Source organism: Variovorax paradoxus (assembly GCF_009498455.1).
GTDB classification, from domain to species: domain Bacteria; phylum Pseudomonadota; class Gammaproteobacteria; order Burkholderiales; family Burkholderiaceae_C; genus Variovorax; species Variovorax paradoxus_H.
Window position 1 is genome coordinate 513,801 of record NZ_CP045644.1, and the last position, 54,502, is coordinate 568,302.

57 protein-coding genes and 1 other RNA gene (2 of these 58 only partly in view) are annotated in these 54,502 nt (G+C 68.6%); 29 read left to right on the plus strand and 29 right to left on the minus strand.

The features are described 5' to 3' along the window. From GFK26_RS02260 to GFK26_RS02280, 5 genes are all read right to left on the minus strand, one after another. Nucleotides 1-736: the 5' end (the start) of an MFS transporter gene (locus tag GFK26_RS02260; protein ID WP_153280664.1), read on the minus strand. It extends 845 nt beyond the left edge of the window; only the first 736 of its 1,581 coding nucleotides appear in the window; the start codon lies at nt 734-736; its stop codon lies off the left edge, out of view. Beyond that, nucleotides 729-1,127, minus strand: a complete 399-nt coding sequence (locus GFK26_RS02265; protein ID WP_153280665.1) for a DoxX family protein — start codon at nt 1,125-1,127, stop codon at nt 729-731. The genes GFK26_RS02260 and GFK26_RS02265 overlap by 8 nt, the downstream gene beginning before the upstream one ends. Before the next feature lie 8 nt (nt 1,128-1,135). Continuing rightward, complete coding sequence (locus GFK26_RS02270) at nt 1,136-3,034, minus strand: amidohydrolase (protein ID WP_153285827.1); 1,899 nt, start codon at nt 3,032-3,034, stop codon at nt 1,136-1,138. 89 nt (nt 3,035-3,123) lie between these two features. After that, nucleotides 3,124-3,414 carry a DUF1427 family protein gene (locus tag GFK26_RS02275; protein ID WP_153280666.1) on the minus strand — a complete coding sequence of 97 codons (291 nt, stop codon included), beginning with the start codon at nt 3,412-3,414 and terminating at the stop codon, nt 3,124-3,126. 30 nt (nt 3,415-3,444) lie between these two features. Beyond that, a complete protein-coding gene (locus GFK26_RS02280) occupies nt 3,445-4,110 on the minus strand; it encodes a hydrolase (protein WP_153280667.1) in 666 nt (221 codons plus the stop codon). Nucleotides 4,111-4,280: 170 nt separating this feature from the next. Between GFK26_RS02280 and GFK26_RS02285 the strand changes: the two genes are divergently transcribed. Next, nucleotides 4,281-5,192 (plus strand): LysR family transcriptional regulator, encoded by a 912-nt coding sequence (locus GFK26_RS02285; RefSeq protein WP_153280668.1) that lies wholly within the window; start codon nt 4,281-4,283, stop codon nt 5,190-5,192. 28 nt (nt 5,193-5,220) lie between these two features. Here the strand turns inward: GFK26_RS02285 and GFK26_RS02290 are convergent, their stop codons facing one another. Beyond that, nucleotides 5,221-5,850, minus strand: a complete 630-nt coding sequence (locus tag GFK26_RS02290; protein ID WP_153280669.1) for a 2-hydroxychromene-2-carboxylate isomerase — start codon at nt 5,848-5,850, stop codon at nt 5,221-5,223. A gap of 164 nt (nt 5,851-6,014) precedes the next feature. On the opposite strand from GFK26_RS02290, the gene GFK26_RS02295 reads away from it, so the two are divergent. From GFK26_RS02295 to GFK26_RS02310, 4 genes are all read left to right on the plus strand, one after another. Continuing rightward, nucleotides 6,015-6,860: an alpha/beta hydrolase gene (locus GFK26_RS02295; protein WP_194274008.1), complete on the plus strand. Its 846-nt coding sequence runs from the start codon at nt 6,015-6,017 to the stop codon at nt 6,858-6,860. A 164-nt stretch (nt 6,861-7,024) separates the two neighbouring features. After that, entirely contained in the window at nt 7,025-8,059 is a 1,035-nt protein-coding gene (locus tag GFK26_RS02300; protein WP_153280670.1) for a M35 family metallo-endopeptidase, read from the plus strand. Beyond that, nucleotides 8,056-8,538: a hypothetical protein gene (locus GFK26_RS02305; protein ID WP_153280671.1), complete on the plus strand. Its 483-nt coding sequence runs from the start codon at nt 8,056-8,058 to the stop codon at nt 8,536-8,538. Before GFK26_RS02300 ends, GFK26_RS02305 begins: the two co-directional genes overlap by 4 nt. Then, on the plus strand, nt 8,535-8,687 hold the full coding sequence (locus GFK26_RS02310; protein ID WP_153280672.1) for a hypothetical protein: 153 nt from the start codon (nt 8,535-8,537) through the stop codon (nt 8,685-8,687). Before GFK26_RS02305 ends, GFK26_RS02310 begins: the two co-directional genes overlap by 4 nt. A gap of 277 nt (nt 8,688-8,964) precedes the next feature. Here the strand turns inward: GFK26_RS02310 and GFK26_RS02315 are convergent, their stop codons facing one another. Both GFK26_RS02315 and GFK26_RS02320 read right to left on the minus strand, forming a co-directional pair. Continuing rightward, nucleotides 8,965-9,255 carry a putative quinol monooxygenase gene (locus GFK26_RS02315; RefSeq protein ID WP_153280673.1) on the minus strand — a complete coding sequence of 97 codons (291 nt, stop codon included), beginning with the start codon at nt 9,253-9,255 and terminating at the stop codon, nt 8,965-8,967. A 157-nt stretch (nt 9,256-9,412) separates the two neighbouring features. Continuing rightward, entirely contained in the window at nt 9,413-10,375 is a 963-nt protein-coding gene (locus GFK26_RS02320; protein WP_153280674.1) for an AraC family transcriptional regulator, read from the minus strand. Between the two features lie 43 nt (nt 10,376-10,418). Between GFK26_RS02320 and GFK26_RS02325 the strand changes: the two genes are divergently transcribed. Further along, nucleotides 10,419-10,568: a hypothetical protein gene (locus GFK26_RS02325; protein WP_228121875.1), complete on the plus strand. Its 150-nt coding sequence runs from the start codon at nt 10,419-10,421 to the stop codon at nt 10,566-10,568. A gap of 49 nt (nt 10,569-10,617) precedes the next feature. On the opposite strand, the gene GFK26_RS02330 is transcribed toward GFK26_RS02325, so the two are convergent. Together GFK26_RS02330 and GFK26_RS02335 are read right to left on the minus strand one after the other, a co-directional pair. After that, nucleotides 10,618-10,938 (minus strand): hypothetical protein, encoded by a 321-nt coding sequence (locus tag GFK26_RS02330; protein ID WP_153280675.1) that lies wholly within the window; start codon nt 10,936-10,938, stop codon nt 10,618-10,620. A 398-nt stretch (nt 10,939-11,336) separates the two neighbouring features. Continuing rightward, nucleotides 11,337-11,864, minus strand: a complete 528-nt coding sequence (locus tag GFK26_RS02335; protein ID WP_153280676.1) for a hypothetical protein — start codon at nt 11,862-11,864, stop codon at nt 11,337-11,339. Nucleotides 11,865-12,433: 569 nt separating this feature from the next. On the opposite strand from GFK26_RS02335, the gene GFK26_RS02340 reads away from it, so the two are divergent. The 3 genes from GFK26_RS02340 (at nt 12,434) to GFK26_RS02350 (ending at nt 15,071) form a co-directional block, all read left to right on the plus strand. Further along, on the plus strand, nt 12,434-13,687 hold the full coding sequence (locus GFK26_RS02340) for an MFS transporter (protein ID WP_228121876.1): 1,254 nt from the start codon (nt 12,434-12,436) through the stop codon (nt 13,685-13,687). Between the two features lie 24 nt (nt 13,688-13,711). After that, nucleotides 13,712-14,536 carry a 2,5-didehydrogluconate reductase DkgB gene (gene dkgB / locus GFK26_RS02345; RefSeq protein WP_153280677.1) on the plus strand — a complete coding sequence of 275 codons (825 nt, stop codon included), beginning with the start codon at nt 13,712-13,714 and terminating at the stop codon, nt 14,534-14,536. Nucleotides 14,537-14,645: 109 nt separating this feature from the next. After that, on the plus strand, nt 14,646-15,071 hold the full coding sequence (locus GFK26_RS02350; RefSeq protein WP_153280678.1) for a PaaI family thioesterase: 426 nt from the start codon (nt 14,646-14,648) through the stop codon (nt 15,069-15,071). A gap of 39 nt (nt 15,072-15,110) precedes the next feature. On the opposite strand, the gene GFK26_RS02355 is transcribed toward GFK26_RS02350, so the two are convergent. Next, the gene (locus tag GFK26_RS02355) at nt 15,111-15,563 is read right to left on the minus strand and encodes a hypothetical protein (protein ID WP_228121877.1); all 453 of its coding nucleotides are present in this window, start codon (nt 15,561-15,563) and stop codon (nt 15,111-15,113) included. A 60-nt stretch (nt 15,564-15,623) separates the two neighbouring features. On the opposite strand from GFK26_RS02355, the gene GFK26_RS02360 reads away from it, so the two are divergent. Further along, nucleotides 15,624-16,484: a hypothetical protein gene (locus tag GFK26_RS02360; RefSeq protein WP_153280679.1), complete on the plus strand. Its 861-nt coding sequence runs from the start codon at nt 15,624-15,626 to the stop codon at nt 16,482-16,484. Nucleotides 16,485-16,507: 23 nt separating this feature from the next. On the opposite strand, the gene GFK26_RS02365 is transcribed toward GFK26_RS02360, so the two are convergent. Both GFK26_RS02365 and GFK26_RS02370 read right to left on the minus strand, forming a co-directional pair. Next, nucleotides 16,508-17,815, minus strand: a complete 1,308-nt coding sequence (locus GFK26_RS02365; protein WP_153280680.1) for a cyanate transporter — start codon at nt 17,813-17,815, stop codon at nt 16,508-16,510. Further along, nucleotides 17,812-19,002: an amidohydrolase family protein gene (locus GFK26_RS02370; protein ID WP_153280681.1), complete on the minus strand. Its 1,191-nt coding sequence runs from the start codon at nt 19,000-19,002 to the stop codon at nt 17,812-17,814. Before GFK26_RS02370 ends, GFK26_RS02365 begins: the two co-directional genes overlap by 4 nt. Before the next feature lie 231 nt (nt 19,003-19,233). Between GFK26_RS02370 and GFK26_RS02375 the strand changes: the two genes are divergently transcribed. Then, on the plus strand, nt 19,234-20,181 hold the full coding sequence (locus GFK26_RS02375; RefSeq protein ID WP_153280682.1) for a DMT family transporter: 948 nt from the start codon (nt 19,234-19,236) through the stop codon (nt 20,179-20,181). A 50-nt stretch (nt 20,182-20,231) separates the two neighbouring features. Further along, a complete protein-coding gene (locus GFK26_RS02380; protein ID WP_153280683.1) occupies nt 20,232-21,062 on the plus strand; it encodes a TorF family putative porin in 831 nt (276 codons plus the stop codon). Here the strand turns inward: GFK26_RS02380 and GFK26_RS02385 are convergent, their stop codons facing one another. Beyond that, the gene (locus GFK26_RS02385; protein ID WP_101491235.1) at nt 21,063-22,067 is read right to left on the minus strand and encodes a Bug family tripartite tricarboxylate transporter substrate binding protein; all 1,005 of its coding nucleotides are present in this window, start codon (nt 22,065-22,067) and stop codon (nt 21,063-21,065) included. It lies immediately after the preceding gene. A 110-nt stretch (nt 22,068-22,177) separates the two neighbouring features. On the opposite strand from GFK26_RS02385, the gene GFK26_RS02390 reads away from it, so the two are divergent. The 3 genes from GFK26_RS02390 (at nt 22,178) to GFK26_RS02400 (ending at nt 25,268) form a co-directional block, all read left to right on the plus strand. Next, nucleotides 22,178-23,860 (plus strand): MBL fold metallo-hydrolase, encoded by a 1,683-nt coding sequence (locus GFK26_RS02390; protein WP_153280684.1) that lies wholly within the window; start codon nt 22,178-22,180, stop codon nt 23,858-23,860. Further along, nucleotides 23,857-24,585: an RNA pseudouridine synthase gene (locus GFK26_RS02395; RefSeq protein WP_153280685.1), complete on the plus strand. Its 729-nt coding sequence runs from the start codon at nt 23,857-23,859 to the stop codon at nt 24,583-24,585. Before GFK26_RS02390 ends, GFK26_RS02395 begins: the two co-directional genes overlap by 4 nt. A 116-nt stretch (nt 24,586-24,701) precedes the next feature. After that, nucleotides 24,702-25,268: a hypothetical protein gene (locus GFK26_RS02400; RefSeq protein ID WP_153280686.1), complete on the plus strand. Its 567-nt coding sequence runs from the start codon at nt 24,702-24,704 to the stop codon at nt 25,266-25,268. 19 nt (nt 25,269-25,287) lie between these two features. Here GFK26_RS02400 and GFK26_RS02405 read toward each other — a convergent pair whose 3' ends face one another. From GFK26_RS02405 to norR, 7 genes are all read right to left on the minus strand, one after another. Then, nucleotides 25,288-26,760 (minus strand): efflux transporter outer membrane subunit, encoded by a 1,473-nt coding sequence (locus GFK26_RS02405; protein WP_153280687.1) that lies wholly within the window; start codon nt 26,758-26,760, stop codon nt 25,288-25,290. A 5-nt stretch (nt 26,761-26,765) separates the two neighbouring features. Continuing rightward, the gene (locus GFK26_RS02410) at nt 26,766-27,689 is read right to left on the minus strand and encodes an HlyD family secretion protein (RefSeq protein WP_153280688.1); all 924 of its coding nucleotides are present in this window, start codon (nt 27,687-27,689) and stop codon (nt 26,766-26,768) included. A 37-nt stretch (nt 27,690-27,726) separates the two neighbouring features. Further along, nucleotides 27,727-27,933: a DUF1656 domain-containing protein gene (locus tag GFK26_RS02415; protein ID WP_099795029.1), complete on the minus strand. Its 207-nt coding sequence runs from the start codon at nt 27,931-27,933 to the stop codon at nt 27,727-27,729. After that, nucleotides 27,930-30,044 carry an FUSC family protein gene (locus GFK26_RS02420; RefSeq protein ID WP_153280689.1) on the minus strand — a complete coding sequence of 705 codons (2,115 nt, stop codon included), beginning with the start codon at nt 30,042-30,044 and terminating at the stop codon, nt 27,930-27,932. The genes GFK26_RS02415 and GFK26_RS02420 overlap by 4 nt, the downstream gene beginning before the upstream one ends. Further along, on the minus strand, nt 30,045-30,488 hold the full coding sequence (locus GFK26_RS02425) for a MarR family winged helix-turn-helix transcriptional regulator (protein WP_153285830.1): 444 nt from the start codon (nt 30,486-30,488) through the stop codon (nt 30,045-30,047). It abuts the gene before it with no gap. A 166-nt stretch (nt 30,489-30,654) separates the two neighbouring features. After that, nucleotides 30,655-31,023: RNase P RNA component class A (rnpB, locus tag GFK26_RS02430), an RNA gene on the minus strand. Between the two features lie 53 nt (nt 31,024-31,076). Then, nucleotides 31,077-32,645, minus strand: coding sequence for a nitric oxide reductase transcriptional regulator NorR (norR, locus tag GFK26_RS02435; protein WP_153280690.1), 1,569 nt, complete (start codon nt 32,643-32,645; stop codon nt 31,077-31,079). Nucleotides 32,646-32,780: 135 nt separating this feature from the next. Between norR and hmpA the strand changes: the two genes are divergently transcribed. From hmpA to GFK26_RS02460, 5 genes are all read left to right on the plus strand, one after another. Next, nucleotides 32,781-33,965: an NO-inducible flavohemoprotein gene (hmpA, locus tag GFK26_RS02440; protein WP_153280691.1), complete on the plus strand. Its 1,185-nt coding sequence runs from the start codon at nt 32,781-32,783 to the stop codon at nt 33,963-33,965. 96 nt (nt 33,966-34,061) lie between these two features. Further along, complete coding sequence (gene cysK, locus GFK26_RS02445; protein ID WP_153280692.1) at nt 34,062-34,982, plus strand: cysteine synthase A; 921 nt, start codon at nt 34,062-34,064, stop codon at nt 34,980-34,982. A 73-nt stretch (nt 34,983-35,055) separates the two neighbouring features. Then, the gene (locus GFK26_RS02450; protein WP_153280693.1) at nt 35,056-36,702 is read left to right on the plus strand and encodes an NAD(P)/FAD-dependent oxidoreductase; all 1,647 of its coding nucleotides are present in this window, start codon (nt 35,056-35,058) and stop codon (nt 36,700-36,702) included. A gap of 2 nt (nt 36,703-36,704) precedes the next feature. Then, nucleotides 36,705-37,253 carry a VUT family protein gene (locus GFK26_RS02455; protein ID WP_153280694.1) on the plus strand — a complete coding sequence of 183 codons (549 nt, stop codon included), beginning with the start codon at nt 36,705-36,707 and terminating at the stop codon, nt 37,251-37,253. Nucleotides 37,254-37,364: 111 nt separating this feature from the next. Continuing rightward, complete coding sequence (locus GFK26_RS02460; protein ID WP_153280695.1) at nt 37,365-38,375, plus strand: ProQ/FinO family protein; 1,011 nt, start codon at nt 37,365-37,367, stop codon at nt 38,373-38,375. Nucleotides 38,376-38,465: 90 nt separating this feature from the next. Here GFK26_RS02460 and htpX read toward each other — a convergent pair whose 3' ends face one another. The 7 genes from htpX to GFK26_RS02495 form a co-directional block, all read right to left on the minus strand. Continuing rightward, entirely contained in the window at nt 38,466-39,338 is an 873-nt protein-coding gene (htpX, locus tag GFK26_RS02465) for a protease HtpX (protein WP_101488641.1), read from the minus strand. A 158-nt stretch (nt 39,339-39,496) separates the two neighbouring features. Further along, nucleotides 39,497-41,818 carry an IgaA/UmoB family intracellular growth attenuator gene (locus GFK26_RS02470; protein ID WP_153280696.1) on the minus strand — a complete coding sequence of 774 codons (2,322 nt, stop codon included), beginning with the start codon at nt 41,816-41,818 and terminating at the stop codon, nt 39,497-39,499. 92 nt (nt 41,819-41,910) lie between these two features. Next, nucleotides 41,911-42,708, minus strand: coding sequence for a DUF3025 domain-containing protein (locus tag GFK26_RS02475; RefSeq protein ID WP_153280697.1), 798 nt, complete (start codon nt 42,706-42,708; stop codon nt 41,911-41,913). Beyond that, a complete protein-coding gene (locus GFK26_RS02480) occupies nt 42,684-43,508 on the minus strand; it encodes an NYN domain-containing protein (RefSeq protein WP_153280698.1) in 825 nt (274 codons plus the stop codon). Before GFK26_RS02480 ends, GFK26_RS02475 begins: the two co-directional genes overlap by 25 nt. After that, complete coding sequence (gene pyrC, locus GFK26_RS02485) at nt 43,505-44,536, minus strand: dihydroorotase (protein WP_139701425.1); 1,032 nt, start codon at nt 44,534-44,536, stop codon at nt 43,505-43,507. Before pyrC ends, GFK26_RS02480 begins: the two co-directional genes overlap by 4 nt. A gap of 35 nt (nt 44,537-44,571) precedes the next feature. Continuing rightward, complete coding sequence (locus tag GFK26_RS02490; RefSeq protein WP_153280699.1) at nt 44,572-45,093, minus strand: RNA polymerase sigma factor; 522 nt, start codon at nt 45,091-45,093, stop codon at nt 44,572-44,574. Nucleotides 45,094-45,096: 3 nt separating this feature from the next. Continuing rightward, nucleotides 45,097-45,309, minus strand: coding sequence for a DUF2892 domain-containing protein (locus tag GFK26_RS02495; protein WP_153280700.1), 213 nt, complete (start codon nt 45,307-45,309; stop codon nt 45,097-45,099). Between the two features lie 172 nt (nt 45,310-45,481). Here GFK26_RS02495 and GFK26_RS02500 point away from each other — a divergent pair, with 172 nt between their 5' ends. The 9 genes from GFK26_RS02500 to GFK26_RS02540 all read left to right on the plus strand — a co-directional run bounded on the left by GFK26_RS02500 (nt 45,482) and on the right by GFK26_RS02540 (nt 53,611). After that, nucleotides 45,482-45,820, plus strand: coding sequence for a Rieske (2Fe-2S) protein (locus GFK26_RS02500; protein ID WP_070060176.1), 339 nt, complete (start codon nt 45,482-45,484; stop codon nt 45,818-45,820). Nucleotides 45,821-45,866: 46 nt separating this feature from the next. Next, complete coding sequence (locus tag GFK26_RS02505; protein ID WP_153280701.1) at nt 45,867-46,109, plus strand: hypothetical protein; 243 nt, start codon at nt 45,867-45,869, stop codon at nt 46,107-46,109. 322 nt (nt 46,110-46,431) lie between these two features. After that, nucleotides 46,432-47,976, plus strand: coding sequence for an ABC transporter substrate-binding protein (locus GFK26_RS02510; RefSeq protein ID WP_228122043.1), 1,545 nt, complete (start codon nt 46,432-46,434; stop codon nt 47,974-47,976). A 35-nt stretch (nt 47,977-48,011) separates the two neighbouring features. Next, a complete protein-coding gene (locus tag GFK26_RS02515) occupies nt 48,012-48,965 on the plus strand; it encodes an ABC transporter permease (protein ID WP_153280702.1) in 954 nt (317 codons plus the stop codon). Nucleotides 48,966-48,984: 19 nt separating this feature from the next. Then, nucleotides 48,985-49,887: an ABC transporter permease gene (locus tag GFK26_RS02520; RefSeq protein ID WP_153280703.1), complete on the plus strand. Its 903-nt coding sequence runs from the start codon at nt 48,985-48,987 to the stop codon at nt 49,885-49,887. Nucleotides 49,888-49,891: 4 nt separating this feature from the next. Further along, nucleotides 49,892-50,941 carry an ABC transporter ATP-binding protein gene (locus tag GFK26_RS02525; RefSeq protein WP_153280704.1) on the plus strand — a complete coding sequence of 350 codons (1,050 nt, stop codon included), beginning with the start codon at nt 49,892-49,894 and terminating at the stop codon, nt 50,939-50,941. A gap of 35 nt (nt 50,942-50,976) precedes the next feature. After that, a complete protein-coding gene (locus tag GFK26_RS02530) occupies nt 50,977-51,966 on the plus strand; it encodes an ABC transporter ATP-binding protein (protein ID WP_153285832.1) in 990 nt (329 codons plus the stop codon). 28 nt (nt 51,967-51,994) lie between these two features. Next, entirely contained in the window at nt 51,995-53,173 is a 1,179-nt protein-coding gene (locus tag GFK26_RS02535; RefSeq protein WP_153280705.1) for an amidase, read from the plus strand. A gap of 57 nt (nt 53,174-53,230) precedes the next feature. Then, a complete protein-coding gene (locus tag GFK26_RS02540) occupies nt 53,231-53,611 on the plus strand; it encodes a cupin domain-containing protein (RefSeq protein WP_153280706.1) in 381 nt (126 codons plus the stop codon). Here the strand turns inward: GFK26_RS02540 and GFK26_RS02545 are convergent, their stop codons facing one another. Next, nucleotides 53,612-54,502, minus strand: the 3' portion of a protein-coding gene (locus GFK26_RS02545) for a UdgX family uracil-DNA binding protein (protein WP_153280707.1). It continues 552 nt past the right edge of the window; only the last 891 of its 1,443 coding nucleotides appear in the window; the start codon falls outside the window, past its right edge; it ends in the stop codon at nt 53,612-53,614.

Below are 54,502 nucleotides of genomic sequence, written 5' to 3' on the forward strand. Positions count from 1 at the left end.
CCCACACCGAGCTCGCAAACAAAAAGAACACCGCCGCGCGCAGCAGCACCACGTGCAGCTCCTTGCTGGCCCGCGTGTAGCGGATGCCCGCACGGAACGCGCCGAAGAAGTTCTCGGACAGCCCGCTGTCGACCGCCGCCGGCCGCTTCCACCACAGCAGCGCCGCGATCACGAACACGTAGCTCAGCACGTCGAGCCCGTAGGTGGCGGCCGCGCCGAAGCTCGCGAGGATCAGCCCGCCCGCCGCCGGCCCGATGGAGCGCGCGATGTTGATGCCCAGCGAGTTGAGCGCCACCGCGCCCTTCAGCTCGCTGCGCGGCACCAGCTCCGGCACGATCGACTGCCAGGTCGGCCCCATCAGCGCCGCGCCGATGCCGCCAACGAAGGTCAGCGCGACCAAATATTCGACCGTGAGCGAACCGGTGTGCGAGAGCACCAGCAGCGTGCCGCTCACCGCGCCCAGCATCACCTGCACGAAGATCAGAAAGCGCCGCCGGTCGAGGATGTCCGAGAGCACGCCCGCCGGAATCGCCAGCAGAAAGATCGGCAGCGTCGCCGCCGTCTGGATCAGCGCCACCGCCGTCGGGCTGGCCGACAGGTCGGTCACCAGCCACGAGCTGGCCACGTCGCGCATGAAGCTGCCGATGTTGCCCAGCACCGTGGCGCCCCACAGCACCGCGAAGACCGGCTGGCGCAGCGGCGCGAAGGCGCCGGCGGATTTTTGAGGCTCAGTCATCCTGGCGCTCCTTGAGGTCGAGCCAGGCGACAAGCACGAAGCCGCCGACCAGGCCCAGGTGTTCGAAGAAAGAGTTCGCGGCCATGAAGCGCTCGGGGCCCACCGGCATTTCCCAGAAGCGCAGCGCGACAAAAGTCGCCATCAGCGTGAAGGCGCCCAGTGCGAGCGCGCCAAGCCAGCGCCAGAAGCCGATGAGGATGAGCGCCGCGGCGCCCAGCTCCAGCACGATCACCGCCACGGCCAGCGGGCCGGCCGGCGACAGGCCGAAGTGGTTCATCTCGCCGATGGCGGCGTTGAAGTCCATCGCCTTGTTCAGGCCGCCCTGCAGGTAGGCCGCGCACAGCAGCAGCAAGGCGATCCAGCGCACGGCGGGCGTCAGGGTCCAGTGCATCGTCTTCATCACACCGCCCAGCAGGCGCAACCCAGCGCGCCCCAGAAGCTCTTCAGGTCGGCGATGGGCAGCTTGCTGCTCCATGCCGTCGCGTGCTGGTGGCCGTGCACGTTGCAGTCGTTGGCGCAGGCGCAGGCCGCTGCGGCGTTGCGCATCACCTTCTGCAACGGCGCGCCTTCGGCGGTGTCGGCCCAGCCGGCATAGCCGCCGAAGGTGCGCGCGGGCGACCAGTCGGGCATGGCGGGCGGCACGCTGCCTTCGTCGTGCGCGGCGAACGGGCCGGCGCCGTAGACCACCTTGCCGCCCACCATCGTGAGCAGCGCGGTCGTGTCGGCAATCTCCGATTCGGCGCAGGCGAAGAAATCGCGGTCGGGCACCACCAGGTCGGCGAGCTGGCCAGCCTCGATGCGGCCCTTCTTGCCTTCTTCGTTCGAGAACCAGGTGACGTTCTCGGTCCACATGCGCAGCGCGGCCTCGCGGTCCAGGCAGTTGCGCTGCGGGTACAGCTGCATGCCGCCCACCGTCTTGCCCGTGACCAGCCACGACAGCGACACCCACGGGTTGTACGAGGCCACGCGCGTCGCGTCGGTGCCGGCCGAGACCTTCAGGCCGCGTTCGAGCATGCGCTTGACCGGCGGCGTGGCTTCGGCCGCGCCGGGGCCGTAGCGCTCGACGAAGTACTCGCCCTGGTAGGCCATGCGGTGCTGCACCGCCACGCCGCCGCCGAGCGCGGCGATGCGGTCCATCGACTTTTCGGAAATCGTCTCGGCATGGTCGAAGAACCAGTTCAGGCCCGCCAGCGGCGTGTCCTTGTTGACCTTCTCGAACACGTCGAGCGAACGGCTGATGGTTTCGTCGTAGGTCGCGTGCATGCGCCAGGGCCAGCGGTTCTGCGCCAGGATGCGCACCACGCCTTCGAGATCGCCTTCCATCTCGGGCGCCATCTCGGGGCGCGGCTGGCGAAAGTCTTCGAAGTCGGCCGCCGAGAACACCAGCATCTCACCCGCGCCGTTGTGGCGGAAATAGTCGTCGCCCTGCTTGTAGGTCGAGTTGGCCGTCCAGTTCAGGAAGTCGTCCTTCTCGGCCTTGGGCTTCTGCGTGAACAGGTTGTAGGCCAGGCGGATCGTGAGCTGCCCGTCGTCGTGCAGCTTGCGGATCACTTCGTAGTCGTCGGGGAAGTTCTGGTTGCCGCCGCCCGCGTCGATGGCGCCGGTCACGCCCAGGCGGTTGAGTTCGCGCATGAAGTGGCGCGTGGAATTGAGCTGGTAGTCGAACGGCAGCTTCGGCCCCTTGGCCAGCGTGGCGTAGAGGATGGCCGCGTTCGGCTTGGCCAGCAGCAGACCGGTCGGGTTGCCGGCGCTGTCGCGCACGATTTCGCCGCCGGGCGGCGCGGGCGTGTCCTTGGTGTAGCCCACGGCGCGCAGCGCGGCGCCGTTGAGCAGCGCGCGATCGTACAGATGCAGGATGAACACCGGCGTGTCGGGCGCCACGGCGTTCAGCTCGGCCAGGGTCGGCAGGCGCTTCTCGACAAACTGGTGCTCGGTGAAGCCGCCCACCACGCGCACCCACTGCGGCGCGGGCGTGATCGCCACCTGGCGCCTGAGCATGCCCATCGCATCGGCCAGGCTCTTCACGCCGTCCCAGCGCAGCTCCATGTTGTAGTTGAGCCCGCCGCGAATGATGTGCAGGTGGTTGTCGATGAGCCCCGGCAGCACGCGCTTGCCCTGCAGGTCGATCACGCGGGTGTGGCTGCCGGCCAGCGGCAGCACGTCTTCGGCGCGGCCCACGCGGGTGAAGCGGCCGTCCTTGATCGCCACCGCGTCGGCCGTGGGATTGGCGCGGTCCAGCGTGGTGAAGCGACCGTTGCGCAGGATGAGGTCGGGGGTGGAGTTTTCGGTGTGGGCCATGGTCGATGCGGGTGCGAGGGAAGTGGCTGCAAAAGCGCCGAGGGCGCCGAGGGTACCGAGAAATTGACGGCGTTGCGGGTCTTGCGCGCTCATGCGTCGCTCCGGTCCGTTGCGCGGGCGGCGGCGGTCTTCACCGCGTCGGGCTGCACGCACGTTGGCAGCTCGCCGAACACGTGCGGCTTGACCTGGTGATGCAGCCACGAAGTGGCGGCCGGCCGGTCGAACACCTGCCGCACCAGCGGCGGAATCTGTTCGCCCAGCAGGATGCCCAGCAGGCCCACCAGGGCGATCACCGGCGGCGCCGGCGAGCGCACCTGGAAGAGCGCGTAGATCACGCCGACCAGCAGGCCGAGTGCAAGGGAAACGACATAGGTCTTCATGGTCGGTCGGCCTTCCGGGTGCTCTGGCGCTCAGCCTTCGTGGGCGCCGAACATGGTCTTGGCGTAGGTCACGCCCAAACCGTACGCGCCGCCCACCTTCTTCGCGATGCCGGTCGTCAGCTCGTACGTGTCGCCACGCGCCCAGTCGCGCTGCAGCTCGAGCAGGTATTGCAGCGAGGTCATCGGGCGCGCGCCGGCCTGCACCATGCGCTCCATCGCGCGGTTGTGCGCCTCGGTCGACACGTCGCCGCTGGCGTCGGCAATCACGTACACCTCGAAGCCCTGGTCAAGCGCCGACAGTGCCGGGCCCACGATGCACACGCTGGTCCACAGGCCGGCCAGCACGATGCGCGGCTTGCCGATTTCGTTCACGCGGTCGATCACGGCTGCGTCTTCCCAGGTGTTCATCGAGGTGCGGTCGAGCATCTTCTGGCCGGGGAAGGCATCGGTGATCTCGCTGAACATCGGACCCGAGAAGCTCTTTTCGGCCACCGTCGTGAGGATGGTCGACACCTTGAAGCCGGCCGCCGCCTGCGCCACCAGCGCGGCGTTGTTGCGCAGGTTGACGGCGTCGATCGAGTGCGTGGCAAAGGCCATCTGCGACTGGAAGTCGATCATCACCAGCGTGTGGTCGGTGGGGGTGAGCAGCTGGGAACCGGCGGTGGCGGTGGCGACGGGGGTGGCTTGCTTGGTCATGGAAAAACTCCTGGGGTTGGTTATATAATCGATGGCATTCACTGTTGCCGCCGGAAGTAATTTCCCTTGGCATGAACGCAATCATCGGCGTCGAAACCCCAGCGTTCGACGAAACTTTTCACCATCAATGATCGAAGTTTTCGATCATTCCTTTTTGCGAGGAACGCCCCGTGCTCAAGCTCACCCTGGAAGCCATCGAGGTCGTCGACGCCATCGCGCGCCACGGCTCCTTTGCCGCCGCCGCGACGCGGCTGAACAAGGTGCCTTCCACCATCTCGTACGCCGTCGGCAAGCTCGAAGAGCAACTCGGCATGCTGCTGTTCGAGCGCAACGGCCCGCGCGTGACCCTCACCGGGGCCGGCGAAGAAATGCTCAAGGAAGGCCGTTGGCTGCTCGGCGCCGCGAGCGACCTCGAATCGCGCATGCGGCAGATTGCCACCGGCTACGAGTCGGAGCTGCGGCTGGTGCACGACTCGCTCATTCCCACCGAGGCCTTCATGAGCGACATCCGCGCCTTTGAAGACCTGCGCTGCGGCACGCGGCTGCGCATCGGCTGCGAGGCGCTCACCGGCAGCTGGGAGGCGCTGCGCGAGGGCCGCGCCGACATCGTGGTGGCCGCGGGCGAAGGCCCTGCCGGCGGCGGCTACCAGACCGCGGCCGTCGGCAACCTCGAATTCGCCTTCTGCGTGGCGCCCACCCACCCGCTCACGCGGCTGACGCGCCCCGTGCAGCGCGGCGACCTCATCGACTGCAACGCCATCGTCGTCGGCGACACCGCGCGCATCCTGTCGGACCGCACCGTCGGCCTCATGGCCGGCCAGCCGCGCATCACCGTGCCGTCGATGGCTGCCAAGGTCGCCTGCCAGGTCGCCGGACTGGGCCACGGTTTTCTGCCGCGCGCCTGCATCGCCGGCGAGCTGTCGCGCGGCACGCTGGTCGAACTGCCGACCGAGGAACCGCGCACGCCCGAAGCCTTCTGGCTCGCGTGGAAGACCGGCGCGCAAGGCCAGGCGCTGCGCTGGTGGCGCGAGCGGCTGAACCGCTCGCTCATTCCCGCGCTGCTGCCGCGCTCGTTCGCCTGAAGAGAAAGGAAAAGGAAGAGGCTGTCGCTCAGCCGCCGGCGCGCAGCTTGTCCAGCGCCCGGTCGAGGAACGCCAGGCGGTCTTGTCCCCAGAAGCGCTCGCCGTTCAGGATGAACGTGGGCGCGCCGAACACGCCCGCCGCCACCGCGTCGGCGCTGTTCGCGCGGTACACGGCCAGCACTTCGGCCGACTGCTCCAGCGCCTGCAGCGCCGCACCGTCGTAGCCGGTTTCGTCGGCGATGGCGATGCGCACGTCGGCCTGCGCCGTGTCGCGCTCTTCGGCCCACAGCGCGCGCAGCAGCGCGTGCGACAGCGGCTGCGCGTCGAGGCCCTGCAGCTGGGCGGCAATCACCATCCAGCCGGGGTACTTGTTCCAGTTCGGATCGGTCGCCGCGCCCTTCGGGTAGTGCGCCGGCTCCAGGTTCATCGGCAGGCCGAGGTAATCGCGCCAGCGCGACAGCTCCAGCGCGTGGTACGTGCGGCGCGGCTCGGGGCGCGTCTTCAGCGGAATGCCGCCGGTCTGCGGCACCACCGCCTGGAAGTCGTAGGGCTTGAGCGTGAGCTGCACATGGTGGCGGCGCACGATGTCTTGCAGTTGCGGGCCGCCGAGGTAGGCCCAGGGCGAGGAAAGGCTGTAGTAGCAGTCGAGAGCGATCATGTCCGGATTATCTTCAGCCCCCGGCCAGCGCGCCGCGCGGTACCGTCATACACCTCGCAACGCAGCGCCTTGCGAACGCGGTGAAACTACGCCCCTTGCGCGTTTTGCACTGGCTGGGCCCTGCCCTTGCGGTGCCACGCAGCCACTTTTCCGGGAGCCCTGATTTGCAGCCGAAGACCCAAGCCAAGATTGCACGCATTGCCCTGTCGGCCTCGGCCGCCGTCATTGGCAGCCTGGCCGCCTACTGGACCCTGCTCGCCACGCGACAGGGCCACATTCTGTTCAACGCCCGCAAGCTGCCCGTGGTGCATCTGTCGGAAGATTTCTCGACCTACTCGCACCCCGTGCCGGGCGGCATGGTGCGCGGCTACGTGTACCACCCGCAGGGCGAAGACGCGCTGCAAGATTTGTTCATCTACTTCGCCGGCCGCGGCGAAGACGTGCGCGCCACCGCGCAGATGCTGCACTGGCTGCCCGAGGGCTTCGGCTTTGCGGCGGTCAACTACCGGGGCGTGGCCGACTCGGAGGGCGCGCCTTCCGAAATCGCCTCCGTGGCCGACGCCGCCCAGTTCGCCAACCACCTGCGCCGCGCCTTTCCGAATGCGCGCCTGCACGTCGTCGGCCGCAGCCTCGGTACCGGCGTCGCCATCCAGCTCGTGGCGCAGCAGAAATTCGAGAGCCTGCAGCTCGTCACCCCGTACGACTCGCTGCTCGAAGTTGCGAAGAAGCGCTTTCCGCTCGTGCCGCTGTCGCTGTTGCTGCGGCACCGCTTCAACTCCATCGAGCACAGCAAGGAAGTCGCCGCCAAGACCCAGGTGCTGCTTGCCGCGAAGGACGACGTGGTGCCGCACGAACGCTCTGAAAAACTCATCGCCGCCTGGCCCACGCCCGTGAGCGTGCAGACCGTGTCGAACTCGGACCACCACAACATCACCGGGCTGGAAGAGACGTGGCTAATGCTGGTGGACTTTGCGTTGACGGCGGTGTTGCCGGAGCCGAAGGCGGCGTAGGGGACGCAGGGCGCGCAAGCACCCAGGAATTTTTCGGCCGCCTGGCCGCCCGAAGGCCAAAAACCGGCGGGTAGCGTGACTAAATCCGAAGCCGGTTGACACTGGGCCACAGTGTCGAAGACCGCATCCTTCTACAACTCCCAGACACAACTGGGAGGTTCAGGATGATGCGAAGAATTCTTGTGGTCGGCGACCCGCCGGCAGCCGGCGGCCGCGTGCTGCCCTACGACGGTCCGATGTTCGATCTGTACGGCCATCGCGTGGCGCTGATCGGTGGCAGGGCTTACTGCGAGGGGTGCAACAGTGTCGGCATCATCGCCAAGGCGGGAGGACCGCGCCGCCCGCAGTTCATCACGGAGGCGGCGCTGGAAGGCGACGTGGTGATCTGCCACTGCCCCGTGCCGCAGCCTCTGCTTTCCGTACTGCAGCAATCGGCGACCTACGAGGACATGGACACGCGTGCGGCGAGCGCCGTGTCGAGCGCGGCAACGTCGATCCCGCTGGCGGCCACGACGAGCTCTGGTTTCGAGATGGCCGCGTTCAAGAAGGTGGTGGACGATGCCGTCACGCATCCGCCAGAGGCCGAGCAGACCGAGAACATCTGTCCGAACATGACGAACAAACAGTTCGCGACGGCAACACTGAAACTGCGGGATCTGGCCGTCAGCTACATCACGAAGCAACGGCTCCCCGAGTTGGAGCGCTGGGACAAGGAAGCCCAGGCGCGCGTGGCAACGTGGTTTGGCATCGCCGACCAGGGCACACGCGAGCATCTGCAGAAGGGCTTGGCCGCATGCGTTCGTGTCCTTCAAGGGCTGGGAGCGAAGAACTTTGTTCGCTTCACCGCAGGCGGAAAATTGCTCACCTGCGTTTTGGATAACGGGGTGGGGACCGTCGCAGCCGTATGCAAGCCTGATGTTGCGACTCACACCATTGCGATTGCGTTGCCGTTTTGTGAGTTCACATACGACCACAGGGTCGTCTTCGGAACGGACAAGGTCTTCGACGGCGACTCCCGACTTTTGACCTTGATCCACGAAGTGACGCATTTCGATGACACCTTCAGCTCAAACGACACTTGGTACGGCACGATCAACTCAAGGGACCATGTCAACAAAGAGAATTCGGCGGCACTTCGGGTCAATGCAGACAGCATTGCCGCCTACGTTCTTGGCGTTGACGCAAACGCATCGAAATGAAGAGCAATCAGCGATCTTTTTTGCGCCACTTCGTGGCGTCTCTTGCCCTGCTGTTCGCGCCAGTCGTGTTGGCCTGCAGCCCCATCAAGAGCATTGGCGTTGTCTTCGAACGGAACTCTGCCGCGCTCCCCGCAAAGGAAGTCTTCAAGCTAGCCAATTGGACCGCCTCACTGCGCGCGAGGTATCCCAATCGCGAAGCCATCTTCATGACAACGCAGGCGGCGTTCGGTGAGCACGATGGAAGCAAGCTCGGCCTGCAGCGCGCCAGAAATGTCGCGCGAGTCCTCAAGGAGGATTTGCAGTTTGACGTGCCCAAAGTCGAACTTCCCTCCAAAGGATATGTCGCAGCCATTCCCGTTCCCGAGGAAAGCCGCGACTTGGTGAAGCGCGTCGACATCGAATTCTTGCCAGCCTGCCCGCACGAGTGCCCGTGCCAAATGGGAGACCCTCTCTACAACCCGCTGGATCAAAGACGATGAAGGGTCGAGCCGTCGCTCTGCTGTCACTGATCCTGACCGCAAGACCGGTGGCCGCTTGCAGCTACATCGTGCAGACCCAGATCAGCTTCGAACCCGGCTCGGCGGAACTGAACCGGTCGCAGGTCATCCACCATTCGCGGAATGGCTGAACCGCTCGTACGCAGCCTTTCCCCTGTACACAGGCGCGTCGGTGGAAACCGGCGCGTCCGGCCCTGTAACCAGCAAGGCAAAGGCGTTGGCTGAGCGGCGCGCGACCCACACGGCGAGAGCGCTGCGCACGCTGTTTCGCACCGACCTTCCCATAGAAACGTTCTCAAGGGCGTACCGCTCGCCAGTCGGAAAATTTGGCGAGCGCAACGACTTCGCTTCGATCCAGCTCTATCCCGATGCTGAAGGACTGAAGCTGCCTACCTGCCACCCCGCCCCTCAAAGCTCCCGGCAATAGCAGCTGACAGGCTCCCGCGCCAACTCCCCTGCCAGCGCATCCCAAGCCCCCGACGCCACTGCGCCCACAATATGCGCTTGGTGGTGTGCCTGCGACGCCCACGATTCGACCAGCGTGAAAACGCAGTCGTTGTCGCTGCGACCGAACAGCCGCACGCCCCGGCACCCATCCGCCGATGGCAGCGATTGCTTGACCTGGTTCATGAGTTCCGCGAACGCAGACGCGCGCTCGGGCTTGGCTTCGAAAGTGATGATGACGTTGATCGGGTCCATGGACATTTCTTCTTCGCGTTGGCTGGTTGATTCAATGAATGAAAAGAGAGAGCAGGCAGGTTAGCCAGCCCCCTCCCCCGCGCCTAGGCACGAAGCTGCGAAGAAATTGACCATGGCTGCGAAGGACGCAGGCAGCCATGCCGGGGTCACCCAGGCATCACGCCGCCTGCATGCGCCGCACGTACTCCGCAGGCGTCGTCTCGAACCGTCTGCGAAACGCGCGGTTGAAATGCGCCGCGCTCTCGAATCCCACCTGGGCAGCCGCATCGCCGGGGCGCAGCCCGGCGCCCAGCATCAGCGAGCGCGCCTCTTCCAGGCGCAGGTCGCGAATGCAGCGCATCGGCGTGACGCCGGCCACCTCGCGAAAGCTGTGCGCGAAGTGCGAAGGGCTCATGTGGACGTGGCTCGCGATCTCGGCCACCGACAGCGGCCGGCCCAGATGGCGGCGCATGAACCCGATGGCCGTCTGTATGCGGGCGCCGGCCTTGGTGACCGCGCTCGCGCTGCGAATGGCGGCGGCGGCCTCGGAGCGCAGCAGCCGCAGCACGATCTCCTCGACGGCCAGCGGCGCGAGCGTGCGGCGGTCCACCGGGTCATCGGCCGCCAGCAGCAGGCGGGCGAAGGCCTCGACCACCTCCGGCTCCACCGGCGCCGTGAAGTGCTCTCGCACGCGGGCGCGCTCGGCCGGCAGCGCATCACCGCCTTCGGCCAGTGCGAGGACCGACTTGACCAGCACGTCGGGCGGCAGGTCCAGATGAATGGCCAGGTACGGCGCCGCGGCGCTCGCCCCGACGACCGTGCCGAGGCACGCGACCTCGGCCCCGAGCACCAGGCATTGCATGGCGCCGTAGGCCAGCGAACGGCCGCCGCCGAGGTGCGCGGTCTTGCGGCCCTGCAAGACCACCACCACGCCCGGCGTGAGGCGCTGGGTTTTCTCGTAGCGGATCGGGTGCGAGAAGCGGTAGCAGCGCAGGCCCGGGTACAGCACGTCGGTGCGGCCGTCCGCAGGGGTTCGCGCTGCGACCATGTCGCGCAGTCGGGTCCAGGCGGCGGAAATGAAGGTGGCCTCTTCGGGTTTGTTGTTGTTGCTGTCGTCGGCGGCAATGGGCGCAACTGGCATCGGCTTTGTCGTGGAGAAGAGAGAACGCTGGAAAGCGAACGGGATGCGCAGCGTAGCCGGTCAGCGCGCGCCCGTGAGCGTGCAGACCGTGTCGAACTCGGACCACCACAACATCACCGGGCTCGAAGAGACGTGGTTGATGCTGGTGGACTTTGCGTTGACGGCGGTGTTGCCGGAGCCGAAGGCGGCGTAGGGGGTTGCGGCCGGTAGCAATGCAGCGGCCTCACGCCGGCCGCCGCGGGTTAAGCCGGCTTGAGCGAGGGCTGCACTTGCAGCGCATCGCGCACGGCACCGGCGGTTGCGTTGACGGTGGCGATGCGCGTCATCAACGCTTCGTTGAGCAGGCGCAGCAAGGCGCTCAGTTCAGTGCGGGTGGGGGCGAGCTCTTCGCTGTCGTTCAGCGCGCTGGTGTCAACGAGCTTTTCTAGCGCTGTGTAGGCACGCATTACAGCGTTGAGGTTGTCGGCGTCGTCGCAGGCTTGCAGGGCGAGGTCGTCGAGAGAGGGAAATGCGGGGGAGTGCCGAGTGGGCGATTGCCCGCGCACGGATGCAGCTTCAGCCATGAGAGGCCTCCAAGAATTTCGGTTTGCTACAACCGCCGCACCCGCTTCCAAACGGGGGCGGCAGCTCGAACGGGTTGGAAGACCGGGAAACTCTTGCAAGAAACCGGCAGGGCTCGCGCCCTCCCGTCCGAGCCGCCAAAAACTGGCGCGCGAACGAAAAAGCCGCAGACCCTGTGCAGTGACTGCGGCTTTCGTCGCAGAGTTTCGAACGGGCTTCCAAACCCGGTCGCGCTTCTTTTCGCGCGACGCGGCAGTATATCGACGGCCAGCTAGTGGCGACCCCATCGCTGTCGCTCGGCGAGGAAAGTCGCTCCCCGCCTCGATTTTCTTGGCGACTCAAGATCAAGCATGTACCGCCTACTCTGAGATTCGCCGCATTTCGCTGGCAACGCCGTCCTCTAACCCAAGCTCAGCCCAACTTGACACCGGGAGACCATTCCGCCCGTTAGCGTCATGCTTCCACCTCCCGGAGTAGAGATATTGAGGTTCTGCGGATCGCCAACGATTCGGTAGCCGCCCAAATACATATCGAGACGTTCAACGACCAATCGCTCAGGCAGCTCCACCCGCAAACGAAGAGATATGTCACCGGGACCTTGGCGAACAGTAATTACGCCGCCCACTGCTTCGACATCCCAGTTGCTTGTGTGAGGACGCCACTCGTTTTCAACGATTTCAAGACTTGGCGTTCCTGCCCCGTCATGAAAAGTACCTGACAGCCGAAAAGGCGCCCCAGCTTCTTCGCCCGGAAGTACACGAAATAAGGGGGTGCCGCGTACTTCAATTGGAACCGGACACTCGTGCAACGTGGTTCCACCAAACACCAGCACTGGAGCCACTTTTCCGAGTGAGAAGACTTCGCTCGCATAACCCTGATTTCGGCAAATAGGCGCTTTCATTGCGTCAGCAACCGTCGCTTTCGTCATGAACTTTCGCGTGACCTTCGCATGACATTGGGGACATAGCAGCGCGATGCTACGAGCGTCGTGCTCAGTTGCCCAAGCAAACGGAGGATCCACATGTTCGTATTCAACGATTGCGGACCCACACACGACGCACCCAAAACCGCAGGCTTGCCGTACTGCTCGTTTTACGTCAGCTGGAATGTGTCGTGGCAGGCCATGCCTATTCGTTTCAGTCATGAAGTCTCACAAATCTCTCATTCCCACGGTCCTCTAGCGAACACGAGTGATCTTCTAAACCCGGTCTTACATCTTTGGTGCGCCCTATTTGGTTGCGCGTTGGCAAATAAGACACCAGGAGCCATACAACGATAGTACGTGCCACTTGCGAGAACGCGGCTCGGGATTACGTGCTCCTGGGAGCAACCCGCATGTGTTGGGCGGTCTTTTCATTCGAGGCTTTCAATCACTCTTTGAGCACATCAGATTCGCAAGAATATTTGCCCACAGATCAAGTATCTTCTGACTTCAACCCCATTTATCCGCAAAGGTAACCGCAAGACACTCCTCCTCATCCCAGAAGGAGTGCTCTCATGCCAATCGCCTTACTCGCGCTGACCCTCAGCGCCTTCGCCATCGGAACGACCGAGTTCGTCATCGTTGGCCTCCTCCCCACCGTCGCTGCCGACCTCGGCATCGGCCTTCCCTCGGCCGGCCTGCTGGTCAGCCTCTATGCGCTGGGCGTTGCCATTGGCGCGCCGGTGCTCACGGCCCTCACGGGCAAGCTGCCGCGCAAGGCGCTGCTGCTCGGGTTGATGGCGCTGTTCACGGTCGGCAATCTGCTGGCGTGGCAGGCGCCCAGCTATGAATCGCTGATTGCCGCCCGCGTGCTCACGGGGCTGGCGCACGGGGTGTTCTTCTCGATCGGCTCGACCATTGCCACCGGCCTGGTGCCGAAGGACAAGGCGGCGAGCGCCATCGCGATCATGTTCACGGGCCTCACGGTGGCGCTGGTCACGGGTGTGCCGCTGGGCACGTTCATCGGGCAGCACTTCGGCTGGCGCGAGACTTTCCTGGCGGTGTCGGCGCTGGGCGTGGTCGCCTTCATCGGCAGCTGGATCTTCGTGCCGGGCAACATCCGCCACACGCCGCCGGCCTCGCTGGCGCAGCAAGCGAAGGTGCTGGCCGAGCCGCGCCTGCTGCTGGTGTATGCCAAGACGGCCATCGGCTACGGCGGCTCGTTCATTCCGTTCACGTTCCTGGCGCCGATCCTCACCGACGTGTCGGGCTTCAGCGCCGGCGCAGTGGGCTGGGTGATGCTGGTGTACGGCATCTCGGTGGCGGTGGGCAACATCTGGGGCGGCAAGCTGGCCGACCGGCTGGGTCCGATTCCGGCGCTGAAGATCATCTTTGCGCTGCTGGCGGCCGTGCTGCTGGTCTTCAACTTCGCGGCGCCGCACAAGTGGCTGGCGCTGGTGGCGGTGCTGATGTGGGGCGCGGTGGCGTTCGGCAACGTGCCGGGGCTGCAGGTGTACGTGGTGAAGCAGGCCGAACGCTTCACGCCGCAGGCGGTGGACGTGGCCTCGGGCCTGAACATCGCGGCCTTCAACCTGGGCATTGCGGGCGCGGCCTGGGTCGGCGGGTTGATCGTGACGCACCTCGGGCTGATGCACACGCCCTGGATCGGCGCACTCGTCGTGCTGATCTCTCTGGCCCTCACGCAGTGGAGCGGATGGCTTGACGCTAACCCCCAGTCTTCGCGCACTTCGTGTCGCTTCGCCAACCCCCTTGCAGGGGGCAACGCCAGCGGCCCGGCAAAGCCGGTTCCGCGGCATTCCTCGAACTGAACCCATTCATCCCCAAGGACCCACATGACCACGAACAACATCAACACCCCCATTCCCGCCTTCGGCCTCGGCACCTTCCGCCTACAGGGCCAGGTGGTGATCGACTCGGTGAAGAACGGCCTCGACCTGGGCTACCGCACGATCGACACGGCGCAGATCTACGGCAACGAAGCCGAGGTGGGCCAGGCGATTGCCGAAAGCGGCGTGGCCCGCAGCGACCTGTTCATCACCACCAAGATCTGGACCGACCACTACGCCAAAGACAAGCTGGTGCCGAGCCTGAAAGACAGCCTCGCCAAGCTGCGCACCGACCATGTGGACCTGACGCTGATCCACTGGCCCTCGCCCGGCAACGCGGTGCCGGTGGCGGAGTTCATGGGCGCGCTGGCCGAGGCCACGGCGCTGGGGCTCACGAAGCAGATCGGCGTGTCGAACTTCAACATCGCGCTGATGCAGGAGGCCATTGCCGCCGTGGGCGCACCGGCCATTGCGACGAACCAGATCGAGCTGCACCCCTACCTGCAGAACCGCAAGGTGGCGGCCTTCGCGCAGAGCCACAACATCCGCATCACGTCGTACATGACACTGGCCTATGGCAAGGTGCTGAACGACCCGGTGATCGGCGCGATTGCCACGGCGCACGGCGCCACGCCCGCGCAGGTGGTGCTGGCCTGGGCAATGCAACTGGGCTACGCGGTGATTCCGTCGTCGACGAAGCGCGTGAACCTCGAGAGCAACCTGAAGGCGCAGCAACTGACGCTGACCGAGGCCGAGATGGCGCAGATCGCGGCGCTCGACCGCGGCGAGCGGCTGACCGATCCGCAAGGGCTGTCGCCGGCGTGGGATTGAGGCTTTGGGGTCGGGCGTGAGGCGGCGCGACCGCGCGGCAGAATGCAGCAACCCCTCGGGGCGCCACGACCGGCGCCCTTTTTCTTCTGCTTCTTTTCCCTCGTCAGCCATGACCGACCTCCACACCCGCATCTCCGACAGCTTCAACGCACAGGGCCTGATGGCCACGCTCGGCGCGCGGCTGGCGCATGTGGGCGATGGCGAGGTGCACATCGAGATGCCGTTCTCGAAGGCGCTGTCGCAGCAGCGCGGCTATGTGCATGCGGGCGCCGTGACGAGCATCGTCGACAGCGCCTGCGGCTACGCGGGGCTGACGAAAGCGCCGCAGGGCTGCGACGTGGTGACGGCGGAGTTCAAGATCAACTTCATGCGGCCGGCGCTGGGCGAGCGCTTCCTGGCGGTCGGCCGGGTGCAGAGCGCGGGCAAGCTGCTCGCGGTGTGCACGGGCGAAGTGCGTGCCTTCGCGAAGGCGGGCGACACGGATTACAAGGTGGTGGCGATGATGCAGGCGACCATCGTGAACGTGGCGCAGTAAGCGGGCGACAGCGGCAAGCGCCCTCTTCGCTTCGCGCGGCTACCCGCGCGGCGTTGCGGCTTTGCTGTGTTCTTCTTTTTGCTTTTTCTGCTGCTCGGCAATCACTGCGCGGCACATGGCCTGCAGTTCCGCCGCGACGGCATCCGGCGCCTTGCGCAGCTCGGCCATGTCGCGTTCGCCGACGCAGTGGCCTTCGAGGCGAACGTAGATGCGATTGAAGTTGCCCCCGAGTGCGCGGGCAATGTCGCGCAGGCAATCGGCGACGCTGGCAAAGCCGGTGTGGCTGTAAGAGCTGGGCGGAATCACGCCCTTCGAGCGCGGCGCGCGCACGGAATACAGGTACGACGCGCCTTCCGACCGCAGCTCCACCACGGGCTGCAGACCGCGCTGAACGTCGCCTTTTCCTTGCTTTCCTTGCATGGGGCGCAGTGTAAATCTGGCGCGGGCAGAATCTGACGACCCGGCCGAAGGCCGCTTCGCAAGGAGCGGCACTTCTTCATTCTTGTCACGGCGCCGCGCTCACACTGCAGCCGCCATTCACACTTTGGACCCATGGCCAATCGCTCTTACCTGTACAGCCTCAGCAACCGGCCCACGTCGTACGCGGACCGGCCCGAAACGATCTCGGGCGTGTCCGAGTGGAACTACGACGTGCCGTTCATGTACCGGCTGCTGATGTCGGGCGATCCGCAGCTGTGCGCGTCGCTGATTGCCGATGGGCTCGATGACGACGAGGCGGACGAGAAGGTGAAGCTGTACGCGATCAGCAGCAACTTCGAACCGGGCTTTGCGCGGGTGAAGCGCTTCATCGAGATGGTGCGGTTTCTGGCAACGCAAGCGCCGACGCCATCGCCCGCCGCTCCGCCCACGGCACCTGCGGCGGCGCCAAAGGCCACGTCGTTCATCGACCAGCTCAAGGGCTGGTTCTCGCCGTCCGCCGCATCGAAGGCGCCGCCTGCGGCTGTCGCACCCGCAGCGACAACACCCGCGACGGGCTCGACGCAACTGCCGAAGTGGTTGGACGACACCCTGGCTTTTCTTGAAACCCACCGCGACGAGCATCTGCTGCTGGAGACGGTCGAGCTCGACACCATGTCCGAGTCGGAAGAAGCCCCGCTGCGGGCCTGCGTGGAGCAAGAACTCGCGCGCTGTCAGCAAGCCGGCGCCGCGCTCGACGCGCTGTCGCAAGACATCGCGGCGGCGGCGCAGTTGCTGCGCGAGGCCGGTGCAACCAAGCAGGCGGCGCCGCTCGATGCGTTCTTCGGGCTGCGCTTCGACGACGACTGCGACAGCACGCGCAGCCGCGCGACGGAATATCCGCTCGGGCTGCAGTGGCACGACGTTCTGTACTTCGGCCTGTTCAACCGCGCCGAGTTCGAAGCGGCGCAGCGCGGCGACGCTGCTGCGGCATAGCACCCCGACGTCGATCTCCTGTCTCAGGCCTTGCGGGCTTGGTCGATGGGGCACAGCGCGGGTGCAACCTTCGCGTCGAACAGGCCGTCGGTGGCGCTGGCGTAGCGGCGCGGGTCGAAGCGCAGCACGGCGGGCAGCAGCAACACGGCAACCGCGGCCAGGTAGGCCCAGGCCATGGTGAAGCCGCCGGTCTGCTCACGCACCCAGCCGGTGACGAAGGGCGCGAGCGCCGCGATCATGAAGCCCACGCCCTGCATGAAGCCCGCGAGCGCACCGGCCTGCGCGGGGTCGGGCCGGTGGTCGAGTGCGAGCACCATGCACAGCGAGAACGCACCGCCCAGGCCGACGCCGAGCACGACGGCGATGAGCGCCGCCGGCACGGGCAGCGCGAGCCCGAGTGCGGCAAAGCCCGCGAGCTGCGCCAGCAGCGCGCCGGCCAGCCAGGGCCGCAGGTCGCGCTGGCCGCCGCGCCGCGCGAGCGACGGCAAGGTCAGCGCGCCGACGACCTGCGCCAGCGTCATGAGCGCGAGCACGGCGCCGCCCTGCTGCGCCGTCCAGCCGCGCTCGGCATGAAAGTAATGCGGCAGCCACGCGACGAGGCTGGTGTAGCCGCCGTTGATGAGGCCAAAGCACAGGGCCAGCAGCCACGCGCGGCGATGGCCGAAGCAGCGCAGCCAGGCGCGATCGAGCGAGGGGTCGGCGGTGCCGCGCGCGGATGACGACGCAGAAGGCAGCTGCCGCGCACCGCGCAGCCACGCCACCAGCGCCGCGACCGCGAGCACCGCCCACATCGCGAGGCCGGCGTGCCAGTCGAGCTGCGCATCGCCGCCCACGGCGCGCGCGAGCCACGGGCTGGCCATGGCGCCGAGCCCGCCGCCGCCCATGATGGCGGCCGAGTAGAGCCCGGTCATGAGGCCCAGCCGCGCGGGGTAGGCCTGCTTGACCACGCCGGGCATGAGCGCCTGCACCAGCCCCACGCCCGCGCCCGCGAGCGCGGCGCTCCACAGCAGCGCCGCAGCGCCGCCTGCCACATAGCGGCCGGCGCAGGCCAGCGCGATGGCGCCGAGCCCGAGCGCAATGCCGCCGCGCGCACCCAGCCGCTGGCCCACGGCCGCGCCCGACAGCGACACCGCGCCCATCGCGAACATCGGCAGCACGGTGAGCAGCGCGACCGCGTGAAAGCCGATGCCGGTCGCGGCGCGGATCGGTTCGAGCAAGGGGCTGCTCGACGTGAGAAAGGCGCGCAGGTTGAGCGCGACGAGCACGACCACGCAGGCGAAGAAGACCGGACCCGCGCAGGTGCGCGAGCTGTCGAATGCAGCGCGGCTCATGCGGGCACGAGCGTGCCGTGGCGCGCGACCACGCGGCCGCCCGACACCACGAGCCGGCGCACCGGGCGGCTCACCACGGCCTGTGCAGTCGTTTGCGCGTCGACCAGCACGAGGTCGGCGCGGCAACCCACGTCGAGCCCGTAGGCCGCGAAGCCGCAGCCGCGCGCGCCGGCGTGGGTGACAGTGTCGAGCGCGACGTCGAGCTCGTCGTCGCGGCGCAGGTTGTAGCGAAGGCCGATGAGCATGGCGCGCTCGAGCATGTCGGGGTTGCCGTAGGGCGACCAGGTGTCGCGGATGCCGTCGTTGCCGCCGAGCACCGTCACGCCGGCCGCGCGGCACGCCATGAGCGGCGGCACGCTGCGCGAAGGCGGCGCGCTGGTGACGAGCACCACGCCGAGCTTCGCCATGCGCGCGAGCAGCACATCGCGCTCGCGTTCGGTCAGGTCGCCCAAACAGAAGCCGTGGCTGATCGCCACCTTGCCCTGCATGCCGAGCGCCTCGGTGCGCTGCAGGATCAGGTCGAGCGAGAAGGCGCCCATGGCGCCGGGCTCGTGCAGGTGGATGTCGAGCGGGCGCTGGTGCTTGTGGGCAATGCCGAAGAGCACGTCGAGCGACTTCACGGGGTCGCCGTCGATGGCGCAGGGGTCGAGGCCGCCGAGCACGTCGGCGCCCATCGCCAGCGACTGGTCGAGCAGCTCGGCCGTGCCGGCGCGCCCGAGCAGGCCCGACTGCGGAAAGGCGACGACCTGGATTTGCTGCACCTCGCGCAGCGTCTCGCGCGTGCGCAGCGTGCCTTCGAGGTGGCGCAGGCCGGCCTGGGTGTCGACGTCGACATGCGTGCGCAAGCGCGTGGTGCCGAGCGCGAGAAAGGCCTTGGCGAGCACCAGCGACTGGGCGGCGGCGTCATGGCCGCTGGCGTGGCGGAAAGCGCGCTCGTTCTCGATCTTGTCGGTGAGGTTCGTGCCGACCTCGTTGCGGTACCAGTCCATGCCCCACATCGTCTTGTCGAGGTGGGTGTGGCCTTCGACGAGGCCGGGCAGCAGCAAGGCGCCCTCGCCTTCTTCCAGGGTGGCGCCGGCCGGTGCGGCGAGTGCCGCGCCGATCTCGGCAATGCGGCCGTCGTGCACGCGCACATCGACCGCAGAAGCACCCAGGGGGCGCACGTTGCGAAGCAACAGGGAGGGCATGTTCGAACTCATGGGGTTGTATTTTTGTCAACCATATCGAATTATTTTGGGACGCGCTGGAGCAGCGCGTGATCGCCGGTGCGGCGGCGGTGCAGGAAGCCGACCTGGCGGCGCTGCTGAACGGCGAATGCGCCGGCGCGAAGCCACGGGCACGATCACTGAGATTTTCGCGCCCACGTTTCGCTCGTGAGCGAAGTGTCGAGGGGCCGGTCTCGCGAAGATCGGCGCACCATGCCAACGACCACGCTCGCCGCTTCCGGCCACCCCCACGCCCCCGCTTTCGAATGGGCGCTGCTCGCGGTGCTCGCAACCTGCTGGGGCGCCTCGTACACCTTCATCAAGATCGGCGTGGCGACGATCCCGCCGGTCACGCTGATCGCGACGCGCACCCTCATCGCCGGGTTGCTGCTGCTCGCGGTGCTGCGCGTGCGCGGCGTGCGCTGGCCGAAAGACGGCGCGACATGGCGGCGCTTCGCGCTGCAGGCTTGTCTGAACAGCGTGCTGCCGTTCACGCTGATTGCGTGGGCTGAACGCAGCGTGGATGCGGGGCTGGCGACCATCCTCAACTCGACCTCGCCGATCTTCATCTTCCTGCTGGGGTGGGGCATGGGCGGGTCGGGGAAGCCCACGCTGCAGCGGCTCCTCGGCGTGGGTGCGGGGCTGTCGGGCATCTGCCTGATCGTGGGCTTCGAGGCGCTGCACGGACTCGGGCATTCGCTGCTGGCGCAGCTGGCGCTGGTGGTGGCCGCCGTCTGCTACGGCTGCGCCGCGATGTTCGGCCGCGTGTTCAAGGGCCTGGACCCGATGGCGCCCGCGGCCGGCTCGCTGTTGAGCGGCGCGGCCCTGCTCGTGCCTGCAAGCCTGGCGATCGACAGGCCCTGGACGCTCGCCCCTTCGGCCGACTCGATGCTCGCCGTGCTGGCGCTGGCGGTGCTCTCGACCGCGCTGGCCTTCACGATCTACTTCCGGCTCATCAGGACGCTGGGGCCGATGTCGACGTCGGCACAGGCGTATCTGCGCGTGCCCATCGGCGTGACGATCGGCGTGGTGTGCCTGGGCGAGACGCTGGCGGCCACGGCGTGGGTCGGGCTGGCCTGCGTGGTGGTGGGCGTGGTCGCGATGACGATGCCCGACACACAACTTTTGCGCCGGGGCCTTCGTTTTTTACGCGGCCTTTAGACGCGCCCTTCTACGCTGCCGGCTCCTCCATCCGTTAGCGAATTCTTTCGATGAAACACCTCCTTCGCACCGCCTTGCCGGTGCTCGTTCTTCCCACCCTGTTCGCCCTGCCGATGCTCGCGAACGCGCAGCTCACAGGCAATGTGGCGCTGACCACGAACTACAAGTTCCGCGGCCAGGACCAGGACATGCTCGGCAAGAACGACTACGCCAAGACCCGCGGCGTCAAGCCCGCCATCCAGGGCGGCTTCGACTACGCCTTCGGCGACAGCGGCTTCTACGTCGGCAACTGGAACTCCAGCGTCAACTGGCTGCAGGGCAACAGCATCGAGAGCGACCTGTACGGCGGCTACAAGTTCAAGGCCGGCCCGCTCGACATGGATGTCGGCGCCCTCACCTACCTGTACCCGGGCAATTCGACGGGAAACACGACGGAGCTGTACGCCAGCGCGGGCTACACCGACGAAACCATCGGTGCGTTCACGCTGAAGTACTCGCACACGGTGTCGAAGGACTACTTCGGCTATGCGGGCAACAAGTCGGGCTCGGGCCGCACGGGCCGCAACACCGGCTACCTGAACCTGGCCTACAGCAAGGAGATCGTGCCCAAGGTCACGCTCAAGGCTGCCGTGGGCTACACGAACATGTCGAGCGACATCCGCAGCCTGGGCTACAAGAGCTACGTCGACTACAACGTCGGCGCCACCTACGACTTCGGCAGCGGCCTGACGCTCACGGGCTCGGTGCAGGGCGCGAACAAGAAGAGTTCGTACGTCTCAGTGGCCAACCCGGGCTGCGACGTCGGTTTCGGCACCGTCGGCCAGACGACGTACTCGCCGAACAAGGCGCGCTTCATCCTGACGTTGGCGAAGACGCTCTGATCAATCGATGCTGATGTTCGCCGCCTTGGCGACTTCGGCCCACTTCACGCGGTTGGCGTGCACGGTCTTCTTGAACTGGGCGGGCGACTCGATGCGCACGGTGTTGCCCTGGCTCTCGAAGCGCTCGCGGATCTCGGGCTGTTCGAGCACCGTCTTCACGGCGGCGTTGAGCTTGTCGACGATGTGCGCGTCGGTGCCCTTGGGCGCGAAGATGCCGAACCAGATCGCGCTGTCGAAGCCCTTGGTGCCCGGCAGGCCGCTGGAGGCGATGGTCGGCACCTCTTTCACGGCCGCCACGGCCGTGGCGGTGGTCACGCCCAGCAGGCGCACCTTGCCGGCCTTGTAGTGCGGCAGCACGGTCTGCACCTGGTTCATGATGCAGCAGGTTTCGCCGCGCACCACCGAGGTGATGGCCTCGGGGCCGCCCTTGTAGGGCACGTGGACCATGTTCAGGCCCAGGCGCGAATTGAACTCGGCAAAGGCCATGTGCGTGCCCGCGCCGTTGCCGGTGGAGGCGTAGTTGTACTTGCCGGGGTTGGCCTTCACCAGCTCGACGAACTCCTTGAGCGTGCGCACGTTGATCACGTCGGGGTTGATGGTGAGCACGTTCGACACGTCGAGCACGGGCGCCACGGGCACGAAGTCGGCCTCCACGTCGAAGGGCAGCTTCTTGTACAGCGCAGCATTGCTGCCGTGCGTGGCGGCGGTGCCGAACGAGAGCGTGTAGCCGTCGGGCTTGGCGTGCGCGACGTACTCGCTGGCGATGTTGCCGGCCGCGCCCGACTTGTAGTCGATGATCACCGGCTTGCCGAGCTGGCGCGACAGCGGCTCCTGGATGGCGCGGGCCACCACATCGACGCCCGAACCGGCCGGGAAGCCCATGATCAGTGTGACGGGTTGTTGCGGCCAGTCGGGCTGGGCCAGCGCCAGGGTCGATGCGGCGGCGGTGCAGAGCAAGGCGCCGGCGGCCAGCAGGGCGCGACGCGAGAAGGGAGAATGGGCCATATCGGTCTTTCTTCGAGGCGGACGGTGCAGGCGCACATTGTGGCGCGCGGCTGATATCTGTTTGCACATGTGCTTATGCACCGCGCCCCTTGCCTCTCCATAATCGCTCCATGGTCCGCCCCACACAACAACTCCACGCCCATCGCGAGCCGGTGCCCGTGCGCGCCGCCGCCACCGTCCTGCTGCTGCGCGACACCGACGCCGGGCTCGAACTCCTCATGACCCGCCGCTCGGCCACCGCGAGCTTCGCGCCCGGTGCCTACGTTTTCCCGGGGGGGCACATCGACGCGGCCGACGCGGACGCCGCACGCATCGCAGCACGGCGCGCCACGCAAAGCACCACGCAGCACACGCAGGCCATCGCCGCAATTCGCGAGGCTTTCGAAGAACTCGGCATCCTGCTGGCCCGCCACGCCGACGGCCGCGCCGTGAGCGCCGACGAGGTCGCCGCGATGGACCGCAACGCCACCGCCGGCACGGCCTTTGCCGACCAGTGCGCGGCACGCGGCCTGGTGCTGTCGGCCGACGAGGTGTTCACCTTCGCGCACTGGATCACCGACCGCGACCTGCCCAAGCGCTTCGACGTGCCCTTCCTGGTGGCGCGCATGCCCGAGGGTCAAGTGCCCACGGCCGACGAGAGCGAGCAGTTCGAGCCCTGCTGGGTGCGCCCGGCCGACGCGCTGGCGCGCCACGAGGCGGGCAGCTTCTTCATGATCTTCCCGACCATCCGCACGCTGCAGCGCATGGCGACCTACGCAACGGTCGATGCGGTGCTCGCGGCCTGTGCGCCGGCGAGCGGTGCGGAAGAAAAGCCGCTGTGGACCAGCTGCCCGCGCGCCGGCCTGCTCAAGGGCGAAGATGCGCGCTATATGGAACACGAGTCGCCCTTCGGCGAACTCGCACTGGTGTGCCCCGACGGCCAGATCGCGCACGCGCTCGACTGGCAGAGCACGCAGCCCGTGGCGCTGCTGAAGAACGTGCAGCGCCTCACCGCGCCGAACCCCAGCGCCATGACCGGCCCGGGCACCAACACCTACCTCGTGGGCGATGCGGCCACCGGCTACCTCGTGATCGATCCGGGCCCGAACGACGCGACGCACCTCGCACGGCTGATCGAAGCCACGCAAGGCGACATCCGCCTCATCGTCTGCACGCACTCGCACGCCGACCACTCGCCGGGCGCCGCGCCGCTGCAGGCGCTGTGCGCGGCCGAGCGCAAGCCGCCGATCCTGGGCCTGTCGTCCGCGCCCACGGCACGTTCCACCGCGCGCTTCAGCGCCGAGCGCGAGCTGGCCGACGGCGAACGGCTGGTGCTCTCGGGCACCGCGGCCGACGGCACGCCGCTCGTGCACACGCTGCGCGCCATCCACACGCCCGGCCATGCGGCCAACCACCTGTGCCTGGTGCTCGAAGAAGACGGCCTGCTGTTCTCGGGCGACCACATCCTCAACGGCAGCACGACGGTGGTCGATCCGCCGGACGGCGACATGACGGCGTACCTCGATTCGCTCGACAAGCTCGATGCGGCCTGCGCGGCCGGCGGCATCGAGTTCATCCTGCCGGCGCACGGCTACGTGATCGGCTTTGCGCGCACGGCCATCGCGCACCTGAAGGCGCACCGCCTGAAACGCGAGGCCAAGATCGCCGCCGCCATGCAGCGGCTGCCCGAAGGCACGCCCGAGCAGTGGCTGCCGCTCGCCTACGACGACGTGCCCGAGCGCATGTGGCCGGTGGCGGCGCGGTCGCTGGCGGCACACGTGGCGCGCATCCGTCAACTGGCGGACGCACGATGAACCGCTCGAACCGCCCCTCTGCTTCCAATGACGAAGGCGTGCGCCTGGCCAAGCGCGTGGCCGCGATGGCCCAGGTGTCGCGCCGCGAGGCCGAACTGCTGATCGAAAACGGCGCCGTGCGCGTCGACGGCGTGCCCGCGCTGCTCCCGCAATCGCGCGTGCAGGCGCACCAGCAGGTCGAGATCGCGGCCGGCGCGCGGCCCGAGCCGATCGTGCCGGTGACGCTGGTGCTCTACAAGCCCGCCGGCATGCCGACCGACAACGCGCACCAGCTGCTGGTGGCCGCCAACCACCACGACCCCGAACGCGAGGGCCAGCGCTTCCTGCCGGCGCATGTGCGCGGGCAACGCTGCATGACGCCGCTCGAAACCGGCGCCAGCGGCCTTGTGGCCTACACGCAGGAGTTCCGCATCGAGCGCAAGCTGCAGGAAGACGCGGGCATCCTCGAACACGAAGTGATGGTCGATGTGGCCGGCCCGGTCGGGCCTGAAATACTGGCGCGGCTGGAGCGTTCGCCCGCGCGCGTGAGCATCGGCCGCCAAGCCGACGACCAGACCGGTCTGCGCTTTGCGCTGAAGGGCGCGCGACCCGGGCAGATCGCGAACATCTGCGACACGGTGGGTTTGCGCATCCTGGCGATGCGGCGCCTGCGCATCGGCCGCGTGCCGCTCGCCGGGCTGCAGCCGGGACAGTGGCGCTACCTGGCGCCGCACGAGCGTTTCTGAGCGAACGAAGAAGCACTTCCTTAGAAAAGAAAAGGACTCACACGACGAGGCAGCGCAGCACCGCGAACTGCCACTTGGAAAAAGCGGCCCAGGCCGCGCACGGGAGATTGATCACCATGAAGTTCGGACCACCGATCCGCGCCCTCGCCTGCACCCTGCCGCTGACAGTGCTGGCGGGCTGCAGCTACCTCACCGCCCTGCTGTTCCCCGACGCGCCGATCGGCGCGCCGGCCGCGGCGACGGCCACCCAACCCACCGTGGTCTCGAAAGACGGCCTTGCGCCGATCACCGCGGTGCAGGTGGAACGCATCCGCGAGGTCGTCGGCGGCAAGCCCCCGAGCCCCGCGGTGGGCAAGGTGGTGGGGAGCGCGTCGCCGACCATCGAATCCTTTTTGCGTACCGAAGGCTGCATCACGGCGCGCAACGGCGCGGTGCTCAACCCCTTCGCGGCGCCCGGCCGGCTGTTCGACGGCACGGGCTTCCAGGGCGGGCCGATGGCCGAAATGCAGTACCACGACAAGACCGCCTGCGTGACGGTGCAGCGCATCCAGAACTGGAAGCTGGTGTCGCCCCGGTTGCTGCGTTTCGACGTGGTCTACGTGGGCGACGACGGCGAGGAGCGCGCCGTCAAGCGCCACGAGTTGACGCGCCAGCCCAAGGGCGGCTGGCTGTTCACGCGCTGAGCGAGCGAGCGCGTGCCGCTCAGCGGATGGTCGTGGCGGGCTTGCCTTGATCGGCGTGCGCGAGCGCGTCGTCCGCCGGTTCCCAGCCGCCGCCGAGCGCCATGAACAGCACGACCTGGTCGTCGGCCAACTGCGCCTCGCTGGCTGCCAATGCAGCGTCGGCACCGGCCAATGCGCGTTCGGCGTCGAGCGTGTCGAGGTAGGCCGTGCGGCCGTTGCGGTACAGCTGGCGCGCCTGCGCAGCGACCTTGGCGCTTTCGTCGCGCGAGGCCTGCAGGGCGGCGCGGCGGTCGAGCTCGCGTGCGTAGGTGCCGAGCGCGGTTTCGGTCTCACGCAGCGCCGTCAGCACGGTGCCGTCGAACTTGGCGAGCGCGGAGCGCGTGCCGGCTTCGGCCTGTGCGATGCGGGCCTGCGCGGCGCCGGTGTTGGGCACGGTCCACGAGATCAGCGGGCCGACGCTCCAGGCCAGCGTGTCCTGCCGGCCGAAGCCGGTGGCATGGCCGGCCGACGAGCCCGACAGGCCCAGCGTGACCTTCGGATAGAGATCGGCCGTGGCCACGCCGATGCGCGCGGTCGATGCGGCGAGGCTGCGCTCGGCCTGGCGGATGTCGGGCCGGCGGCGCAGCAGCGCGGCGCCGTCGCCCACCGGCAGCGCGCCGGCCACGCGCGGCGGGACGGTGCAGTCGGCCACCTCGCGCGGAAAGTCTTGCGGCAGCGCGCCGGTGAGCGTGGCCAGGCGGTAGAGCGCGCCCTGGCGCTGGGCCTTCAGCGGCGGCAGTGCGGCGTCGAGCTGCGCGAGCTGGGCGCGTGCGCGGCCGGCGTCGATGGCGCCGGCGCGGCCCGCGCGCTGCAGGCGCTCGGTGACGTTCACCGCGTCTTGTTGCAGCGCGACCGACTTCTGCGCGATCTGCAGCCGCAGGCCGGCCGAGCAGGCCTCGGCGTAGGCGCGCGCGGTGCCGGCCGCGACATTCACGCGCACGAGGTCGAGTGCGGCTTCGGCGGCCTGGCTGTTGGCGGCCGAGGCTTCGATGGCGCGGCGGATCTGGCCGAACAGGTCGACCTGGTAAGACAGCGACGCACCCGCGCTGTAGTTGAAGGTGTTCGGCGGCTCGTAGCCCTTCTGCAGCAGCGACAGGCCCGAGACATGGCCGAACGACGGCCCGCCGTTGACGCCGATGGTGGGGTACTTGGCGCCGGCCACTTCGGTTTCGATGGCGCGTTCGCGCTCGAGATTGGCGACGGCCTGGCGCAGGTCGGTGTTGTGCGCGAGCGCCTGGGTAACGAGCCGGTCGAGCAGCGGGTCTTGATAAAGGCGCCACCAGTGCGCGGGCAGCGGCGCGGCATTGGACGGTGCTTCGGCGAAAGGCCTGGCGGCAGCGGGCTGGCTGGCCAGCGCCTCGGACGGCTGCTGGTAGTCGGGGCCGACCGCCGCGCAGGCCGCGAGTCCGGCTGCGGCTGCGAGCGAGGCCATGCGAAAGGCGAAGCGAGTCATGGCACTTATCCCTTCTTCGGTGCGGCGCTGATCGGGGTCGCGTCGTGTTCGAGGACCTGCACCGTGACCGTCTGGCCCGCCACGAGGCGCGCGCCGTCGGGCAGCGGGTCGAGCTTCACGCGCACCGGAATGCGCTGTGCCAGCCGCACCCAGTTGAAGGTCGGGTTCACGCTGGGCAGCAGGTTGGCGCTGGTGGAGCGGTCGCGGTCGGCAATGCCGGCGGCCACGCTGTCGACCGCGCCTTCGAGCACCGCGCCGCCGCCCATCGGCGTCACGCGCACGCGGTCGCCCAGGTGGATGCGCGGCAGCTTGGTTTCTTCGAAGTAGCCCTCGACGTAGAACGACTGCGCATCGACCAGCGCGAGCACCGGATGGCCGGCGGCGGCGTAGCTGCCCTGGCGCAGGTCGAGGTTGGTGACGAGGCCGGCAGCCGGCGCGCGCACTTCGGCGCGCTGCAGGTTCAGGCGCGCCGAATCGAGCGCCACCTCGGCCTGCGCGACGGCGGCCCGTGCCTGCTCGACGCGGGCGCGGGTCTGTTCGCGCGACTCCTTCGACACCAGGTCGTCGAGCCCCGTGTTGCGCGCGTTCTCGCGCTGGGCCTGCGCGCTCACGGCGCGCTGCGCGGCAAGCGCAGCCTGCGCCTGGCGCACGGCGAGGTCGTAGCGCGCGCGGTCCACTTCGAACAGCAGCGTGCCGGCAGCGACCGACTGGTTGTCGCGGATCGGCACGGCCGTGACGAGGCCCGAGACGTCGGGCGCGATCTGGACCACGTTGGCGCGCACGCGGCCGTCGCGCGTCCACGGCGCCAGCTCGTAGTGGTCCCACAGGCGAAAGCCTGCCCAGACGGCGGCGGCCACCACGGCCACGGTGAGAAGAACGCGCAGCAGGCGCTGCGCCCGGGGGTTGTCTGCGAACAGGTTGGCTTTCATGGAAATCTCTGTGATGTTTGAGTTGTCGTGGCGGGCGTCATTGCAGGTGCGCCGTGAGGCGGCTCAGGCCGTACAACAGCAGCAGGTACAGCGCCATGTCGAACAGCGCCGGGTGCCACACCCAGCGGTACAGGCCGGTGGCGGCGAGCAGCCGGCGCACGCCCCACAGGGCGAGCAGCGCGGCGGCGGCCAGCAGCATGAGCCAGGGCACGTAGAGCCCGTAGAAACTGGCTTCGCCGATCATGCGGAAGCTCCTTGCGGTGAGGAAGAAGACACAGACACGCCTGCGAGCGAAGGCGGCGCATCGGGGAACAGGTTGCGGCGCAGGCCGACCAGTGCGGTGACGGCGGCGCGCGACGCGGTGGTGACGTCGCGTGCGGCGAGCACGGCGGCCAATGCTTCATCGATCTGCGGCAGCAGTGCCGCCGGGCGCGGCGCCATGCGGCCTTCGCCGCGCTGGCGGAAGAAGCGCGCGATGCCGCCGAGCAGCGCGGCCGAGGTGGCCACCGGCAGCTGGGCGCGCACGCGCTGCAGCACGGCGATGTCGGCGCCCATGCGCAGGTCGCGCAGCGCGTCGTTGGCGGCCACGCCCTCGACGGTGCCACCGGCCTGCGCGATGCGCGGCGCCAGCAGGCCGATGCGGTCGAGCATGCGCACGGCGTAGGCGTCGCTCTGCGCGTACTGCGGCTGGGCCGAAGCGGCCATGTCGCCGAGCTCGCGCCACGTGGCGCGCTGGATGCGGCGTGCGCTCCAGTCGGCGCCCACCGAGCGCACCAGCCGCGTGACGCGCGCGGCGATCACCACGCCGACGATCTGGCCGATCATGCCGTTGATGAAGCTCACGAGGTCGGCGCTGGCGGTGTCGTGCAGTGCGAGCGTGCCCGACACCCCGAAGACCAGCGCCATCGCGGCCATGAAGTGCGTCGGGCGCGGCAGGTACAGGCCCAGCAAAAGAAAGAGCGGCGCGCAGACCAGCGCGAGCAGGCCGAAGTCCTGCACCGTGGGCATGAGCACGAGCACGTAGACGGCGGAGATCGGAATGGACCACAGCGTCCACTTCAGGAAGCCGTGCATCGCGGGCACGGGGTCGTCCATGGTGGCGAAGAAGCAGCAGAAGACGGCGGCCATCATGGTGGCGGCCGAGCCCATGGTCCAGCCCGTGAGGATCCAGAACGCGCCGCACACGCAGATGGCAATGACGGCGGCCAGCGCCGACAGCAGCGCCATGCCGTGGTCGCGGTGCATCGCGCGCTGGCCGAGCGCGGCCGTGCGGCGCAGCGGCGCGCCGCCCTTCAGGCCTTCGTCGATGTCGCGGCGCAACTGCGCGCAGGCGGTCCAGCCGTCGACCAGCTCTTCGAGCCGGCCCGCGAGGCCGATGCGCAGCGCGCGAGCCCAGGGGGTGAGCGCCGCGTCCTGTGCAGTGCCGAGCGCACCGATCGCCTGGCGCAGCGCCTGCAGGCGGGCCGACGCGTCGACGGCCGGGTCGCTTTCGTCGCGCAGCCATTGCGCGGCCAGTGCCAGCACGGCGGTGACGTCGGGCGTGAGGCGGCCTTCGGCCTGCGCCAGCGCCTGCAGCCGGTCTTCGACCGCCGACAGCGCGGGCGTGAGCGCCGCCACGCGGTCCTGCATGGCGCGGATCGCGCCGGCGGTCCAGCGCAGGTGCGTGGTGTCGAAGGGCACGTGGGTCGAGAGCAGGCGCAGCTGCGTGATGTCGCCCGCGAGGCGGCGGCGGTCGTCGTCCAGGCGCTGGGGAGCGGCCTCCTTGGAGGCGCTGCGGTCGCCCGGCTGGAACAGGTCGCCGATCCACTGGCGCGCGTCTTTCAGCGTGCGGTCGAGCAGGCCCAGCACGGTGGGCGCAAGCCCCGTGGGCAGCACGAGGCTGTGGACCAGCGTGGCGCAGAAGATGCCCAAGCCGATTTCTTCCACGCGCGCCACGGCGGTGTCGAACAGCACGAGCGGCGTCTGCACCGACGGAAAGCCGATGAGCGCGGCCGTGTAGCCCGCGAGCATGAAGACGTACGAGCGCGGCGTGCGGTCGAGCAGCGAGATGTACAGGCACAGCCCGACCCACAGCGCGAGCACCAGCGTGAGCAGCTCGGGCGCGTTGGACAGCGCGGGCACGAGCAGCACCGTCGCCGTGCTGCCGATCAGCGTGCCGACGAAGCGGTACACCGCCTTGGAACGCACCGCGCCTGCGAGCGGATGGGCGACGACGTAGGTCGTCATCAAGGCCCAGAACGGGCGCGGCAGGCCGGCGCGGCTCGCCAGGTACATCGCGAGCATCGCGGCGGCGAAGCTCTTGACGGAGAACAGGACTTCCGCGCGGGTGAAGCGCGGCAGGCGCAGCGCAGTCATCTACTTGCGGCCTTCCTGCGTGGCCAGCGCGTTGCGGCCGAGCCGCTCCTCGAGCGTGCCGAAGACGCGCAGGCACGCGGCGATGTCGTCGTCGTCGATGCCTTCGAACAGCGTGTTGCGCATCTGGCTCAAGGCGGCCTCGAGCGTGGCGCACGCGGTCACGCCCGCGGGCGTGAGGTGCAGCGTCTTGGCGCGGCGGTCGGCCGGATCTTCCATGCGCTGCACGAGGCCCGCCTCGACCAGCTGATCGACCGAGCGAACCAGCGACGGCCCCTCGATGCCCAGCACCGAGGCCAGCATGCCCTGGCGCATGCCGTCGCCCATGCGGCCGATCATCACGATCGGCCAGGCCAGCGTCTGCGACACGCCGACGTGGGCCACGGCCTTGTCGGCCGCGGCGCGGTAGGCGCGCTGCAGCGTGGAGAACGACATGCCAAGGTGCATGAGCGCGTGCTCGCGGCTCTGGGAGTGGTTGTGGTCGGTCACGTCGGATAGCAATTAGTTAGCTTGCTATCTATTATAGGGGTAACTACCGATCCGTGCAGCAGCCACGCGCGCGCCCGCCTGGGGCGCCGGCGACCGGGAAAAACAAAAGGGGGAAAGAAGAAAAGTGTGAAGCCCGCCGATAAGCCGGATTCTGTGCACCGGAACCCTCTTGCGAAGATTCCGGCGTGACCGCCATTACTCTGGGCCGTTTGTCGCCAAACGGCTCGATGCCACCTACCCGCCAGCTCAGCGGAACCACCTCGATACTGGCCTACTTGGTGTTGCTGCGCGCAGAGATTGCCCGTTTCACCCGAACTGAATCGGCTCGTCTCTGTTGCTCTGATCCTCACCTCACGGTGGAGAGTCGTTAACTCCTGCGCTGTCCTGTGCAGTCCGGACGTTCCTCCAGTGCGATCTTTCGACCCGATGCTGTTGCCCGAAGGCGCAGCGTCGTCCCTTTCGGGCTTGCACCAGCGGCGGTCTGGCGTGCTTCACGGCGCGATTATCGCCCGGCGCGCGATGACCCTTCGGGCGATGCCGCGATCGTCAGCCCGGCGCTTCGTGGTCCTCGGCCTGCATCAGGCCCAGTTTGCGCAGCGTTCGGTGGAAGTTGCTGCGGTCCATGCCCGCCTCGCGCGCGGCGCTGGCCACGCGGCCGCCGTGGCGGGCGAGCACTTCCGAGAGCCACGCGCGCTGGAAGGCCTCGGTCGCTTCGCGCAGCGTGCCGCCCCCGACCACAAGCCCCGCGTGTTCGTTCACCGGGACCCGCGCAGGCGCCGCCACGGGCGCTGTCGAGGCGGCGGACTCCAGCGCCAGGTGGTGCGGCTCGATCGCCGTCCAGCGCGAGCCGCGCGGCTGCTCCCTGAACGCCCGCAGCGAGGCGCGGCTGATCACATGCTCGAGTTCGCGCACGTTGCCCGGCCAGCCGTGCGCCAGCAGGGCGGCCTTCGATGCCGGCGAAAGCCGCAGGTTGCGCGCGCCCAGCCGGTGCTGGTTCTCCTCGAGAAAGCTGCCGGCGAGCACGAGCACGTCGCGCCCGCGTTCGCGCAGCGGCGCGACGACGAGCGGATAGACCGACAGCCGGTGGTACAGATCGGCACGAAACCGCCCCTGCGCAATCGCTGCGGGCAGGTCGCGGTTGGTGGCCGCGATCACGCGCACGTCGACCTTGCGCATGCGGTCGCTGCCGGGCCGCTGCACCTCGCCGCTTTGCAGCACGCGCAGCAGCTTGGCCTGCACGCTCAGCGGCAGCTCGCCGACCTCGTCGAGAAAGAGCGTGCCGCCGTCGGCGATCTCGAACTTGCCGTCGCGGTCCTGCACGGCGCCGGTGAACGCGCCGCGCTTGTGGCCGAAGAGTTCGCTGTCGGCCAGCGTCTCGGGCAGCGCCGCGCAGTTGACCTGCACGAGCGGCTGCTCGCTGCGCCGCGAGCGCGCGTGCAGGCGCTGCGCGACGAGGTCCTTGCCGACGCCGGTTTCGCCGAGCAGCAGCACCGTGAGGTCGGACACGGCGACGGTGTCGATCTCGTCGCACAGCTGCTTCATCGCCGGGCTGCTGCCCAGCAGCTCGCGCGGCGCGCCGCGACCTGCACGCAGGGCCTGTGCGACGGCCTGCTCGCGCATCGCGCGCGCCTGCATCTCGCGGATCGTGTGGGCCGCCTCGATGCCGGTTTCGACGAGGGTGACCAAGGCCTCCATCTGCGCCGGGCTCACGGCATCGAAGGCGTGCGGCTCCAGCGCATCCAGCGTGAGCAGGCCCCAGAGGGCGCCGCGCAAACGCAGCGGTGCGCCCATGCAGTCGTGCACCGGCAGGATGCCCGGCTGGCCGGCGACGAGGCCGTCGTACGGGTCGGGCAGGTTGCTGTCGTGCGCGAAACGCAGGCCGCGTTCGCTGGCGAGCAGGCGCGCAAAACGCGGATGGGCGGCGACGGGAAACTGGCGCCCGAGGGTTTCATCGCTCAGGCCGTCGACCGCGACGGGTTTCAGCACGTCGACCTCGAGCTGCAGCAGCGCGGCGGCATCGCAGCGAACGAGCCCGCGCGCGGCGGCGAGCAGCGATCGGTAGCGGGCGGCCTCGGCTTCGGGCTCGGTGGTCGAATCGACACTGTTTGCGGTCATAAGTACAACGCAGATGTTGTGGTTAATTTGACCACGCCTGATAAATCCCCAATGACGTCAAGCACTTGCAGCGACCTTTCGGCTGGCACGGATCGTGAGATGACGAAGGCATCTCAACAGAGGAAGCGCCAGACCATGCACCCGCAAACCATCGCCACCGTCAAGTCCACCGTGCCCGCGCTGAAGGCCCACGGCGAGGCCATCACCAGCCACTTCTACAAGATCATGTTCGAGGGCCATCCGCAGGTGAAGGCCTTCTTCAACGAGGCACACCAGGCCGCCGGTACCCAGGCGCGCGCGCTGGCGGGGGCGGTCATCGCGTACGGCGCGCACATCGACCGGCTGGACGAGATCGCCGGCGCCCTGCCCCGGATCATCCAGAAGCACGCGGCGCTGGGCGTGCTGCCCGAGCACTATCCAATCGTCGGCCACTACCTGCTGCGCGCCGTGAAGGAGGTGCTCGGCGATGCCGCGACCGACGAGGTGATCGCCGCGTGGGGCGAGGCCTACGAATCGCTGGCGGGGTTGCTCATCGCGGCGGAAGAAGCCGTCTACAGCGCCAACGCGGCGCAGACCGGCGGATGGCGTGGCACGCGCGAGTTCCGCGTGGCGCGCCGCGAAGACGAGAGCGAGGTCATCACCTCGTTCTACCTGGAGCCCGTGGACGGCGGCGCGCTGCTGGCGTTCTCGCCGGGGCAGTACCTCACGCTGGTGCTGGAGATCGACGGCCAGCCGGTGCGGCGCAACTACTCGCTGTCCGACGCGCCGGGCAAGCCGTGGTACCGCATCAGCGTGAAGAAGGAAGAAGGCGGCCGCGCCTCGAACTGGCTGCACGAGGCCGCAGTGGTCGGCACGCATCTGCAGGTGCAGGCACCGTGCGGCGACTTCGTGCTGCTGCCCGCCGGCGAGCAGGCGCGTCCGCTGGTGCTGGTGACGGGCGGCGTGGGCATCACGCCCGCGATGAGCATGCTCGAATCGATGGCGCACACGGGCCGGCCGGTGCACTTCGTCCATGCGGCGCGGCACGGCGGTGCGCATGCGTTCCGCGCCCGCGTCGATGCCCTCGCGCAGCGGCATGCGAACGTGAAGCCGCTGTATGTCTACGACACGCCGCGCGACACCGACACGCCGCACGCGACCGGCTTCGTCACCCGCGAGCTGCTGGCCGGGCTGCTGCCGGAAGACCGCGACGTCGACCTGTACTTTCTCGGGCCGAAGCCGTTCATGAAGGCCGTGTATGCCAACGGGCTGGCGCTCGGCGTGCCGAAGCAACAGCTGCGCTACGAGTTCTTCGGCCCGCTGGAAGCCCTGGAGGCCTGAGGGAAGCAAAGCCCTGCGCTGAAACAGTCGCGGGCTGGTCTCACAATGCGCGCTGTCCGCTCGAAAAACCGCATTGAATTGATCCAAGGAGATTCCATGAAGGCCCAGAACATCCTCCAGACCATCGGCAACACGCCGCACATCCGCATCAACCGCCTGTTCGGTAACGCGAAGCAGCAGGTCTGGATCAAGTCGGAGCGCGCCAACCCCGGCGGCTCGATCAAGGACCGCATCGCGCTCGCGATGGTCGAAGACGCGGAAAAAAGCGGCGCACTGAAACCCGGCGGCACGATCGTCGAGCCGACCTCGGGCAACACCGGCATCGGCCTGGCGATGGTCGCGGCCGTCAAGGGCTACAAGCTGATCCTGGTGATGCCCGACAGCATGTCGGTCGAGCGCCGCCGCCTCATGCTGGCCTACGGCGCCACCTTCGACCTCACGCCGCGCGCCGGCGGCATGAAGGCCTCGATCGCCCGCGCAGAGGAAATCGTGGCCGGCACGCCCGGCGCGTGGATGCCGCAGCAGTTCAACAACCCCGCGAACGTCGACGTGCACGTGCGCACCACGGCCGAAGAGATCGCGGCCGACTTTCCTGACGGCATCGACGTGCTCATCACCGGCGTGGGCACGGGCGGCCACATCACGGGCGTCGCACGCGTGCTCAAGAAGAAGTGGCCCAAGCTGCAGGTGTTCGCGGTCGAGCCCGTGGCTTCGCCCGTGATCTCGGGCGGCGCGCCGGCGCCCCACCCCATCCAGGGCATCGGTGCGGGCTTCATTCCGAAGAACCTCGACACCTCGCTGCTCGACGGCGTGCTGCAGGTCGACGCCGAACCGGCGCGCGAAATGGCGCGCCGCTGCGCGGTCGAGGAAGGCATCCTGGTCGGCATCTCGTCGGGCGCGACGCTCGCGGCCATTGCGCAGAAGCTGCCCTCGCTGGCACCCGATGCGGTGGTGCTGGGCTTCAACTACGACACGGGCGAGCGCTACCTCTCCGTAGAGGGCTTCCTGCCCGCCTGACGCAGCTACAAGTTTCATAGCGCCCTGGGCGCTTAAAATCGTCGGTCTGCTTGATAACCACAAGCCCCACGACATGCTGCGAATCTCCGAACTCAAACTCCCGCTCGACCACGCGCCTGACGCGCTGGTCACCCTGATCGCCCGAACGCTCGACGTTCCGACTGAAGCGATCGCCTCCCACACCGTCTACAAGCGCAGCTTCGACGCCCGCAAGGTCGACCTGCTCACGGTCTACATCTGCGACGTGCAGCTGGCCGACGCGGCACTCGAAGCCGCGCTGCTCGCAAAGCACGCCAGCCACCCGCACATCCAGCCCGCGCCCGACATGCGCTACACGCCGCCGGGCCATGCGCCCGCGGATCGAAATGACGCCCCGCGGCCCGTGGTGATCGGCTTCGGCCCCTGCGGCATCTTCGCGGCGCTGATGCTCGCGAAGATGGGCTTCAGGCCCATCGTGCTCGAACGCGGCAAGACCGTGCGCCAGCGCACCCGCGACACCTGGGGCCTGTGGCGCAAGAGTGTGCTCAACCCCGAGTCGAACGTGCAGTTCGGCGAAGGCGGCGCCGGCACCTTCTCGGACGGCAAGCTCTACAGCCAGATCAAGGACCCGCGCTTCCTCGGCCGCAAGGTGATGGAAGAGTTCGTGAAGGCCGGCGCGCCGCCCGAAATTCTGTACGTCGCGCACCCGCACATCGGCACCTTCAAGCTGGTGAAGGTGGTCGAGAACATCCGCGAGCAGATCGTCGCGCTCGGCGGCGAGATCCGCTTCGAGCAGCGCGTGACCGACGTGCACATCGAAGATGGCCCCACCGGCAAGCACTTGCGCGGCCTCACCGTGCTCGACCAGACGACCGGCCAGAGCAGCGAGCTTCGCGCCGACCACGTCGTGATGGCGCTGGGCCACAGCTCGCGCGACACCTTCGAGATGCTGCATGCGCGCGGCGTGTACATCGAGGCCAAGCCCTTCTCGATCGGCTTCCGCGTCGAGCACCCGCAGGGCCTGATCGACCGCGCCCGCTGGGGCCGCCATGCGGGCCATCCGCTGCTGGGCGCGGCCGACTACAAGCTGGTGCACCACGCGAGCAACGGCCGCTCGGTCTACAGCTTCTGCATGTGCCCCGGCGGCACCGTGGTCGCGGCCACCAGCGAACCGGGCCGCGTGGTCACCAACGGCATGAGCCAGTACTCGCGCAACGAACGCAATGCCAACGCGGGCATCGTGGTGGGCATCGACCCGAAGGACTTCCCGGGCGATGCGCTCGCAGGCATTGCGCTGCAGCGCCAGCTCGAAAGCAACGCCTACGTGCTCGGCGGCAGCAACTACCACGCGCCCGGCCAGCTGGTGGGCGACTTCATCGCCGGCAAGCCGTCGACCGCACTCGGCAGCATCATCCCGTCGTACAAGCCCGGCGTGACGCCGACCGACCTGCACCAGGCGCTGCCCGCCTACGCCATCGAGGCGATGCGCGAAGCCTTCCCCGCCTTTGGTCGCAAGATCAAGGGCTTCGACACGCACGACGCCGTGCTCACGGGCGTGGAAACGCGCACCTCGTCGCCGATCCGCATCACGCGCGGCGACGACTTCCAGAGCCTCAACGTGCGCGGCCTCTACCCGGCCGGCGAAGGCGCCAGCTACGCAGGCGGCATTTTGTCGGCCGGCGTGGACGGCATCAAGGTGGCCGAGGCCGTGGCGCGCAGCGTGCTCGGCACGGCGGTTTGACGATGCACTTCCACCGTCCCTCCTCCGGCCAGCTGGCCGTCGCCACGCTGGCGATGGCCGCCGTGGTGCTCGCGTCCAACATCCTCGTGCAGTTCGCGATCAACGACTGGCTCACCTGGGGCGCCTTCACCTACCCGGTGGCCTACCTCGTGAGCGACCTCGTCAACCGGCGCTTCGGCCCCGGCATGGCGCGGCGCGTGGCGTGGGTCGGCTTCGCGGTGGCCGTGGCGGTGTCGCTGCTGCTCGCACCGGCGCGCATCGCCGCCGCTTCGGGCCTGGCCTTCATCGCCTCGCAGTTGCTCGACATCCGCGTGTTCGACCGCCTGCGCCGCGGCCTCTGGTGGCGCGCGCCGCTCGTGGCCACGGTGATCGCGGCCGTGCTCGACAGCATCGTCTTCTGGGGCATCGCCTTCGCAGGCACCGACGGCCCCTGGCTCACGTGGGCGCTCGGCGACCTGGGCGTGAAGCTCGGCGTCGGCGTGCTGATGCTGTTGCCGTTCCGGTTGCTGATCGGGCGGCAAACCCCTGACCGGGGCACTGCACGCGCATGACGATCCGCCCTGACAATACCCGCAGGATGTTCCGGCCGCGCTGACCGCGCGGGACCGGTTGTTCTTTTTCTTCCTTTTTCCATCCCTCGCGCCCATCGCCGAGCCTTCCGTATGACCGACGCATCCACCGCCGCCCCGAACACGAACTCGCGCAACGCACGGCGCCAGCGCCCGGACATGGCCGAGCAGCTCCAGCAGCTGAAGACCGGCGCGGGCAGCACCGACGCAGGCGCTGACGCGTCGGCAGCGCAGCCTGCTCCCCCGCAGCCACAGCAGCAGCAACAACGCCCGCCGCGGGCGAAGCAGCAGCGCCCGCACGGGCAGCAGCAGCCGCAGCAAGGGCGCAAGCCGCGCGGCCCGCAGCAACAACAACAGCAACCGGAAGCCCAGCGCGCACCGCGCAAGGTCAACCCGGTGCTCGAGCGCCTGTTCGCGCTGTACCCGCAGCTCTTCGGCGCGCGCTTCGTGCCGCTCAAGCTCGGCGTGTACGAAGAGCTGATCGCGCGCCATCCCGAAGACTTCAAGGCCGAAGACCTGAAGGTCGCGATGGGCCAGCATGCGCGCTCCACGCGCTACCTGGAGAGCGTGGCCGCCGGCCATGCGCGCCATGACCTCGACGGCAACGCGCTCGACCCGGTCGCGCCCGAGCACGTGCACCACGCCATCCTCGAGCTGCACCGCCGCCGCTCGCACCGCAACCCCGGCGAAGACCTGCGTCCGCAGCTGGTGACGCGCATCGCCAAGGCCATCGAAGCCTCGGGCCTCGACCACGAAGCGTATGCCGTGCTGGTGCGCTCGCGCGACGCCAACAACAACGCCATCGTCGACGAAGCCCTGGCCGAACTCGCCCAGCAGGCCGCCAAGCGCGAAGCCCTGCTGCGTGCCTTCGAAGCCAGCGGCCGCAGCGAACAGGAGTTCGCCGACATGTACGGCATGAAGCCCGCCGACGTGACGCGCACGCTGCAGCGCGTGCGCGACGATCAGAAGCGGGCCGCGGCGGCGGCAGAAGCTGCCGCGGCTGCTGCGGCAGCAGCACCAGAACCGGAAGCGACTGAAGTGCAGGCTGCTGCGCCCGAAGCAGAAGCCGCACCGGCCGCGCCCGCAGCACCCGCCGCAGACTGACGCCACGCGCCAGTCCCAACGAAAAAAGCCGCCACATCACTGTGGCGGCTTTTTTCATGGCGACGGCGCTGGCCGTCCCTGGCAGTTGGCTCAGCGCGCGTTCTGCAGCGCAGCAATGCGCTCTTCGATCGGCGGATGCGTGGCAAACAGCTTGCCCATCGCGCCCGTGATGCCCATGGCTTCGACCGCCTTCGGCAGTTCACCGGCCGGCAGGCCGCCCAGGCGGGCGAGTGCGTTCATCATCGGCTGGCGGTTGCCCATGAGGGCGGCGGCGCCGGCGTCGGCGCGGAACTCACGCTGGCGCGAGAACCAGGCCACCACGATCGCGGCGGCAAAACCGAGCACGATGTCCAGCACGATGGTGCTCACGTAGTAGCCGATGCCGGGGCCCGACGAGCGGTCGTCGCCGCGGCGAAGGAAGCTGTCGACCGCGTAGCCGATCACGCGCGAGAGGAACACGACAAAGGTGTTCATCACGCCCTGGATCAGCGTCATCGTGACCATGTCGCCGTTGGCGATGTGCGCGACTTCGTGGCCGATGACGGCCTCGACCTCTTCGCGCGTCATGCCCTGCAGCAGGCCGGTGGACACGGCCACGAGCGACGAGTTCTTGAACGCGCCGGTGGCGAAGGCATTGGGCTCGCCTTCGAAGATGCCGACCTCGGGCATGCCGATGCCGGCCTTGTCAGCGAACTTGCGCACGGTGCCGACGATCCAGGCCTCGTCGGGCGACTGGGGGTTGTCGATCATGCGCAGGCCGGCCGTCCACTTGGCCATGGGCTTGCTGATGAGCAGCGAGATGATCGCGCCGCCGAAGCCCATGATCAGCGCAAAGCCGAGCAGCGCCGTGAGGTTGAGGCCGTTGGCCGTGAGGAAGCGATTGACGCCGAGCAGGCTGGCGACCACGCCGAGCACCGCGACGACCATCACGTTGGTCAGGACAAACAGAAGGATACGTTTCAAGTTGAATTCTCCGTGGGGAAATCTGCCACCTAGATAAGGGCCCCGGGGCCCTCTTCAAGCCGCGCGCGGCGGGGAGGCCCTCGGTGTTGCATCCGGTGGAGCCATGATAGGAGCAAAAGTTCTGGCGCCCCGATATTCCCCGCCGGAGTCAAGGCCTGTCAGAAAAGGCCGCTGGTGCCCGGCGCCGGGCGGGTGGCGATGTCGGCGTCGAGCCGGGCGCGGCGGCGACTGCTCTGCGTCCAGCGCAGCGCGAACAGCAGGCCGTTGACCAGCACCAGCCCCACGGCGAACAGCCACCACAGCACGTGCGCGCCCGCCGCGGTCATGCGCGAAGCATCGAGGCTCGGGTCGATGCGCACCCACGGCGTGCCGGCGGCGTCCTTGCCGCTGGCGGTGACGAGGCCTTCGAGGGTGAAGGGCTTCAGGCCTTCCGCCGTGGCGTTGCGCTGCAGGCGGGCCCAGCGGCCGAGGAGGGAACTGTCGGTGTCGCTGTCGTCTTCGGCGACGTCGGCCGCGCCCGCGGTCGCGCCCGGCACATCGTCGTTGCCTTCGCCGGGCTGCTGCACCGGCGCGTTGTCGATGCGCATGGAAGACGCCAGCAGCACGCCGCCCTGCGCGGGCACGATGGCAGGACGCGCGGCCTCGATCTTCGCGGCCACCACGCTGTCGACCGCTTGTGCCAGCGCACGCTGCACGGACGCCAGCTGCTGGCGGGACAGGATGAGGTCGGCGTTCTCCTGGCCTGCTGCTGCGCTCGTGGCCAGTGCCTGCCAGGTGTTCACCGGCGTCTCGACGCCGTCCTTGTCGACCGTGGCGTCGATGGCGCGCACGAGCTCGCGCTGCAGGCGCTCGCAGGCGGCGGGCGACAGGCCGGCGGCGTCCTTGCAGGCGGCGTCGATCATCGCCACCGCGCGGTCGAAGCCGCGCACGGTCAGCGGCACGCTCTCGCGCGCACGGTAGGCCGCGAGCGGGTCGGAGGCCTGGCCGCCCATCTGCTGCATGCGCAGCATCGCGATCAGGCTGGCCATCGCGTGGTTCTCAGTCGTGCGAAGGAAGCCGGGCTCGGCGAGCGCCAGCACGCCCGGCGGGATGTCGAGCGCGGGGACGACGGGTGCGGTGCCGTTCCAGCGCACGGACGTGCAATCGATGACCGGCACGCCGCGGGTGGTGTGTTCTTCGGCACGGCCGTTCATGTCGATCTCGCACCGGCCCTGGCCTTCCATGCGCGCGCGGCTGCCCCAATGAGGCGGCTTGTCGGCGAACTGTGCGGCATCGCCATAAGCGGCCGTGGCGCGGCCGTTCGTGAGCCATTGCGCGGCGAGCGCAGCCTCGCCGCGCGGGTCGGGTGCCGACAGCACGACCGCGCCGATGGCGAGCAGGCCGATGACCAGATGCAGCAGGTGCCGGCCCCAGTACGCGGGTCGGAAACGCCGCCATTCGTCGGCCACCGCCCACTTGTCGCCGAAGCTCACGGCGCTGAAGTCGCTGGTGCGCAGCTCGGCTTCGATCACCTCGCCGTAAGGGACCGACGCCGTCGTGCGCCAATGCGAAGGCAGCACCAGGCTCAGCTTGTCGCCGATGAACAGCCCCACGTTCTGGACCGACGCGTTGCCGGCGTTGACCACCGCGATCTGGTTGAGCATGCCGCGCACGCGATTCACCGGCTGCGGTTGCCGCACAGGCGCCGTCGCCGGCGGGGTGCGCACGAACAGCCACGCGGCCCACAGCCCCGCGAGCCCGCCTGCGCCCATCAGGTAGACGCTTACCGCCTGCGTGGCGTCCCAAGTGGCGACCCACAACAGCACGAAGGCAAGCAGCCAGGCGAAGGCCGAGGCCCAGCCGCCGCGCCCCATGCGGCTTGCGACCTCTTCGGGCGTTTCGGTGCGCTGGCTCAGGATGTCGACCTCGCCGCGCTGGTAGCGCGCATTCGGGTCGATCGCAACGGATGCGGCCACCGCGTCGGGCAGGGTCGCGACGGGGTCGGCTGCGGCGTCATCGAGCGACGGCAGCGCGCCGATCTCGCCGCGCTTCCATTGCTGGTCCTGCGCCTGCTGGCGCTGTGCGCGCTGCCGGCCTTCGAGCAGATCGAAGCCGTTCAGACGGATCACGACGGCGCACTTTCCGGCCAGCACCACCAGCGCCTGGTTGTGCGGCTCGATGTAGTCGATGGCGTCGTAGGGCAGCAGCACATCGACGTCGCCGATGGTGTCGTGCTCGGTCGACGAGCCCTGCGTCGACAGGCCGTGGCGCAGGAACGCACCGCTGAGTTCACGCACGTTGTCGTCGACCGTGAGCTTCTGCCCCATGAGAAAGGGTTGCAGCGCCGATTTTTCTTCGTCTGTGATGCGGCGCAGCACGGGCGCGTCGCGGAAGTCTTTCAGGGCACTCCGGTTGTCGGAGCGGCGCGACATGTAGACGATGAAGCTGTAGATCCCGTAAAGAATCAGCCCGACCTTGAGCACGATGATGATGGTGTCCATCTTTTTGGCCTCTCCCTTGGCATATGACGTATGACGCACGCGTGGCGTGCGATGCGCGCGCTTGGCAAAGGCCCCTCCCGGGCCCGTGAACGCTAGCGCGACTTCAGCTCTGACAACGCGCCCGGCAAGGGTCGAAAGACCTGCGGGTCGGCATAGAACGAAGCCGATGTATTTTCGACGCACCAGCCGGGCACGCCGAGCACCGGAATAGGAACGAAAGGCTTCGCTTCGAGCTGTTTCGCATCGATATTTCTCGCCATCGCCGCATCGTCGAAGGCGGTGGAGCCCGTCGCACGGTGCGTCAGCAGCACATGCGCGGTGATCGGCTTGCGCGGCGTCACCAGCTTTTCGAGCAACGCATGGCCGAAGAGCAGCAGGCGCGCCTCGTGCCACAGGCTGCGCTGCGTGACGAACAGCGTCTGCCAGTCGCGTGCGATCAGCGCGTCCCACAGCGCAGGCGGCGCGTCGAGCACCGCACCGTTCTCGTCGAAGAGCGTGAGCGCATCGCGCAGCGGCCCGCGCGTGGCGCCGACGCCGGCGCGTGCGATTTCGGCGGCCTGCAGTTCGTTGAGCCGGCGCTTGGTTTCGGGAAAGGCCAGCCAGACGAGGCCGTTGAAGAAGTCGTGCAGGTTGTCGCGCGTGGGCACGGTGCGCGTGCGGAAGATGTGGGCCTCGTAGGCCTGGCCTTCGGGCAATGCATCTTGCGTGACGAAGCCGGGCACGGCGGGTGGCTTGGCCGCCTGCAGCGCGGCGGCGACGGTGCCGCCCTGCGCGACAGCCTGCGCCACGGCTTCGCCGGGGTCGCGGTACGGAGCCAGCCAGGGTGCTGCCCACGCGATGGCCGCGACCGCCGGCAGGGCCGGACTCAAGGCGCGGGCGCCCCCGTCCATCGGATGCGGTCGGGGTGTTGCATCACCGCGAACTCGGCGGTGAGCTTGTCGAACAGCTTGAGCGAGCTGCCGCTCTTACTGAGCAGGCCGGCGGTGCGCAGGGCCTTGGCCACGTCGTTGAGCGGCACGTCGGTGCCGCGGCGCAGCGCAGGCATGGCCTGCAGGATGAACTCGGCCGCCTCGGAGATTTCCGGCTGCTTCGGCGGTGGGGGCGGCGCGGCGGGCTTGGCTGTCTTTGCCGCCGTCTTGCGCGCGGTCTTGGCGGCGGCCTTCTTCGCGGGCGCGGTCTTGGCGGCCGGCGTCTTCTTCGCTGCGGCTGTCGTCTTCCTGGCCGGCGCGGTGCGCACGGCCGGCTTCACGCCGTGGTGCGGAATGTCGATGAAGCTGTCGTAGACGCCGACGGTCTCTTCGCCGGTCTTGCCCTGCTGGCCGATGCCGCAGACGCGGCAGCCTTTTTCGCGCAGCCGGATGACGAGCGGCGCAAAGTCGGAATCGGACGACACCAGCACCACCACGTCGGGGCGCTCGGCGATCACGAGGTCGATGGCGTCGACGGCCAGCGCGATGTCGGTGCTGTTCTTGCCGGCCGACAGGTTCACCATCGGCCGCACCGACAGCCGCTTGAACAGCGCCTGCCGATTCACGGCCATCTCGGCGTTGCAATAGGCACGGCGCACGTGGATGGCGCCGAAGTCTTCCATCGTGCGCTGCACAGCCTGCTCGATCACGTCGGCCGAGACGTTGTCGGCGTCGATCAGCAACATGATGCGCAGCGACGACAGGGGCGTGACCGGCGTCATGCGAGCTTCCAGTTCACCGTCTCGCCGCCGCGCAGCGGCTTGAGCGTGGCTTCGCCGTAGGGCACGGTCTCGGGCAGCGTCCAGGTTTCGCGCTTGAGCGTGATGGTGTCGGTGTGGCGCGGCAGGTCGTAGAAGTCGGGGCCGTGGAAGCTGGCGAAGCCTTCGAGCTTGTCGAGTGCGTTCACGCTGTCGAAGGCCTCGGCGTAGAGCTCGATGGCGGTGAGCGCGGTGTAGCAGCCGGCGCAGCCGAGCGCGTGCTCCTTCAGGTGCGCGGGGTGCGGCGCGCTGTCGGTGCCCAGGAAGAAGCGGTCGCTGCCGCTGGTGGCCGCCTCGACCAGCGCGACGCGGTGCGTCTCGCGCTTGAGCACGGGCAGGCAGTAGTAGTGCGGGCGGATGCCGCCGGTGAAGATGGCGTTGCGGTTGTAGAGCAAGTGGTGCGCGGTGATGGTGGCTGCGGTGAAGCGGCCGGCATCGCGCACGTAATGCGCGCCCTCTTTCGTGGTCAGGTGTTCGAACACCACCTTCAGTTCGGGGAAGTCGCGGCGCAGCGGAATCATCACGCGGTCGACAAACACGGCTTCGCGGTCGAACAGGTCGATGGCCGGGTCGGTCACTTCGCCGTGCACCAGCAGCAGCAGGCCGTGCTTCTGCATCGCTTCGAGCGTCTTGTAGGTCTTGCGGATGTCGGTCACGCCGGCATCGCTGTTGGTGGTGGCGCCGGCCGGGTAGAGCTTGAGCGCGCGCACGCCGGCTTCGGCGGCGAGCGCGATTTCTTCGGGCGGCAGCTTGTCGGTCAGGTAGAGCGACATCACGGGCTCGAAGGACGTGCCCGCGGGCACGGCGGCGCGGATGCGGTCGCGGTAGGCCACGGCCTGTGCGGCGGTGGTCACGGGCGGACGCAGGTTCGGCATGATCAGCGCGCGGCCGAACTGGCGGGCGCTGTGGGGCACGACGGCTTCGAGGGCGGCGCCATCGCGCACGTGCAGGTGCCAGTCGTCTGGGCGGGTGATCGTGAGGGTGTCTGTCATGGCCCGCAATTGTCGCATCGCCCCCCGCGGCAGACCTACCCCAGCAGGTACTCGCGCACCAGCAGGCGCGCCCGGTGCAGCCGGCTCTTGACGGCACCCGGCGGCTCGTTGAAGCGCTCGGCGATCTCGGCGATGGTGAGTTCCTCGAAGTCGCGCAGCAGCACAACCTCGCGGTAGTGCGCCGGCAGCGATTCGAGCGCGTTGGCCAGGTCGATGCGCAGCGCGTCGTCGCTGCGGGCCGCGAGCTGGCGTTCGACCACGTCGTCGTCGAGCGCATCGTGCCGGAACATGGCGCGCTGCAGGCGCAGGCATTCGCGCCGGATGACGGTGAACAGCCACGACGAGAACGCCGCGGCCGCCTGCAGCCCGCGCACCCGGCGTGCGACCACCAGCAGCGACTCCTGCACGGCGTCGTCCACGTCGCTGGCCTGGCAGTGCCGGCGGGCGTAGCGGCGCGCGTCGGTCTGGCAGGCCGCGAGCAGGCCCTCGATGGCGACGGGGTCGCCGGTCTGCGCGGCCAGGATCAGGCAGGTGCGGTCGATGGTGGCGGCAGCCATGGGTCAGCGTCCTTCTTGGTCGAGCTTGCGCCCGAGCATGGCGCACATCGGGCAGAAGCCGACCAGCCCCGTGAGGGCCAGCATCGCGCCCATGAGGCCGACCGCGACGGCCAGGGCGTCCGCCGGCCAGTTCATGGCGGCGAAGGCGAGGCCGACGAGGCCCATGGCGATGCGAAGGGCGCGTTCCCAGCCGGGGACATTCTTGACGTAGAGCATGGTGGTTTCCTTCGATCCGTGACGTGTGAGTGCAGGGGAACAGAACGCCCCTCCCGCATGGAAAGAGGCGGCCACCCGCCGAAACGGTTCGCGGAACGTCAGGATTTTTTCATGCCGTCGCGGCGACGCCCATCCGCGCAGCCCGCCGGCAGACCTTGGTAGGCTCGCTCCCATGACCGCGCCCGCCCCGACCGCCCAGCCCATTGCCACCGAACTCGCCGACGGCGGCCTCGCGGCCCTGTTCACCGCGCCCGGCGGCGCGCCGGCCTTCGCGGTGCGCTGGCAGGGCGCCGTGCACGGTTACCTGAATCAATGTCCGCACGCCGGCGGCCCGCTCGACTTCGAAGGCCAGATCCTCGAAAGCTCGGGCCGCTACCTGATGTGCGCGCGGCACGGCGCCATCTTCGAGCCCGACACCGGGCGCTGCGTGGGCGGCCCCTGCCGCGGCGCGCGCCTCACGCCGCTGGCGTTGCGCGAAGCGGCGGACGGCAGCGTGTGGCTGGCCGACTGAAGGCTTCGACCGCTACAGTCGCGACCTCTTCTTTCCGCCCTGCCCCATGCGCCGATTCGCTGCTTTCTCCGTCCTCGTTGCGGTCCTGCTCGTCGTCGCGGGCTGCGTCTCGCGGCCCGCGCCGCGCGTCACCTTCCTGGCCGACGGCGTGTTCAAGTCGCCCACCGCGCTGGACGCCGAGAACTACTGCCGCAACTTCGGCGCGCCGATGCGCTTTTTGAGCAGCACGCTGTCGGAAGTGGCGGCAGAGGGCGTGCCGGCCGGGGAAGTCGTCTACCGCTGCGACTGAGCCTCGGCTTCCGCCGGTCGCACGACTCCACCGGCCTGACTGGCACCTCGCGCGGCCGCCGATCGCGGACATGGGAGCCGAGGTGCGCCTGCGCCGCGCACGGCGCGAGATCGCCTGAGTCGGCCAGGGGATATCCGCCGGCTGGCACATGTCGTGCTTGAGGGGTTTTCGTCCTTTCCGTCACCCCCCACCCACCGGAGTTCCATGTGAAGCGTGCTGCCCCGCCCTGTCCCTGAAACCCCTGGCCGCCTGCGCGGCGCTCGCCACCCTGGTCTTCGTCGCGCCGGCCGCGCTGGCCCAGGAAAAGACGTTGCGCATCGCAATGACCGCCGCCGACATTCCGCGCACCCTCGGCCAGCCCGACCAGGGCTTCGAAGGCAACCGCTTCACCGGCATCCCGATCTACGACGCGCTCACGCAGTGGGACCTGTCGAAGGCCGACGCGCCCAGCGTGCTGATTCCCGGCGTTGCCACCTCGTGGGCGGTCGATGCCAAGGACAAGACCAAGTGGGTCTTCAAGCTGCGCCCCGGCGTCAAGTTCCACGACGGCTCGGCCTTCAACGCCGACGCCGTGGTGTGGAACGTGCAGAAGGTGCTCGACAAGGAGGCGCCGCAGTTCGACGCCAGCCAGGTCGGCGTCACGGCCTCGCGCATGCCCACGCTCAAGTCGGCCCGCAAGATCGACGACATGACGGTCGAGCTCACCACCGGCGAGCCCGATGCCTTCCTGCCGATCAACCTCACGAACCTGTTCATGGCTTCGCCCGCGCAGTGGCAGAAGAAGTTCGATGCCGCAGCCGGCGCCACGCCCGCCGACAAGGCCAAGGCCGCCTGGACCGCCTTCGCCGCCGACCCCGCCGGCTCGGGCCCGTTCAAGGTCACGCGCTTCGTGGCGCGCGAGCGTCTGGAGCTGGCCGCCAACAAGACCTACTGGGACGCCAAACGCACGCCGAAGATCGACAAGGTCGTGATGATCCCCATGCCCGAAGCCAACGCGCGCACCGCCGCGCTGCTGGGCGGTCAGGTCGACTGGATCGAGGCGCCCGCCCCCGACGCCATGGCGCAGATCACGCAGCGCGGCTTCAAGGTCTATTCGAATGCGCAGCCGCACGTGTGGCCGTGGCAGCTGTCGTTCGCCGAAGGCTCGCCCTGGCTCGACAAGCGCGTGCGCCAGGCCGCCAACCTGTGCATCGACCGCGGCGGCATGAAGCAGCTGCTGGGCGGCATGATGGCCGAACCCAAGGGCACCGTGCCGCCCGGCCACCCGTGGTTCGGCAAGCCCGGCTTCGACATCAAGTACGACGTGAAGGCCGCGCAGGCGCTCATGACGCAGGCCGGCTACTCCGCCGCCAAGCCGATCAAGGTGAAGGTGCAGATCTCGGCCTCGGGCTCGGGCCAGATGCAGCCGCTGCCGATGAGCGAGTTTGCGCAGCAGTCGCTCAAGCAGTGCTTCTTCGACGTGCAGTTCGACGTGATCGAATGGAACACGCTCTTCACCAACTGGCGCAAGGGCGCGAAGGACCCGTCGGCCAACGGCGCCAACGCGGTCAACATCAGCTTCGCGGCGATGGACCCGTTCTTCGCGATGGTGCGCTTCGTGAGCACCAAGGCCTTTCCGCCAGTGTCGAACAACTGGGGCTACTACGGCAACGCCGAGGTCGACAAGCTGGTGGCCGATGCGCGCACCAGCTTCGACGACAAGGCACGCGACGCCGCGCTCGCCAAGCTGCACACGCACATCGTGGACGACGCCCCCTTCGTGTGGATCGCGCACGACGTGGGCCCGCGCGCCATGTCGGCCAAGGTGAAGAACGTGGTGCAGCCCAAGAGCTGGTTCATCGACATCGCGACCATGACGATGGACTGACCTTCTCCCGTAGCCAGCCACGAGCCAGCCACCCCATGCTCACCTACCTCCTGCGCCGCGTGATCTACGCCGTGCCGATCATGATCGGCGTGGCCCTCGTGTGCTTCCTGCTCGTGCACATCGCGCCCGGCGATCCGCTGGTGTCGATCCTGCCGCCCGACGCCTCGGCGGACCTGCAGGCGCAGCTGCGCGAGCTCTACGGCTTCAACCGCTCGCTGCCCGAGCAGTTCGCGCTGTGGGTCTGGCGCGCGCTGCACGGCGACCTGGGCGTGTCCATCGCGAGCAACCGCGCGGTGGCCGGCGAGGTGTTCACCGCGGTAGGCAACACGCTGCGGCTGGCGGTGGTGGCCACCTTCATCGGCTTCGTGCTGGGGTGCCTCTTCGGCTTCGTGGCGGGCTACTTCCGCAATTCGTGGATCGACAGGCTCGCCTCGATGTTCTCTGTGCTCGGCGTGAGCGTGCCGCACTACTGGCTGGGCATGGTGATGGTGATCGTGTTCTCGTCGCAGCTCATGTGGCTGCCCGCCACGGGCGCGGGCCCGAGCGGTTCGGGCGACTGGGCCTGGGACTGGGAACACCTGCAGTTTCTCTTGCTGCCGGCGCTCACGATGTCGGTGATCCCGATGGGCATCATCGCGCGCACCGTGCGCGCGCTGGTGGCCGACATCCTCGACCAGGAGTTCATCGTCGGGCTGCGCGCCAAGGGGCTCACGCACTTCGGCGTGTTCCGCCACATGGTGAAGAACGCGGCGCCCACGGCGCTCGCCGTGATGGGCCTGCAACTGGGCTACCTGCTGGGCGGCTCGATCCTCATCGAGACGGTGTTCTCGTGGCCCGGCACCGGCTTCCTGCTGAACTCCGCCATCTTCCAGCGCGACCTGCCGCTGCTGCAGGGAACGATCCTGGTGCTGGCGATGTTCTTCGTGGTGCTCAACCTGCTGGTCGATGTGCTGCAGACGCTGCTCGATCCGCGCATCGCGCGTGCCTGAAGAAGAACGCCGTCAAGCCATGTCCACCGTGCTCGCTTCTTCTTCCAACGCCGCCGCCGTCGAACCACTGCCGGCGCAACGCTCGCGCGGCTACTGGGCCTCGGTCTGGCTGCGCTTTCGCCGCGATCCGGTCGCGGTCGGTGCGGCCATCGTCGTGCTGCTGCTGATCGCGCTCGCGGTGTTCGGCCCGTGGCTCGCGCCGTCCGACCCGTACCAGTCGTCGATGCTCAAGCGGCTCAAGCCCATCGGCACCGAAGGCCTGCCGTTCGGCAGCGACGAGCTGGGCCGCGACATGCTCTCTCGGCTGATCGTCGGCGCGCGGCTGTCGCTCTTCATCGGCATCACGCCGGTGCTCTGCGCCTTCGTGGGGGGCACGGTGATCGGCATCGTCGCGGGCTATGCGGGCGGCATCACCAACACGCTGATCATGCGCACCATCGACGTGTTCTACGCGTTCCCGTCGGTGCTGCTGGCCATCGCGCTGTCGGGCACGTTGGGTGCGGGCGTGGTCAATTCGCTGATCTCGCTGACCATCGTGTTCATTCCGCAGATCGCGCGCGTGGCCGAAAGCGTGACCACGCAGGTGCGGACCCGCGACTACGTGGAGGCGGCGCGCGCCTCGGGCGCCAGCCCCTTCACCATCGTGCGGGTGCATGTGCTGGGCAACGTGCTCGGGCCGATCTTCGTGTACGCCACGAGCCTTATCGCGGTGTCGATGATTCTGGCCTCGGGCCTGTCGTTCCTCGGTCTTGGCGTGAAGCCGCCCGAACCCGAATGGGGCCTGATGCTCAACACGCTGCGCACCGCGATCTACGTGCAGCCCTGGGTGGCTGCGCTGCCGGGGGCGATGATCTTCATCACCTCGATTTCCTTCAACCTCCTGTCCGACGGCCTGCGTTCGGCGATGGACAACAAGGGCTGAAGCCATGGAAGCACTGAACGACATCGGCGGCCCTGCGCAGCCGCTTCTCACCATCTCGGGGCTGGTCAAGCACTTCCCGCTCAAGAAAGACCCGCTCGGCCGTGGCGGCGGCGTGGTGCGCGCAGTCGACGGCGTGGACTTCGAAGTGATGAAGGGCGAGACGCTCGGCGTGGTCGGCGAATCGGGCTGCGGCAAGTCGACCACCGCGCGCCTGCTGATGCAGCTCCTCGAGCCGACGCGCGGCGAGGTGATCTTCGACGGCCGCGAGGTCGGCAGCCGCGACCTGCCGCTGAAAGAATTCCGCCGCCAGGTGCAGATGGTGTTCCAGGACAGCTACGCCTCGCTCAACCCGCGCCTCACCATCGAGGACTCGGTGGCCTTCGGGCCGCAGGTGCACGGCGTGTCGCGGCGCGAGTCGGTGGCGCGGGCGCGCGACCTGCTGGCGCGCGTGGGCCTCGCGCCGCAGCGCTTTGCCGAGCGCTATCCGCACGAACTCTCGGGCGGCCAGCGACAGCGCGTGAACATCGCGCGGGCGCTCGCCCTGCAGCCGCGCATGGTCATCCTCGACGAGGCGGTGTCGGCGCTCGACAAATCGGTGGAGGCCCAGGTCATCAACCTGCTGCTCGACCTGAAGACCGAGTTCGGCCTCACCTACGTCTTCATCAGCCACGACCTCAACGTGGTGCGCTACGTGAGCGACCGCGTGATGGTGATGTACCTCGGGCAGGTGGCCGAGATCGGCCCGGCCGATGCGCTGTACGAAGCGCCCGCGCATCCCTACACGCGCGCGCTGCTGTCCTCGATGCCGTCGATGGACCCGGACCACCGCACCGAAGAAGCGGCGCTTGCTGGCGATCCGCCGAACCCGATCAACCCGCCCACGGGCTGCCGCTTTCACCCGCGCTGCGCGCTCGCCGCACCGGTGTGCAGCAAGGTCGTGCCCGAGCGCATCGTCACCGGCTCGCAGCATGCGGTGAGCTGCCTGATCCACGAGGCGGGCAGCGGGCATCCGATGGCGCCGCAGCAACAACCCCTTCAGAGGCAAGCGGCATGAGCGCGACAGCAGCAGACACCAGCGCCGGCGAACCGATGGTCCGGCTGCGCGACCTCAGCGTCACCTTCAGCGGCGGCCGCAAGCCCGTGCATGCGGTCAGCGGCGTGAGCCTCGAAGTGCAGCGCGGCGAGGTGGTCGCGCTGATCGGCGAATCGGGCTCGGGCAAGAGCGTGACCCTGCGCACCCTGCTGCGCCTGCACCCCGAGCGCCGCACCCGCATGGGCGGGCTCGTGGAAGTGGCGGGCCGCGACGTGCTCGCGATGCCGCAGCGCGAGCTCGCGGACTTCCGCGGCAAGGTCGCGTCGATGATCTTCCAGGAGCCGCTGCTCGCGCTGGACCCGGTGTATTCGGTGGGCGCGCAGATCGTGGAATCGATCCGCCGCCACGAGTCCGTGGGCCAGGCCGAGGCGCAGCAACGCGCGCTGGCGCTGTTCGAGCGGGTGCGCATTCCGAGCCCCGAGCGGCGGCTCGAGGCGTATCCGCACGAGATGTCCGGGGGCATGCGCCAGCGCGCCATGATCGCGCTCGCCCTCGCCTGCAAACCGCAGTTGCTGCTGGCCGACGAACCGACCACGGCGCTCGATGCCACGGTGCAAATTCAAATCCTGCTGCTGCTGCGCGAGCTGCAGCGCGACCTCGGCCTCTCGGTGATCTTCGTCACGCACGACATCGGCGCGGCGGTCGAGGTGGCCGACCGCATTGCCGTGATGTATGCGGGGCGCATCGTCGAAGAAGGCACGGCGCGCGAGCTGATCCGCTCGCCGCGCCATCCGTACACCATCGCGCTGCTCAAGAGCCGCGCGCACGGCGCACTGGCGCGCGGCACGCGGCTCGAAACCATCGGCGGGGCGCCGCCCGATCTTTCGGCGCTGCCGCCCGGCTGCTCCTTCGCCGAGCGCTGCGCGCTGGCCAGCGATGCCTGCCGCGCCGCACAACCGCCCGTGGTCGAGCTTGCGCCGAACCACCGTGCGCGCTGCATCCATACGGATGCCGCAGCGGCCATTGCGCCCGTGCTGGCCGCCTGAACCTTCCCCACCCCTCATTCCCATCACCATGCCCCTGCACGATCCCGCCCACGCCTTCGTTCCGTACCCCGATGCGCCGGTGGCGCGCGCCGGCACCGGCCCGCTGTCGGACCTGAGCTTTGCCGCCAAGGACCTGTTCGACGTGGCCGGCTACCCCACGGGCGGCGGCAACCCGATCGTGCTGGCGATGTCGGGCATCAAGACACGCACCGCACCGACCGTGCAAAAGCTGCTCGATGCCGGCGCGCGCTTTGCCGGCAAGACCGTGACCGACGAGCTCGCGTTCTCGATGAACGGCAACAACGCGCACTTCGGCGCACCGGTCAACGGCGGCGCGCCGCTGCGCATCACGGGCGGCTCGTCGTCGGGCTCGGCTTCGGCGGTGTCGTCGAGCCTGTGCGACTTCGCGCTCGGCACCGACACCGGCGGCTCGGTGCGTGCGCCGGCCAACCACTGCGGCCTGTACGGCCTGCGCCCGACGCACGGCCGCGTGAGCCTGGAAGGTGCGCTCGACCTTGCGCCCAGCTTCGACACCTGCGGCTGGTTTGCGCGCGACATCGGCACCTTCGCGCGCGTGGCCGATGTGCTGCTGGATGCGGACCCAGCCGCCCTGCCCGAACGTGTGCGGCTGCTGCGGCCCGACGACGTCTGGGCGCTCGCCGTGCCTGCCGCGGTCGAAGCGCTGCAAGGCGCGGCCGATCGCGTGCAAAGCCTCCTCGGCCCCGCAGAGGGCACGACCGTGGCGCTGGAATCCTTCGACGCGATGTACTGGCACTTCCGCTACCTGCAATCGCGCGAGGCCTGGCTCACCGACGGCCCGCTGATCGAGCGCTACGCGCCGCCCCTGGGCCCCGGCGTGGCCGAACGCTTCGCGTGGTCGCGCGACGTGACCGATGCGCAGGTGGCGATCGCGCGGGTTTTCCGCACCGCGTTCCGCGCGCACCTGGCCGAACTGCTCGGCACCGACGGCGTGCTGCTGATGCCGACCATGCCCGACATCGCGCCGCTGCGCAGCGACACCGAGACGGCGATGGAGGATTACCGCAACCGCGCGATCCGCCTCTTGTGCATCGCGGGGCTGGCGGGGTTTCCGCAACTGTCGATGCCGCTCGCCACGCGCGATGGCGCGCCGCTTGGCCTCTCGCTGTTGGGGCCGGCCGGATCGGACCGGTCGCTGATCGCGCTGGCCGAGCGCATCGCGGGGTAGTACAGGGCCATGCGGCCTGGGTTAGGCTGCTGTTCCCACGTCCCGCACAGAAGCGCCATGTCGAACAACACCCAGGTCACCACCCCCAAGGAAATCGCCGCCTCGCTCACCGAGTTCTGGTCGCCGCGCGTCGTCGCCGAAGTCGACGACGCCTACATCAAGGTCGCCAAGGTCCACGGCTCGCTCGCGTGGCACAGCCATGACGACGAAGACGAGCTGTTCATGGTGCTCAAGGGGCGTCTGCGCATCGAGATGGAAGCAGGCCCCGTCGAACTCGGCGAGGGCGAGATGTTCGTCGTGCCCAAGGGTGTGCGGCACAACCCGGTCGCCGACGAGGAATGCCACCTGATGCTCATCGAGCGCAAGACCACGCTGCACACCGGCAGCACCGTCACCGAGAAGACGCGCTCGCTCGCGGACCAGCTGCGCCCTGTCTGATCAGCGCGACGCGGCAGCAACCGTGCCGCGCGCGCGTTCGAGGTCGTCCAGCCAGCGGGCATAGGCCTCGGCGCGCTCGCCGTCCGCAAGCCGCAGCAGCGCGGAAGGATGCAGGGTCACGAACACCGGCCTGCCATCGCGGCGCTCATGCAGCCACGCCCCGCGCTCGGCCTGCACCGCCACCGGTCGGCCCAGCAATGCGCGCGCCGCCGTGGCGCCGAGCGCCACCAGTCCTTCCGGCCTCACGAGCGATATCTCGCTGTCGAGCCAGTGCGCGCAGGCGTCGGCCTCGCGCTGCGCCGCGGTCTTGTGGATGCGGCGCTTGCCGCGCAGTTCGTACTTGAAATGCTTGACGGCATTGGCGAGGTACACGCTGTCGCGCGCCCAACCCAGTTGCGCCATCGCGCGGTCGAGCAACTGGCCCGCCGGGCCGACGAAGGGCCGGCCGGTCAGGTCCTCCTGGTCGCCAGGTTGTTCCCCAACGAGCATGTGTTGCGGCGCAAGCGGTCCCTCGCCGCACACGGCCTGCGTGGCGAGCGCGCCGATGGGACAGGCGCGGCAGGCGTGCGCGGCTGCGCGCAACTCGCCCAGGTCGGCGGGCGCCACGCCCTCGGCGGGCCGCACATGCAGTGCGATGGGCGCACGAATGCGCCGTGCGGCCGTCGGCGGCGCATCGATCATCGACTGGCTGCGCGCCTCGGCCGCGTCCGTGAGCGGCTGGATCAGCGCGGCCTCGGGCAGGTTGTGCCAGTAGCGGCGCGGCATCTCGCGCCGCATCATCGCGACCTTCAGGCGCGCCGGGTTGAAGATGTGTTCGTAGTAGGTGAGCCAGAGCTGCTCGCCCGCGTCGGGCGGCGGCTTCTCGCGGCGGTCGGCGCCGTCGCGGAAAGC

Coding starts and splice junctions, on each gene's coding strand:
- GFK26_RS02265 (WP_153280665.1), bottom strand. CDS start 1,127: ATGCACTGGACCCTGACGCCCGCCGTGCGCTGGATCGCCTTGCTGCTG.
- GFK26_RS02270 (WP_153285827.1), bottom strand. CDS start 3,034: ATGGCCCACACCGAAAACTCCACCCCCGACCTCATCCTGCGCAACGGT.
- GFK26_RS02275 (WP_153280666.1), bottom strand. CDS start 3,414: ATGAAGACCTATGTCGTTTCCCTTGCACTCGGCCTGCTGGTCGGCGTG.
- GFK26_RS02280 (WP_153280667.1), bottom strand. CDS start 4,110: ATGACCAAGCAAGCCACCCCCGTCGCCACCGCCACCGCCGGTTCCCAG.
- GFK26_RS02290 (WP_153280669.1), bottom strand. CDS start 5,850: ATGATCGCTCTCGACTGCTACTACAGCCTTTCCTCGCCCTGGGCCTAC.
- GFK26_RS02300 (WP_153280670.1), top strand. CDS start 7,025: ATGATGCGAAGAATTCTTGTGGTCGGCGACCCGCCGGCAGCCGGCGGC.
- GFK26_RS02305 (WP_153280671.1), top strand. CDS start 8,056: ATGAAGAGCAATCAGCGATCTTTTTTGCGCCACTTCGTGGCGTCTCTT.
- GFK26_RS02310 (WP_153280672.1), top strand. CDS start 8,535: ATGAAGGGTCGAGCCGTCGCTCTGCTGTCACTGATCCTGACCGCAAGA.
- GFK26_RS02315 (WP_153280673.1), bottom strand. CDS start 9,255: ATGGACCCGATCAACGTCATCATCACTTTCGAAGCCAAGCCCGAGCGC.
- GFK26_RS02320 (WP_153280674.1), bottom strand. CDS start 10,375: ATGCCAGTTGCGCCCATTGCCGCCGACGACAGCAACAACAACAAACCC.
- GFK26_RS02325 (WP_228121875.1), top strand. CDS start 10,419: ATGCGCAGCGTAGCCGGTCAGCGCGCGCCCGTGAGCGTGCAGACCGTG.
- GFK26_RS02330 (WP_153280675.1), bottom strand. CDS start 10,938: ATGGCTGAAGCTGCATCCGTGCGCGGGCAATCGCCCACTCGGCACTCC.
- GFK26_RS02335 (WP_153280676.1), bottom strand. CDS start 11,864: ATGACGAAAGCGACGGTTGCTGACGCAATGAAAGCGCCTATTTGCCGA.
- GFK26_RS02340 (WP_228121876.1), top strand. CDS start 12,434: ATGCCAATCGCCTTACTCGCGCTGACCCTCAGCGCCTTCGCCATCGGA.
- dkgB (WP_153280677.1), top strand. CDS start 13,712: ATGACCACGAACAACATCAACACCCCCATTCCCGCCTTCGGCCTCGGC.
- GFK26_RS02350 (WP_153280678.1), top strand. CDS start 14,646: ATGACCGACCTCCACACCCGCATCTCCGACAGCTTCAACGCACAGGGC.
- GFK26_RS02360 (WP_153280679.1), top strand. CDS start 15,624: ATGGCCAATCGCTCTTACCTGTACAGCCTCAGCAACCGGCCCACGTCG.
- GFK26_RS02365 (WP_153280680.1), bottom strand. CDS start 17,815: ATGAGCCGCGCTGCATTCGACAGCTCGCGCACCTGCGCGGGTCCGGTC.
- GFK26_RS02370 (WP_153280681.1), bottom strand. CDS start 19,002: ATGCCCTCCCTGTTGCTTCGCAACGTGCGCCCCCTGGGTGCTTCTGCG.
- GFK26_RS02375 (WP_153280682.1), top strand. CDS start 19,234: ATGCCAACGACCACGCTCGCCGCTTCCGGCCACCCCCACGCCCCCGCT.
- GFK26_RS02380 (WP_153280683.1), top strand. CDS start 20,232: ATGAAACACCTCCTTCGCACCGCCTTGCCGGTGCTCGTTCTTCCCACC.
- GFK26_RS02385 (WP_101491235.1), bottom strand. CDS start 22,067: ATGGCCCATTCTCCCTTCTCGCGTCGCGCCCTGCTGGCCGCCGGCGCC.
- GFK26_RS02390 (WP_153280684.1), top strand. CDS start 22,178: ATGGTCCGCCCCACACAACAACTCCACGCCCATCGCGAGCCGGTGCCC.
- GFK26_RS02395 (WP_153280685.1), top strand. CDS start 23,857: ATGAACCGCTCGAACCGCCCCTCTGCTTCCAATGACGAAGGCGTGCGC.
- GFK26_RS02400 (WP_153280686.1), top strand. CDS start 24,702: ATGAAGTTCGGACCACCGATCCGCGCCCTCGCCTGCACCCTGCCGCTG.
- GFK26_RS02405 (WP_153280687.1), bottom strand. CDS start 26,760: ATGACTCGCTTCGCCTTTCGCATGGCCTCGCTCGCAGCCGCAGCCGGA.
- GFK26_RS02410 (WP_153280688.1), bottom strand. CDS start 27,689: ATGAAAGCCAACCTGTTCGCAGACAACCCCCGGGCGCAGCGCCTGCTG.
- GFK26_RS02415 (WP_099795029.1), bottom strand. CDS start 27,933: ATGATCGGCGAAGCCAGTTTCTACGGGCTCTACGTGCCCTGGCTCATG.
- GFK26_RS02420 (WP_153280689.1), bottom strand. CDS start 30,044: ATGACTGCGCTGCGCCTGCCGCGCTTCACCCGCGCGGAAGTCCTGTTC.
- GFK26_RS02425 (WP_153285830.1), bottom strand. CDS start 30,488: ATGCACCTTGGCATGTCGTTCTCCACGCTGCAGCGCGCCTACCGCGCC.
- norR (WP_153280690.1), bottom strand. CDS start 32,645: ATGACCGCAAACAGTGTCGATTCGACCACCGAGCCCGAAGCCGAGGCC.
- hmpA (WP_153280691.1), top strand. CDS start 32,781: ATGCACCCGCAAACCATCGCCACCGTCAAGTCCACCGTGCCCGCGCTG.
- cysK (WP_153280692.1), top strand. CDS start 34,062: ATGAAGGCCCAGAACATCCTCCAGACCATCGGCAACACGCCGCACATC.
- GFK26_RS02450 (WP_153280693.1), top strand. CDS start 35,056: ATGCTGCGAATCTCCGAACTCAAACTCCCGCTCGACCACGCGCCTGAC.
- GFK26_RS02455 (WP_153280694.1), top strand. CDS start 36,705: ATGCACTTCCACCGTCCCTCCTCCGGCCAGCTGGCCGTCGCCACGCTG.
- GFK26_RS02460 (WP_153280695.1), top strand. CDS start 37,365: ATGACCGACGCATCCACCGCCGCCCCGAACACGAACTCGCGCAACGCA.
- GFK26_RS02470 (WP_153280696.1), bottom strand. CDS start 41,818: ATGGACACCATCATCATCGTGCTCAAGGTCGGGCTGATTCTTTACGGG.
- GFK26_RS02475 (WP_153280697.1), bottom strand. CDS start 42,708: ATGGACGGGGGCGCCCGCGCCTTGAGTCCGGCCCTGCCGGCGGTCGCG.
- GFK26_RS02480 (WP_153280698.1), bottom strand. CDS start 43,508: ATGACGCCGGTCACGCCCCTGTCGTCGCTGCGCATCATGTTGCTGATC.
- pyrC (WP_139701425.1), bottom strand. CDS start 44,536: ATGACAGACACCCTCACGATCACCCGCCCAGACGACTGGCACCTGCAC.
- GFK26_RS02490 (WP_153280699.1), bottom strand. CDS start 45,093: ATGGCTGCCGCCACCATCGACCGCACCTGCCTGATCCTGGCCGCGCAG.
- GFK26_RS02495 (WP_153280700.1), bottom strand. CDS start 45,309: ATGCTCTACGTCAAGAATGTCCCCGGCTGGGAACGCGCCCTTCGCATC.
- GFK26_RS02500 (WP_070060176.1), top strand. CDS start 45,482: ATGACCGCGCCCGCCCCGACCGCCCAGCCCATTGCCACCGAACTCGCC.
- GFK26_RS02505 (WP_153280701.1), top strand. CDS start 45,867: ATGCGCCGATTCGCTGCTTTCTCCGTCCTCGTTGCGGTCCTGCTCGTC.
- GFK26_RS02510 (WP_228122043.1), top strand. CDS start 46,432: ATGACCGCCGCCGACATTCCGCGCACCCTCGGCCAGCCCGACCAGGGC.
- GFK26_RS02515 (WP_153280702.1), top strand. CDS start 48,012: ATGCTCACCTACCTCCTGCGCCGCGTGATCTACGCCGTGCCGATCATG.
- GFK26_RS02520 (WP_153280703.1), top strand. CDS start 48,985: ATGTCCACCGTGCTCGCTTCTTCTTCCAACGCCGCCGCCGTCGAACCA.
- GFK26_RS02525 (WP_153280704.1), top strand. CDS start 49,892: ATGGAAGCACTGAACGACATCGGCGGCCCTGCGCAGCCGCTTCTCACC.
- GFK26_RS02530 (WP_153285832.1), top strand. CDS start 50,977: ATGGTCCGGCTGCGCGACCTCAGCGTCACCTTCAGCGGCGGCCGCAAG.
- GFK26_RS02535 (WP_153280705.1), top strand. CDS start 51,995: ATGCCCCTGCACGATCCCGCCCACGCCTTCGTTCCGTACCCCGATGCG.
- GFK26_RS02540 (WP_153280706.1), top strand. CDS start 53,231: ATGTCGAACAACACCCAGGTCACCACCCCCAAGGAAATCGCCGCCTCG.